64 protein-coding genes, 5 tRNA genes and 1 pseudogene (2 of these 70 only partly in view) are annotated in these 52,141 nt (G+C 67.9%); 37 read left to right on the top strand and 33 right to left on the bottom strand.

Annotation, left to right across the window (positions count from 1 at the left end):
* Both ACOZ4N_RS12560 and ACOZ4N_RS12555 read left to right on the top strand, forming a co-directional pair.
* On the top strand, positions 1–754 hold the 3' end of the coding sequence (locus ACOZ4N_RS12560) for a hydantoinase B/oxoprolinase family protein (protein WP_424016714.1). 842 nt of this gene lie to the left of the window's left edge; 754 of the gene's 1,596 nt are visible here — the last part of the coding sequence; its start codon lies beyond the left edge, outside the window; the stop codon is at positions 752–754.
* A complete protein-coding gene (locus tag ACOZ4N_RS12555) occupies positions 751–1,452 on the top strand; it encodes a maleate cis-trans isomerase family protein (protein WP_424016713.1) in 702 nt (233 codons plus the stop codon). The genes ACOZ4N_RS12560 and ACOZ4N_RS12555 overlap by 4 nt, the downstream gene beginning before the upstream one ends.
* A gap of 50 nt (positions 1,453–1,502) precedes the next feature.
* On the opposite strand, the gene ACOZ4N_RS12550 is transcribed toward ACOZ4N_RS12555, so the two are convergent.
* From ACOZ4N_RS12550 to ACOZ4N_RS12540, 3 genes are all read right to left on the bottom strand, one after another.
* Positions 1,503–1,610, bottom strand: a tRNA-Ile gene (locus ACOZ4N_RS12550).
* A gap of 74 nt (positions 1,611–1,684) precedes the next feature.
* Complete coding sequence (locus ACOZ4N_RS12545) at positions 1,685–2,431, bottom strand: DUF6293 family protein (protein ID WP_424016712.1); 747 nt, start codon at positions 2,429–2,431, stop codon at positions 1,685–1,687.
* A gap of 376 nt (positions 2,432–2,807) precedes the next feature.
* A tRNA-Asn gene (locus tag ACOZ4N_RS12540) sits at positions 2,808–2,912 on the bottom strand.
* Between the two features lie 100 nt (positions 2,913–3,012).
* On the opposite strand from ACOZ4N_RS12540, the gene cca reads away from it, so the two are divergent.
* Positions 3,013–4,443 carry a CCA tRNA nucleotidyltransferase gene (gene cca, locus ACOZ4N_RS12535; RefSeq protein ID WP_424016711.1) on the top strand — a complete coding sequence of 477 codons (1,431 nt, stop codon included), beginning with the start codon at positions 3,013–3,015 and terminating at the stop codon, positions 4,441–4,443.
* Here the strand turns inward: cca and ACOZ4N_RS12530 are convergent.
* The 5 genes from ACOZ4N_RS12530 to ACOZ4N_RS12510 all read right to left on the bottom strand — a co-directional run bounded on the left by ACOZ4N_RS12530 (position 4,422) and on the right by ACOZ4N_RS12510 (position 8,871).
* Positions 4,422–5,432, bottom strand: coding sequence for a histone deacetylase family protein (locus ACOZ4N_RS12530; protein ID WP_424016710.1), 1,011 nt, complete (start codon positions 5,430–5,432; stop codon positions 4,422–4,424). The two genes, cca and ACOZ4N_RS12530, sit on opposite strands and share 22 nt — an antisense overlap.
* Entirely contained in the window at positions 5,429–5,869 is a 441-nt protein-coding gene (locus ACOZ4N_RS12525; RefSeq protein WP_129067990.1) for a histone, read from the bottom strand. Before ACOZ4N_RS12525 ends, ACOZ4N_RS12530 begins: the two co-directional genes overlap by 4 nt.
* A 64-nt stretch (positions 5,870–5,933) precedes the next feature.
* Positions 5,934–7,376: a single-stranded DNA binding protein gene (locus ACOZ4N_RS12520; RefSeq protein ID WP_424016709.1), complete on the bottom strand. Its 1,443-nt coding sequence runs from the start codon at positions 7,374–7,376 to the stop codon at positions 5,934–5,936.
* 161 nt (positions 7,377–7,537) lie between these two features.
* Positions 7,538–8,197, bottom strand: coding sequence for a hypothetical protein (locus ACOZ4N_RS12515; protein WP_424016708.1), 660 nt, complete (start codon positions 8,195–8,197; stop codon positions 7,538–7,540).
* 59 nt (positions 8,198–8,256) lie between these two features.
* A complete protein-coding gene (locus ACOZ4N_RS12510; protein WP_424016707.1) occupies positions 8,257–8,871 on the bottom strand; it encodes a DUF7504 family protein in 615 nt (204 codons plus the stop codon).
* A gap of 149 nt (positions 8,872–9,020) precedes the next feature.
* Here ACOZ4N_RS12510 and ACOZ4N_RS12505 point away from each other — a divergent pair.
* From ACOZ4N_RS12505 to ACOZ4N_RS12495, 3 genes are all read left to right on the top strand, one after another.
* A tRNA-Arg gene (locus ACOZ4N_RS12505) sits at positions 9,021–9,093 on the top strand.
* A 280-nt stretch (positions 9,094–9,373) separates the two neighbouring features.
* Positions 9,374–10,324, top strand: coding sequence for a metallophosphoesterase family protein (locus ACOZ4N_RS12500; RefSeq protein ID WP_424016706.1), 951 nt, complete (start codon positions 9,374–9,376; stop codon positions 10,322–10,324).
* A gap of 1 nt (position 10,325) precedes the next feature.
* Positions 10,326–11,021: a DUF7260 family protein gene (locus tag ACOZ4N_RS12495; protein WP_424016705.1), complete on the top strand. Its 696-nt coding sequence runs from the start codon at positions 10,326–10,328 to the stop codon at positions 11,019–11,021.
* A gap of 37 nt (positions 11,022–11,058) precedes the next feature.
* Here ACOZ4N_RS12495 and ACOZ4N_RS12490 read toward each other — a convergent pair whose 3' ends face one another.
* Complete coding sequence (locus ACOZ4N_RS12490; protein WP_424016704.1) at positions 11,059–11,787, bottom strand: DUF726 domain-containing protein; 729 nt, start codon at positions 11,785–11,787, stop codon at positions 11,059–11,061.
* 96 nt (positions 11,788–11,883) lie between these two features.
* The gene (locus ACOZ4N_RS12485) at positions 11,884–12,726 is read right to left on the bottom strand and encodes an alpha/beta hydrolase (RefSeq protein ID WP_424016703.1); all 843 of its coding nucleotides are present in this window, start codon (positions 12,724–12,726) and stop codon (positions 11,884–11,886) included.
* A 476-nt stretch (positions 12,727–13,202) separates the two neighbouring features.
* On the opposite strand from ACOZ4N_RS12485, the gene ACOZ4N_RS12480 reads away from it, so the two are divergent.
* Positions 13,203–13,817 carry a DUF309 domain-containing protein gene (locus tag ACOZ4N_RS12480; RefSeq protein ID WP_424016702.1) on the top strand — a complete coding sequence of 205 codons (615 nt, stop codon included), beginning with the start codon at positions 13,203–13,205 and terminating at the stop codon, positions 13,815–13,817.
* 122 nt (positions 13,818–13,939) lie between these two features.
* On the top strand, positions 13,940–14,401 hold the full coding sequence (locus tag ACOZ4N_RS12475; protein WP_424016701.1) for an FxLYD domain-containing protein: 462 nt from the start codon (positions 13,940–13,942) through the stop codon (positions 14,399–14,401).
* A 56-nt stretch (positions 14,402–14,457) separates the two neighbouring features.
* Here the strand turns inward: ACOZ4N_RS12475 and ACOZ4N_RS12470 are convergent.
* Together ACOZ4N_RS12470 and azf are read right to left on the bottom strand one after the other, a co-directional pair.
* Positions 14,458–14,679, bottom strand: a pseudogene (locus ACOZ4N_RS12470) (hypothetical protein); the annotation flags it as partial.
* A gap of 34 nt (positions 14,680–14,713) precedes the next feature.
* Positions 14,714–15,493, bottom strand: coding sequence for an NAD-dependent glucose-6-phosphate dehydrogenase Azf (azf, locus tag ACOZ4N_RS12465; protein ID WP_424016700.1), 780 nt, complete (start codon positions 15,491–15,493; stop codon positions 14,714–14,716).
* A gap of 103 nt (positions 15,494–15,596) precedes the next feature.
* Between azf and ACOZ4N_RS12460 the strand changes: the two genes are divergently transcribed.
* Positions 15,597–16,037 carry a hypothetical protein gene (locus ACOZ4N_RS12460; RefSeq protein WP_424016699.1) on the top strand — a complete coding sequence of 147 codons (441 nt, stop codon included), beginning with the start codon at positions 15,597–15,599 and terminating at the stop codon, positions 16,035–16,037.
* A 2-nt stretch (positions 16,038–16,039) separates the two neighbouring features.
* Here ACOZ4N_RS12460 and ACOZ4N_RS12455 read toward each other — a convergent pair whose 3' ends face one another.
* Complete coding sequence (locus tag ACOZ4N_RS12455; protein ID WP_424016698.1) at positions 16,040–16,654, bottom strand: translation initiation factor IF-2 subunit beta; 615 nt, start codon at positions 16,652–16,654, stop codon at positions 16,040–16,042.
* A 120-nt stretch (positions 16,655–16,774) separates the two neighbouring features.
* Between ACOZ4N_RS12455 and ACOZ4N_RS12450 the strand changes: the two genes are divergently transcribed.
* The 4 genes from ACOZ4N_RS12450 (at position 16,775) to ACOZ4N_RS12435 (ending at position 20,932) form a co-directional block, all read left to right on the top strand.
* Positions 16,775–17,122 (top strand): dihydroneopterin aldolase family protein, encoded by a 348-nt coding sequence (locus tag ACOZ4N_RS12450; protein WP_424016697.1) that lies wholly within the window; start codon positions 16,775–16,777, stop codon positions 17,120–17,122.
* Between the two features lie 84 nt (positions 17,123–17,206).
* Positions 17,207–19,309, top strand: a complete 2,103-nt coding sequence (locus ACOZ4N_RS12445; RefSeq protein ID WP_424016696.1) for a histidine kinase N-terminal 7TM domain-containing protein — start codon at positions 17,207–17,209, stop codon at positions 19,307–19,309.
* 74 nt (positions 19,310–19,383) lie between these two features.
* Positions 19,384–20,373, top strand: a complete 990-nt coding sequence (locus ACOZ4N_RS12440) for a DUF7544 domain-containing protein (protein ID WP_424016695.1) — start codon at positions 19,384–19,386, stop codon at positions 20,371–20,373.
* A 103-nt stretch (positions 20,374–20,476) separates the two neighbouring features.
* Positions 20,477–20,932: a DUF5790 family protein gene (locus tag ACOZ4N_RS12435; RefSeq protein ID WP_424016694.1), complete on the top strand. Its 456-nt coding sequence runs from the start codon at positions 20,477–20,479 to the stop codon at positions 20,930–20,932.
* Here ACOZ4N_RS12435 and ACOZ4N_RS12430 read toward each other — a convergent pair.
* The gene (locus ACOZ4N_RS12430; protein WP_424016693.1) at positions 20,929–21,678 is read right to left on the bottom strand and encodes a creatininase family protein; all 750 of its coding nucleotides are present in this window, start codon (positions 21,676–21,678) and stop codon (positions 20,929–20,931) included. The two genes, ACOZ4N_RS12435 and ACOZ4N_RS12430, sit on opposite strands and share 4 nt — an antisense overlap.
* 89 nt (positions 21,679–21,767) lie before the next feature.
* Between ACOZ4N_RS12430 and ACOZ4N_RS12425 the strand changes: the two genes are divergently transcribed.
* The gene (locus ACOZ4N_RS12425; RefSeq protein ID WP_424016692.1) at positions 21,768–22,121 is read left to right on the top strand and encodes a TRAM domain-containing protein; all 354 of its coding nucleotides are present in this window, start codon (positions 21,768–21,770) and stop codon (positions 22,119–22,121) included.
* Between the two features lie 14 nt (positions 22,122–22,135).
* Here the strand turns inward: ACOZ4N_RS12425 and ACOZ4N_RS12420 are convergent, their stop codons facing one another.
* The 3 genes from ACOZ4N_RS12420 to ACOZ4N_RS12410 form a co-directional block, all read right to left on the bottom strand.
* On the bottom strand, positions 22,136–24,115 hold the full coding sequence (locus tag ACOZ4N_RS12420) for an ABC transporter ATP-binding protein (RefSeq protein WP_424016691.1): 1,980 nt from the start codon (positions 24,113–24,115) through the stop codon (positions 22,136–22,138).
* A gap of 61 nt (positions 24,116–24,176) precedes the next feature.
* Entirely contained in the window at positions 24,177–24,824 is a 648-nt protein-coding gene (locus ACOZ4N_RS12415) for a DUF192 domain-containing protein (RefSeq protein WP_424016690.1), read from the bottom strand.
* Positions 24,825–24,873: 49 nt separating this feature from the next.
* Complete coding sequence (locus tag ACOZ4N_RS12410; RefSeq protein ID WP_424016689.1) at positions 24,874–25,377, bottom strand: DUF192 domain-containing protein; 504 nt, start codon at positions 25,375–25,377, stop codon at positions 24,874–24,876.
* Between the two features lie 84 nt (positions 25,378–25,461).
* Between ACOZ4N_RS12410 and ACOZ4N_RS12405 the strand changes: the two genes are divergently transcribed.
* Positions 25,462–25,535, top strand: a tRNA-Val gene (locus ACOZ4N_RS12405).
* Positions 25,536–25,852: 317 nt separating this feature from the next.
* Here ACOZ4N_RS12405 and ACOZ4N_RS12400 read toward each other — a convergent pair.
* Both ACOZ4N_RS12400 and ACOZ4N_RS12395 read right to left on the bottom strand, forming a co-directional pair.
* Positions 25,853–26,296: a hypothetical protein gene (locus tag ACOZ4N_RS12400; protein WP_424016688.1), complete on the bottom strand. Its 444-nt coding sequence runs from the start codon at positions 26,294–26,296 to the stop codon at positions 25,853–25,855.
* A gap of 61 nt (positions 26,297–26,357) precedes the next feature.
* Positions 26,358–26,849, bottom strand: a complete 492-nt coding sequence (locus tag ACOZ4N_RS12395; RefSeq protein WP_424016687.1) for a redoxin domain-containing protein — start codon at positions 26,847–26,849, stop codon at positions 26,358–26,360.
* A 165-nt stretch (positions 26,850–27,014) separates the two neighbouring features.
* Between ACOZ4N_RS12395 and ACOZ4N_RS12390 the strand changes: the two genes are divergently transcribed.
* Positions 27,015–27,088 (top strand) — tRNA-Phe (locus ACOZ4N_RS12390).
* A 426-nt stretch (positions 27,089–27,514) separates the two neighbouring features.
* Here ACOZ4N_RS12390 and ACOZ4N_RS12385 read toward each other — a convergent pair.
* Entirely contained in the window at positions 27,515–27,733 is a 219-nt protein-coding gene (locus ACOZ4N_RS12385) for a hypothetical protein (protein ID WP_424016686.1), read from the bottom strand.
* 424 nt (positions 27,734–28,157) lie between these two features.
* On the opposite strand from ACOZ4N_RS12385, the gene ACOZ4N_RS12380 reads away from it, so the two are divergent.
* Positions 28,158–28,535, top strand: a complete 378-nt coding sequence (locus ACOZ4N_RS12380; protein WP_424016685.1) for a YybH family protein — start codon at positions 28,158–28,160, stop codon at positions 28,533–28,535.
* A 195-nt stretch (positions 28,536–28,730) separates the two neighbouring features.
* Entirely contained in the window at positions 28,731–29,063 is a 333-nt protein-coding gene (locus ACOZ4N_RS12375; protein WP_424016684.1) for a DUF4234 domain-containing protein, read from the top strand.
* 79 nt (positions 29,064–29,142) lie between these two features.
* Here the strand turns inward: ACOZ4N_RS12375 and ACOZ4N_RS12370 are convergent, their stop codons facing one another.
* Complete coding sequence (locus ACOZ4N_RS12370) at positions 29,143–29,460, bottom strand: hypothetical protein (RefSeq protein ID WP_424016683.1); 318 nt, start codon at positions 29,458–29,460, stop codon at positions 29,143–29,145.
* A gap of 102 nt (positions 29,461–29,562) precedes the next feature.
* Between ACOZ4N_RS12370 and ACOZ4N_RS12365 the strand changes: the two genes are divergently transcribed.
* Entirely contained in the window at positions 29,563–29,808 is a 246-nt protein-coding gene (locus ACOZ4N_RS12365; RefSeq protein ID WP_424016682.1) for a hypothetical protein, read from the top strand.
* A 112-nt stretch (positions 29,809–29,920) separates the two neighbouring features.
* Positions 29,921–30,115, top strand: a complete 195-nt coding sequence (locus ACOZ4N_RS12360) for a cold-shock protein (protein WP_092694539.1) — start codon at positions 29,921–29,923, stop codon at positions 30,113–30,115.
* Between the two features lie 54 nt (positions 30,116–30,169).
* Here the strand turns inward: ACOZ4N_RS12360 and ACOZ4N_RS12355 are convergent, their stop codons facing one another.
* Positions 30,170–30,922, bottom strand: coding sequence for a DUF429 domain-containing protein (locus ACOZ4N_RS12355; protein ID WP_424016681.1), 753 nt, complete (start codon positions 30,920–30,922; stop codon positions 30,170–30,172).
* Positions 30,923–31,048: 126 nt separating this feature from the next.
* Here ACOZ4N_RS12355 and ACOZ4N_RS12350 point away from each other — a divergent pair, with 126 nt between their 5' ends.
* Complete coding sequence (locus ACOZ4N_RS12350; RefSeq protein WP_424016680.1) at positions 31,049–31,396, top strand: cupin domain-containing protein; 348 nt, start codon at positions 31,049–31,051, stop codon at positions 31,394–31,396.
* Positions 31,397–31,449: 53 nt separating this feature from the next.
* The gene (locus ACOZ4N_RS12345; RefSeq protein ID WP_424016679.1) at positions 31,450–33,024 is read left to right on the top strand and encodes a hypothetical protein; all 1,575 of its coding nucleotides are present in this window, start codon (positions 31,450–31,452) and stop codon (positions 33,022–33,024) included.
* On the opposite strand, the gene ACOZ4N_RS12340 is transcribed toward ACOZ4N_RS12345, so the two are convergent.
* The 4 genes from ACOZ4N_RS12340 to ACOZ4N_RS12325 all read right to left on the bottom strand — a co-directional run bounded on the left by ACOZ4N_RS12340 (position 33,021) and on the right by ACOZ4N_RS12325 (position 34,882).
* A complete protein-coding gene (locus tag ACOZ4N_RS12340; RefSeq protein WP_424016678.1) occupies positions 33,021–33,194 on the bottom strand; it encodes a hypothetical protein in 174 nt (57 codons plus the stop codon). The genes ACOZ4N_RS12345 and ACOZ4N_RS12340 overlap by 4 nt on opposite strands.
* 70 nt (positions 33,195–33,264) lie before the next feature.
* Positions 33,265–34,116, bottom strand: a complete 852-nt coding sequence (locus tag ACOZ4N_RS12335) for an aldo/keto reductase (RefSeq protein WP_424016677.1) — start codon at positions 34,114–34,116, stop codon at positions 33,265–33,267.
* Positions 34,117–34,154: 38 nt separating this feature from the next.
* Positions 34,155–34,319, bottom strand: coding sequence for a hypothetical protein (locus ACOZ4N_RS12330; protein ID WP_424016676.1), 165 nt, complete (start codon positions 34,317–34,319; stop codon positions 34,155–34,157).
* A 41-nt stretch (positions 34,320–34,360) separates the two neighbouring features.
* Entirely contained in the window at positions 34,361–34,882 is a 522-nt protein-coding gene (locus ACOZ4N_RS12325) for a type IV pilin (protein ID WP_424016675.1), read from the bottom strand.
* A gap of 183 nt (positions 34,883–35,065) precedes the next feature.
* On the opposite strand from ACOZ4N_RS12325, the gene ACOZ4N_RS12320 reads away from it, so the two are divergent.
* Together ACOZ4N_RS12320 and ACOZ4N_RS12315 are read left to right on the top strand one after the other, a co-directional pair.
* Positions 35,066–35,194, top strand: a complete 129-nt coding sequence (locus tag ACOZ4N_RS12320; RefSeq protein WP_424016674.1) for a hypothetical protein — start codon at positions 35,066–35,068, stop codon at positions 35,192–35,194.
* 91 nt (positions 35,195–35,285) lie between these two features.
* Complete coding sequence (locus ACOZ4N_RS12315; RefSeq protein ID WP_424016673.1) at positions 35,286–37,376, top strand: Eco57I restriction-modification methylase domain-containing protein; 2,091 nt, start codon at positions 35,286–35,288, stop codon at positions 37,374–37,376.
* On the opposite strand, the gene ACOZ4N_RS12310 is transcribed toward ACOZ4N_RS12315, so the two are convergent.
* Both ACOZ4N_RS12310 and ACOZ4N_RS12305 read right to left on the bottom strand, forming a co-directional pair.
* Positions 37,362–38,360 carry a glutathione S-transferase family protein gene (locus ACOZ4N_RS12310; RefSeq protein ID WP_424016672.1) on the bottom strand — a complete coding sequence of 333 codons (999 nt, stop codon included), beginning with the start codon at positions 38,358–38,360 and terminating at the stop codon, positions 37,362–37,364. The two genes, ACOZ4N_RS12315 and ACOZ4N_RS12310, sit on opposite strands and share 15 nt — an antisense overlap.
* Positions 38,361–38,443: 83 nt before the next feature.
* Positions 38,444–38,653 carry a hypothetical protein gene (locus tag ACOZ4N_RS12305; protein WP_424016671.1) on the bottom strand — a complete coding sequence of 70 codons (210 nt, stop codon included), beginning with the start codon at positions 38,651–38,653 and terminating at the stop codon, positions 38,444–38,446.
* A gap of 124 nt (positions 38,654–38,777) precedes the next feature.
* On the opposite strand from ACOZ4N_RS12305, the gene ACOZ4N_RS12300 reads away from it, so the two are divergent.
* Both ACOZ4N_RS12300 and ACOZ4N_RS12295 read left to right on the top strand, forming a co-directional pair.
* On the top strand, positions 38,778–40,139 hold the full coding sequence (locus ACOZ4N_RS12300; RefSeq protein WP_424016670.1) for a PQQ-binding-like beta-propeller repeat protein: 1,362 nt from the start codon (positions 38,778–38,780) through the stop codon (positions 40,137–40,139).
* A gap of 75 nt (positions 40,140–40,214) precedes the next feature.
* Positions 40,215–40,745 (top strand): 50S ribosomal protein L16, encoded by a 531-nt coding sequence (locus ACOZ4N_RS12295; protein WP_424016669.1) that lies wholly within the window; start codon positions 40,215–40,217, stop codon positions 40,743–40,745.
* 87 nt (positions 40,746–40,832) lie between these two features.
* On the opposite strand, the gene ACOZ4N_RS12290 is transcribed toward ACOZ4N_RS12295, so the two are convergent.
* Positions 40,833–41,264, bottom strand: a complete 432-nt coding sequence (locus ACOZ4N_RS12290; RefSeq protein ID WP_424016668.1) for a universal stress protein — start codon at positions 41,262–41,264, stop codon at positions 40,833–40,835.
* A 76-nt stretch (positions 41,265–41,340) separates the two neighbouring features.
* A complete protein-coding gene (locus tag ACOZ4N_RS12285; protein WP_424016667.1) occupies positions 41,341–41,955 on the bottom strand; it encodes a hypothetical protein in 615 nt (204 codons plus the stop codon).
* 235 nt (positions 41,956–42,190) lie between these two features.
* Between ACOZ4N_RS12285 and ACOZ4N_RS12280 the strand changes: the two genes are divergently transcribed.
* Positions 42,191–43,057: an ATP-grasp domain-containing protein gene (locus tag ACOZ4N_RS12280; protein WP_424016666.1), complete on the top strand. Its 867-nt coding sequence runs from the start codon at positions 42,191–42,193 to the stop codon at positions 43,055–43,057.
* A 68-nt stretch (positions 43,058–43,125) separates the two neighbouring features.
* Positions 43,126–43,491, top strand: coding sequence for a hypothetical protein (locus ACOZ4N_RS12275; protein ID WP_424016665.1), 366 nt, complete (start codon positions 43,126–43,128; stop codon positions 43,489–43,491).
* A 4-nt stretch (positions 43,492–43,495) separates the two neighbouring features.
* Here the strand turns inward: ACOZ4N_RS12275 and ACOZ4N_RS12270 are convergent, their stop codons facing one another.
* Positions 43,496–43,882, bottom strand: coding sequence for an Hsp20/alpha crystallin family protein (locus tag ACOZ4N_RS12270; RefSeq protein ID WP_424016664.1), 387 nt, complete (start codon positions 43,880–43,882; stop codon positions 43,496–43,498).
* A gap of 72 nt (positions 43,883–43,954) precedes the next feature.
* Positions 43,955–44,980, bottom strand: coding sequence for a type II glyceraldehyde-3-phosphate dehydrogenase (locus tag ACOZ4N_RS12265; RefSeq protein ID WP_424016663.1), 1,026 nt, complete (start codon positions 44,978–44,980; stop codon positions 43,955–43,957).
* A 124-nt stretch (positions 44,981–45,104) separates the two neighbouring features.
* Between ACOZ4N_RS12265 and ACOZ4N_RS12260 the strand changes: the two genes are divergently transcribed.
* The 5 genes from ACOZ4N_RS12260 to ACOZ4N_RS12240 all read left to right on the top strand — a co-directional run bounded on the left by ACOZ4N_RS12260 (position 45,105) and on the right by ACOZ4N_RS12240 (position 49,170).
* Positions 45,105–45,944 carry a hypothetical protein gene (locus tag ACOZ4N_RS12260; RefSeq protein WP_424016662.1) on the top strand — a complete coding sequence of 280 codons (840 nt, stop codon included), beginning with the start codon at positions 45,105–45,107 and terminating at the stop codon, positions 45,942–45,944.
* A 44-nt stretch (positions 45,945–45,988) separates the two neighbouring features.
* A complete protein-coding gene (locus ACOZ4N_RS12255) occupies positions 45,989–46,945 on the top strand; it encodes an aminopeptidase (RefSeq protein ID WP_424016661.1) in 957 nt (318 codons plus the stop codon).
* Between the two features lie 101 nt (positions 46,946–47,046).
* Complete coding sequence (locus tag ACOZ4N_RS12250) at positions 47,047–47,700, top strand: HVO_0476 family zinc finger protein (protein ID WP_424016660.1); 654 nt, start codon at positions 47,047–47,049, stop codon at positions 47,698–47,700.
* Between the two features lies 1 nt (position 47,701).
* A complete protein-coding gene (locus tag ACOZ4N_RS12245; protein ID WP_424016659.1) occupies positions 47,702–48,328 on the top strand; it encodes a protein-L-isoaspartate(D-aspartate) O-methyltransferase in 627 nt (208 codons plus the stop codon).
* A gap of 77 nt (positions 48,329–48,405) precedes the next feature.
* Positions 48,406–49,170: a protein-L-isoaspartate O-methyltransferase family protein gene (locus ACOZ4N_RS12240; protein ID WP_424016658.1), complete on the top strand. Its 765-nt coding sequence runs from the start codon at positions 48,406–48,408 to the stop codon at positions 49,168–49,170.
* Here the strand turns inward: ACOZ4N_RS12240 and ACOZ4N_RS12235 are convergent.
* Complete coding sequence (locus ACOZ4N_RS12235) at positions 49,158–49,610, bottom strand: DUF7382 domain-containing protein (protein ID WP_424016657.1); 453 nt, start codon at positions 49,608–49,610, stop codon at positions 49,158–49,160. The two genes, ACOZ4N_RS12240 and ACOZ4N_RS12235, sit on opposite strands and share 13 nt — an antisense overlap.
* A 121-nt stretch (positions 49,611–49,731) precedes the next feature.
* Between ACOZ4N_RS12235 and ACOZ4N_RS12230 the strand changes: the two genes are divergently transcribed.
* The 4 genes from ACOZ4N_RS12230 to ACOZ4N_RS12215 all read left to right on the top strand — a co-directional run.
* Complete coding sequence (locus ACOZ4N_RS12230) at positions 49,732–50,136, top strand: fluoride efflux transporter FluC (protein ID WP_424016656.1); 405 nt, start codon at positions 49,732–49,734, stop codon at positions 50,134–50,136.
* Positions 50,136–50,483, top strand: coding sequence for a fluoride efflux transporter CrcB (gene crcB / locus ACOZ4N_RS12225; protein ID WP_424016655.1), 348 nt, complete (start codon positions 50,136–50,138; stop codon positions 50,481–50,483). The genes ACOZ4N_RS12230 and crcB overlap by 1 nt, the downstream gene beginning before the upstream one ends.
* A gap of 41 nt (positions 50,484–50,524) precedes the next feature.
* Positions 50,525–51,502, top strand: a complete 978-nt coding sequence (locus tag ACOZ4N_RS12220; RefSeq protein WP_424016654.1) for a fumarylacetoacetate hydrolase family protein — start codon at positions 50,525–50,527, stop codon at positions 51,500–51,502.
* Between the two features lie 118 nt (positions 51,503–51,620).
* Positions 51,621–52,141: the 5' portion of a hypothetical protein gene (locus ACOZ4N_RS12215; protein ID WP_424016653.1), read on the top strand. 469 nt of this gene lie beyond the right edge of the window; 521 of the gene's 990 nt are visible here — the first part of the coding sequence; its start codon is at positions 51,621–51,623; its stop codon lies beyond the right edge, outside the window.

Genomic DNA, 52,141 nt, shown 5'->3' with positions numbered 1-52,141 from the left:
GTCCGTGGCCAAGAGCGCGGTCTACTTCGTCGTCCGGGCGGTCACCGACCCGGAGATCCCGTCGAACCACGGCTGTTACGAACCGGTCAGCGTCGCCGCGCCCGAGGGCACGGTCCTCAACCCCCGGCCCCCGGCCGCAGTTGTCGGCGGGAACGTCGAGACGAGCCAGCGCGTGACCGACGTGACCCTCGCGGCGCTGGCCGAGGCGATCCCCGAACGCGTCCCGGCCGGCGGGCAGGGGACGATGAACAACCTCATCATCGGCGACCGCGAGGGCGAGTTCACCTACTACGAGACCATCGCGGGCGGCTTCGGTGCCCGTCCCGACAAGGACGGCATGGACGGCGTACAGGTCGGGATGACGAACACCCTGAACACCCCGGTCGAGTCGATGGAGAGCGAGTACCCGCTCCGCGTCGAGACCTACGCCCTCCGCCCGGACAGCGGCGGCGACGGCGAACACCGGGGCGGGCTCGGACTCGAACGCTCGGTCACGGTCGAGACCGACGCGACCGTCTCCCTGCTCACCGAACGCCGCCGCACCGCGCCCGCCGGCGTTGACGGCGGCGCGGACGGCGCGATGGGCGAGAACCTCGTCGACGGTGAGTCGGTCCCGTCGAAGGCCTCCGTCGACGTGAGCGCCGGCGCGACCGTGACGATCCGCACGCCCGGCGGCGGCGGCCACGGCGACCCGGCCGACCGGGCCGACGAGGCACGGGAGGCCGACCGCCGTGACGAGAAGGTGACCGAATGACCGCGCGTCTCGGCCTCGTCGTTCCCTCCTCGAACACCACGGCCGAACCGGAGTTCCGGGCGATGGCACCCGAGGCGACGACCGTTCACGCCGCCCGGATGCCGCTGGAGGACGTGACCGCCGACGCCCTCGACGAGATGGCAGACGGTGCCGAACGCGCCGCGACACTCCTCTCACACGCCGCCGTCGACGGCATCGCCTACGCGTGTACGACGGGCAGTCTCCTGCACGGCCCCGGCTTCGACGCGGAACTCGAAGCGCGGCTGTCCGACGCGGCCGGCGCGCCGGCCGTCGCGACGGCCCTGTCGGTGCAACGCGCACTCGACGCGCTCGACGCCGAGACGGTCGCCGTCGTCACGCCATACGCCACCGAACTGAACGACCTGGAGCGGGAATACCTGGTCGACGCCGGGTTCGAGGTCGCCACCCTCGACGGCCGGGGGATCGTCGACAACACCGAGATCGGCGAGTTGACCGCCGCGGACGCGAACCAGCAGGTCCGGTCGGCCGTTCCCGACGATATCCCTGTGGACGCCGTCTTCGTCTCCTGTACGAACTATCGGTCCGTCCCGGTCCTGGGCGACCTGGAGGACACGCTCGACGTTCCCGTGATATCGAGTAACGCCGCGACGATGTGGGACCTCGCCGACCGGCTGGGCTTCACGCCAGCCATCGACACGGCTCTCAGCGCGGTCTGAGTGGCCGGGTACGACAATTTCTCTCGACCAGGAAAAGGGTGGTCAGCTGATGGGCCCTGGCGGATTCGAACCACCGACCGCCCGGTTACCCACAATCCCTGACCGCTGTCAGTGATTGGTATGAGCCGGGTGCTCTAACCAGACTAAGCTAAGGGCCCGTGTCCGGCCGTTCTGCGTGACTCGTCTTTAGCCTGTCGGGATTACAGCGGTAGCAAGGCGAAATCCCACCCGTTCACCGCTGGCTGAGCTTGTGGCGGAAGGCTTTCAGCGCGTTCTCGCCAGTGTCGGTGAGCGTGATCTGTTTCTGGCGGCCGACCGATTCCACCCGAATGTACGCCCGCTCGACCAGCGGTTCGACGATGTGGGTGTTCAACAGGGCGAACTTGGCCTTGTCGTTGGCGGGGTCGGCATCGGCCATGTAGGACAACGCCTCGTCCTCGGCGAACTCGATGAGGTCGGATTTCTTGGGCGTGTAGGCCTCGGTCGTGGCTCGCTGGACGTAATCGAGGATAGCGACCTGGTCGGTCGTCGGTGTCTCGACGGGGTAGGAGGGCAGCACTTCCACGTCGGCGACGCCTTCGGTCAGGGGTTCACGTTCCAGGGGTGGGACGTGTGACTCGGGGTGGACGTAGTAGGCTGTGGCGTCGGTCGCCATGCAGGCGATGGCACAGCCGATGTCGGCGAGTTTCGCCCCGCTGGCGACGTTGACGCGGACGATGTCGTCGTCGTGTTCGGCGGTGATGGTCGTGACGATTCCCAGGACCGCGTACACGTCCTGCAGGTCGACCGGCCGTCGGGTCACGCCGACGCCCTCGTCCTCCAACTGCTCCACGAGCTCGTCGTGGTACTGTGCGTGGTCGCCGGCGTTCTCAGCGGCCAGCAGGTACACCTCGTCGGCGTCGTAGGTCCGGATCGGTTCCAGAATCCGGTCGTGTTCGTACCCCAGCGGGGCGATGTGGATCTCCCGTATCTCGCGCATGGACTCACCGACCGCCGGCGGTGAACCGTCGGTCGTTCGTGTCGTTTGTACAGAAAGTAATGAGAGTACCGATACTATCTATTGTACGAATAGTAGCCGGCCAGTAGCTAATACCCGACCGGGGGTAGCTGTGTGTGCATGCCGGGTGACTCTGACACAGCGACGGCATGCACAGCCGCCCGCCGCTGACGTGGGTGGGTCGGGGGTGTCGGGCGACCCGGCATCGCCGGCTCACTGCCCTCCCTCCACGATTCGGCGTGCTGGTCTGGGTGGCCTGCGGCGGGTCGACCGCCGCGCGCTCGACGCACCACCCGCTCACGCTCGTCCCTGCAGGACAGAGAATAGCGGCCGCTCGGGGACTGAATCGAAGGAGAAGCGCCACCGCCAGGGTTCGAACCTGGGACAACCTCGTCTCTGCGGTGAACAGGCGTGACCTCCTCACCGTAACAGCGAGGTGCTCTACCAGCTGAGCTACGGCGGCACGTTCGCAGGCATTCCTGAGTAGCCGGAGTTATTTGATAGGGCTTTCGCTTTCGGGCGGCATCGACACGCTTTCACGGGGTCGTCGGATACGGCTCTCCATGACCGAGGAGTTCGACGCCGTCGTCGCGGCCATCCGCGACCGCGTCACGCCCGACGACGAGGAACGCGAGCGCCTCCGGACGGTCATCGAGCGGCTCACCCAGCGCACCGAGGCCGCCGCCGCCGACCTGCCCGTCGAGACCGACGTGGTGCTGGTCGGCTCCACCGCCCGGGGCACCTGGCTGGCCGGCGACCGCGACGTGGACCTGTTCGTCCGCTTCCCCGCCGACCTCGACCGCGAGGACCTCGAAGCGTACGGCCTCCGGGTCGGCCGCGAGGTCCTCCCCGACGGCCGCGAGGAGTACGCCGAACACCCCTACACCGTCGGCGAATTCGAGGGCTTCTCCGTCGACCTGGTGCCCTGCTACGACGTGGCCGACGCCACCGCCATCCAGTCGGCCGTCGACCGTACGCCCTTCCACACCGCCTACCTCGACGAGCGCCTGGACGACGACATCGCCGCCGACGTGCGCGTCGCCAAGGCCTTCCTGAAGGGGATCGGCGTCTACGGCGCGGACCTGAAGACCCGCGGGTTCTCCGGGTTCCTGACCGAACTGCTCGTCCTCGAATACGGTGGCTTCCGCCCGTTCCTCGACGCGGCCGCCGACTGGCACCCGCCGGTCGAACTCGACCCCGAGGACCACGCCGCCGAGCGCGAGACGGCTTCGCCGTCTCGGAACGACGAGGTCGGCACTGCCGACCTCGCTTTCGACGACCCGCTGGTCGTCATCGACCCCACCGACCCCGAGCGCAACGTCGCCGCGGCGCTCTCGGCCGCGAACGTCGCCCGCCTCCAGCACTACGCCCGCGACCTCCTGGCCGACCCCCGCGAGGACCGCTTCGAGCCCGACGAGCCCGACCCGCTCGACGCCGCGGCCGTTCGCGAGGCCATTGCGGCCCGCGGGACGACGCCGGTCGCGGTCACGTTCGACGCCCCCGATCTCGTGGACGATCAGCTGTGGCCCCAGCTCCGGAAATCCCGACAGGGCATCGTCGCCGAACTCGACCGCCGCGGGTTCGACGTGTTCCGGAGCGAGTCGTTCGCCGACGACCGGGCCGTCGTCTTCCTGGAACTGGCCGTCGCCGACCGCCCGGCGGTCGAACGCCACGACGGCCCGCCGGTCCACGTCCGCGACCACGCTCGCGGCTTCTACGAGAAGTACGCCCAGGCCGGAGAGGACTCGTCGGCCCCCACGAGCCCGCCCTACGGCCCCTTCGTCGCCGACGACCGCTACGTCGTCGAGCGGGCACGCGAGTTCACGACCGCTCGGGACTTCCTGGCGAGCGACGCTCTGTTCGAGGTCGCGCTCGGGGCTCACGTCGAGAGCGCGCTCGAAGCCGACTACGCGGTGCTGGTCGGTGACGATGTCGCGGCGCTCGCCGACGATTTCGGCGTCGAACTCGCTCGCTACTTCTCGCCGAAGCCCTGATCGCGCAGGTCGGCGAACACCTTCGTCGCGCGGTCTTTGACCTCCTCGTCGGGTTCGACCGGTTCGCGGCCGTCGAACACCTCGTGGACCATCGTGACGCTTTCGGCGAGCGTGTCGAGCCCGTAGCCACCCTCCAGCACGAACCCGAGGCCGGCGTCGGCCTCGTCGGCAACGTCTCGCATCCGGGTCGTCATGGCGCCGTACCCCTCCGTCGAGACGCGCATCCGGGAGATGGGGTCGTGGCGGTGGGCGTCGAAGCCGGCGCTGACGAGGATCAGGTCCGGGTCGAAGGCGACGAACTCCGGGCCGACGAAGTCGTCGATGGCGGCGCAGTAGTCGGCGTCGCCACACCCCGGCAGGAGCGGGACGTTCAGCGTCGTCCCCTCCCCTTCGCCCTCGCCGGTCTCGTCGATGTCGCCACTGCCGGGGTAGAGGCCGTCCTCGTGGATGGAGGCGTAGTACACGTCGCCGGTGTCGTAGAAGATGTCGTGGATGCCGTTGCCGTGGTGAACGTCCCAGTCGAGGATGGCGACGCGGTCGGCGTCGCCGTCGTCGATGGCCGCCCGCGCGGCGACGGCGGCGTTGTTGACGAAACAGAAACCCATTGCGTCGGCCTCGACGGCGTGGTGGCCCGGCGGTCGGCCGAGCGCGAAGGGCGTGTCGCGTCCGTCGTCGCCGGCCAGGGCTCGTTCGGCGGCCCACATGGCCTGCCCGGCCGCGGCCAGGGCGGCGTCCCAGGTCGCCTCGACGGCGACGGTGTCGTCGTCCCAGTCGCCACCGCCCTCCTCGCAGAACTCCTTGATGGCGCTGACGTAGCCGGCGTCGTGGACGGCGGTGACGGCCGACTCCGGTGCGGGGTCGGCGGCGACGTACTCCACGCCGTGCTTGCGCGAGAGCGACCGGCGAATCGCCCGGAGGCGGTCGGGGCTCTCCGGGTGGCGGTAGCCGGTCTGGTGATCGAGGCAATCCTCGTGGTAGCCGAAGTTCATCCGAAGTACTGGGCGAGTTCGAAGTACGCTTCCACGTCCTCGGCCTTGACGGTTCGGCGTTCGGCGTGGCGGGCCAGTTCGGTCGCGGCGGCGGCCACGTCGTCGGCGAACGACTCCAGCTGGTCGGCCAGCGCGATCCGGGCGTCCATCGACACCCGGTAAGAGTCGTCGATGTCGAGCCGTGCGATCCGGTCGACCGGTGCGATGGGGAGTTCGAGCGTGTCCTTGTCCGGGACCGACGAGACGCCGAAATCCGACGCCATCAGCGTCTTTCGCCCGTCGGCGGTCGCCCGCTCGGCGGCGTCGACGGCGAGGCGTGCGCCCCGCCGCTGGATCCGCCGCGCCAGTTCCTCGGCCGCCTCGGCGCTGACCCGAAGCGTCCCTGCGTTCCGTCGAATGACCGTGTCGACCGGCGCGAACGGGAGCTCGACGCTCATACGCCATACCGGGACTGTCGCGGTCTTAAGGCTTTCCGTGAGTCAGTTCGCGCCCGCTCAGCCGCTAGAATACGTCGTCGGCGTCCAGCCGCCCGTCAGACAGGCGACCACGCGCCGTCACTTCCTGGCCGAGCTGGAGCGTCGCGCCCGTCTCGACGCTCATCGTCTCCTCGCCGTCGTCCAGCACGACCGGCTCGCCCGTCTGGACGACCGTTCCCGTGAACTCGACGACGTCGCCGTCCTCGCTGGCGTCGTCGCTCGCCGCCGCCCCGCTTTCGACTGCGGCCGTCGCCGTCCCACCGTCACTCTCGGCCGGCTCCCCGTCGGCGAAGGCGTCCAGTCCCGTCTCGGCGGCGTCCTGTTCGGCCCCGGCATCGCCCGCTGGCTGGGTCGTCGCCCCGTCTTCGAGGACGACGACCGTCGACCGCCAGTTCGCGGAGGCTTCGAGGTCGTCCTGCCAGCCGTCGTCGATCTCCACGTCCGCGAAGAACACCTCGTCGCCCGGCTGGATCTCCTTGTCGGCCTTGTCGCCCCACAGCGCCACGCGGATGTCGCCGGTCTCGTCCTGAACGCGGACGTTGCGAACCTGGCCCTCCGACCCGTCGTCGCGGTCGAAGGTGCGCTTGGGATCGGCCGACCGGATCACGCCGCCGATGTCGACCGTCTGGCCGATCTCGATCCCGTCGATGGGTGCGGTCTCGGGCGTGAACTCGACGGTCTCCTCGACTGCCTCGACCGCACCGCGATCCCCGACGTGGAGTTCGAGGTCGCCGTCGCGCTCGCGGACGTAGCCGTCGACCACTTCCACGGCCGTCCCCGCCGACAGCTCCTCGGCGCGGTCGGCACGCTCGTCCCACAGCGTCACGCGGACGCGGCCGGTCTCGTCGCCCAGTGAGAGGTTCGCGACCCGGCCCTCGGAGCCGTCGTCGCGGTCGAAGGTGCGGACCGACTCCGTATCGAGGACGAGGCCGCGAACGTTCACGTCGGACTGGCCCAGCGTCAGCCCCTCGATGCTCGTCGTCCCGCCCGGTTGCACGTCGATCTCCTCGTCCTCGTCGGGTTCGGCCTTGTCGACGCTCACTTCGAGGCCGTTGTAGCCGTCCTTCGGTCGGCCCTTGATCCGGAGTACGTCGCCCACGTCGAGTTGGCCCTCGTCGATGGAGACGGCCTGCTCGTCCCAGAAGGAGAGGGTGACCGAGCCGGTCTCGTCGGCGACCTCGACGTTGATGACGCGGCCGTCCTCGTCCTCGCCGTCGCGCTCGAAGGTCCGGAGGTCGCCGACGGCCATCACCTTCGCGATGAACTTCACCTCGTCCATCCCGGGTTCGATGTCCGCGATCCCGTTGACCTCCCCGTCTTTGAGTTCGTGGGCGATCAGCATGGCCGCGGTCTCCTCGTCCGCGAGGCCCCCCATCTGCTCGATCTTCTGCTCGACGGCCTCCCGGAACTCCTCCTCGGAGACCTCGTCGGTCTCCAGATCCGCGTAGATATCCTCTATCGCGCCCATCTGTCTGTCCCAGTGCAGGGCTGGACTCCGTTTAAGCGTTGCCGTCGCCGTCCCACCCGCTCGCAGTCCGGCGGTTTCCGCCGTGGTCCCGTCGCCGCGTCGCCGTTCATACCGGGACCTGCCTCGCTCTCGGACTTAAATCTACGTCGGGCGTCGCGTGGTTACTCCGACGTGGTGGTCGGCCGGGCCGTGGCCGACGCGCTCGAACTGCTGTGGGCCGCACTCGCGACGCCCTGGCCGTCGTGCGTGACCGTCACCTCCGACGGGAGTTCGCCGTCGAACTCGAAGGTCCCCTCGTAGTCGATGCCGACGAGCGCCATCGTCCCGGCCTCACAGTCCTCGATCTGCGTGGTCTCCACGCCGACCGTGAGTTTCCCCGCCGACTCGTCGTAGTCGAGCGATCCGAGGGTGGCCCGCTTGCACCCGTCGCTCCCGCTGATCGTCCCGTCGACGACCACCTCGCCGGCCTCGGTGTCGAACCGGATGTCGGTCACGTCGCGCTCCTCGCCGGTCTCCGGACTCTGCGAGCTAAAGGAGTACGGGACACCGTCCATGCGGCCGCCACTCCCCCAGGCCTGATCGCTCACACCGCTGGTACCCTCGCCCTCGGGGTCCGGCGTGTCGGTCTCGGGCGTCTCCGCTTCGGGTGTATCGCTCTCGGTCACGCCGTCCGTCCCCTCGGGCTGGCTCCCGGGGCCGCCGTCGCCGGGACTCGTCTTCGTGTCGCCGCTCCCGTCGCGATCGCCGGGTTCCTGCGTACAGCCGGCGAGACCGAGTGCGGTTGCGGCTGCGGTCGCTGCGAGAAATCTGCGTCGTTGCATACCTGTCCCGTCACCCCCTGTAAAAAAGGTAATTCCGGTGACTCAAACGCGTCTTTGTGTCACCGGCTGCTGATCGTCCACTCGCCGGTCTCGTCGACCTCGACGACGGCGTCGAACAGCCCGCGGATCGTCGCCAGCGTCTGCTCGTCGTGGGCCTCGGGATCGAGGTGGTAGTGCCCGACGGCACCGGCGGAACTCACGCGCCCGGTCACCACGTGGAGGAACTGGAACGCCCGTTTCAACTCGACGAACTGCAGGAGGGCCGTCAGCGAGTCGAAACAGAGTCGCTGGCGTCTCGACTGTGCGTCGGGCGTGAGATACTCACTGAGCGTGACACCCAGCGCGGTCAGATCACCGGCGTGGTCGACGGCCTCCAGCGTCCACTCACTCGTCCCAGTTTCGACCTCGGCACCCCAGTCACCGACGCTGACGACCGTCCCGTCGGCCGGTGGCGCGCCGGTCGCACGCTCGTAATCGGCGGCCCAGCGCCCCGGCGACTGTGTGTAGGTCACCCCGAGTACCGACATCGCCGACGGGTCGTCACCACCCAGCAGGTCGACACAGACGCCGCCCGCGCCGTCCGGAAACGACGGCGCTAACACCAGGATGTTCGAGGCGTCGGTCAGCCGTTCCGCGACCGACGCCGCGTCCCGTCCCGCGACCTGTTTGGCCATACCACAGTCCCGACTCCCGTTCGCATAAGAATGCGGATTTCGACAAGAAATGCACCTTCTTCCGGCAACTGAGCGAACGCGACCCGCAACTATCCGGACGGCGGTCGAACCGTAACCCCTTTATCTGCAACCCCGATAGGGATGAGTGAGTCCTGATAGGGTAGTGGACTATCCTCTTGGCTTGCGGAGCCAGGGACCGGAGTTCAAATCTCCGTCAGGACGTTTTCAGCGGCACACTACGACGAGCGTTAGTGAGTCGTCCGTGCCGCTGAAAACTCCCCCGAGATTTGAGCAGCGAACGAGCGAAGCGAAGTGAGTGAGTTCAAATCTCCGGCAGAGTGCGGACGCACTCTGCCGGGCCCCCGCTCGCTTCGCTCGCGGGGACTCCGTCAGGACGTTCTGCTGCGGTCTATATACCGCTCCCGACCGCTCAGTGCCAAACGTAGTCGAAAATATAAAAATTACAATATGTTTATCCGGTGTCGGAATTCAGGATACGGTGATGCTCTACCGGAGCGCTCCGGGGCCGACCCTGGCACGGTTCGACGGGCCGACGGCCGCGAGGCCGACGCGTCTCGCGGTGATGGCGGACCCGCACGTCACGCCGTGGGCGACGGGGACCTGGAAGGTCTTCCACCGCACCGTCGAGCGGTTCAGGACGGCTCTCACGGAGGCCAACCGGCTGGACGTGGACGCGGTCGCTATCGCGGGCGATCTGACCAAGGACGGGGCACCGCAGGAGTTCGACCGAGCCGCGGCGTTGCTCGACGAGGCGAACGCACCGACACTGGCAGTCCCGGGCGAACACGATCTGCCACAGCCCGAGGACGGCCACCGAACGCCGCCGGTCGGGACCTTCGCCGACCGCTTCGCCGGCGGTCGCTACCCGTTCGTCGAGCGCGTCGCCGGGATCGATCTCGTCGGCATCGACACCGCGACGGCCGGTGACGGCCCGCCCGCCGTCTCCCCGACACAACTGGACTGGCTCGAATCCATCCTCCCCGGCCTCGAACGGCCAGTCGTCCTCTGTCACCACTCCCTGACCCCCGCTGACGTCGACGGCCCGCCCTCGACCGCGCGCATCGAGAACGACCTGGAACTCGCGCGCGTCCTCGACACGGGCGGCGTCGAACTGGTCGTCTCGGGCGCTCGCCACTGGCCCGGGACCGGTGCGCTCTCGGGCGTTCGCGAGGTGACCGCGCCCGCGACCTGTTCGCTCCCACAGGCGTTCCTGCACGTCCGGATCGACGCCAGCGGCACGACCGTCGATCTGGTTCCCCTGGCCGACCGCACCGGATTCGAGGAAGCGTACGCCGCCGCCAGCGACGGCGACGCCCACGGCCAGTGGGTCGCCAATCGCGCCGATCAGGGTGCGTTACACCGCTTCCCGCTCGTCGACGACCGGTCCAACACCACCGCCGCCACCGGTGAACGGGCGTCCTCGGGGCAGTGACATGCCGGGGACGACCCACCCGCTCGACCCTCTCGACGCGGCCCGGGACCGACTCCAAGTCCGTCGCCGTCGCCTCGTCGACGAACGCGACGCGTTCGACCGGTTCTGTCGCCGCGTCGAGACGCTGCCGACCGCCGAAGCCGTCGACGTGCCCGACGCCGTGCTGGCGGTGACGACGCGAACCGAACGCGGGCCGTCCGCGCTCCGTGCCGCCTACGACGGGACCGTCATGACGGTCCCGCATATCGACGACGAGGACGCGTCGGTCCCCGCATTCGACGACCTGCTCTCCGAGGCGACCCGGGCCGAACTGCGCTGGGCGGCCCGGCTCACGCCCGGACTGCAGGCGGCGGTCCTCGACGACGCGACCGCGGCTCACGAGCGCCGCGTCGACCGGATCAGGGCTGTCGACGCCGAGCTGGCGTCGCTGGACCGGACCGAAGCCGTCGCTCGCGACCTGCTCGCGGTCGAATCGAGCGCCGACGCGGCGGCCGACGACGAGGCCCGCCTCGCCTCGCTCGACCGGCGTTGTCGCCGCCACGCCGCCCGCCGGCGAGCGACGCTGGCGAACCGCGAGGATGCCGACGCGCCGGCGCTCCCGCCCGACTTCTACGCCGACCTCGACGAGGACCCGGTGCTGTCGGTCATCGACGCCGTCCGCGACCTGCTCCCCCGCGCCACCGAGCGGGCCGACTGACGATGCCGCCGGGCGAGAACGACTCTGGTAGCCGCCCTCACACGAAGTCCCCGACGACGCGACCGAGACAGCCGCCGTCCTTCTGGAGGTAGGTGTAGTGGTTCGTGACCTGCTCGGCCACGTCGTGGTCGGTGTAGGTGTCGGGGGTCGGTCCGCACGCACCGTCGACGCCGAGGGCCTCGTCGCCGAACTCGGCCGACCGGTAGAGGACGGTCAGCGTGGTGTCGTCGGCCATGTGGTAGTTGTGGACCTGCTCGGCCCCGGCACGGACCGCCTCGCCCCACCGGCCGTCGTCGGTGACGCTGTCACAGTCGACGGCAGCGCCCAGCAGCGAGAGCGACCGGACGCTGGCGTCGTGGTCCCGGAGTTCGTCGAGACAGGAGAGTGCGGGCCGTGCGCCCAGCGAGTGGGCGACGATCCGGACGGGTGCGTCGGGACACTCCGCGGCGAAGGCCTGCACCCAGGCGGCGAGTTCCCGGCCCTTCCGGGTGGCGATGGCCTTGCTGGAGTGCCACAGCGGGAGGTTCGCGGGATAACTGAACCCGACGACGGTGGCGTCGTAGTCCAGCGCCGCGACGGCACCGGCCACAGCGTTGGCCTGGTCGGCCGCGTCGCCGGCGATCCGTTCGAGCCAGCCGTGGACGTACACCACGAGTTCTTCGGGGTCCGGCGGGAAGGAACCGCGAAGCTCACCGTTGCGTATCATCGGGAACTCCCGCGGTGCCGCCTGCCCCATCGACAGCGCGTCGAGCGGTAGCCATGACATCCTCGTCCTCCGTCCCGTCCGGTCACCGGACGTACGGAACGTGGACGACTCGACGTATAGCCCTATCGCCGCAAAAATGGGGTCGTGGATGCCGCGTCAGAACCAGTCGTCGAAGAAGCCGCCGGAGTCACCGCCGCCCTGGAACCCCTCCGGGAAGTTCTCGACCACCGTCTCCATGCACCCCTCTTTGGGGTCGTAGTAGATGCAGTGGCCGTCGACGATCCCGGTGACCTCGATGTCGTTGTAGTTGTCAGGCGTCTCGGCGTCCTCGGGCGCGCCTTTCGCACCGACGGCTTCGGTCCCGAACTCGCCGATCTGGAAGATCTCGTCGAGGATGTTGTCCGCACTGCTCCAGTAGTTGTTGACCTCCTGGGCCCCGTTGGCCAGCGCGTCGCCGAACTCGCCGTCGACGGTGACGGCCTTCCGGGAGATGGCACCACCGAGAATCTCCAGCGACCGCACCGGGTCTTCGCCCATCACGTTGACGAGTTCGTCCAGCAGGCCCGCGCCGGCGCGGGCACCCAGCGAGTGGACGATCAGGCGCACGTCCGTGTCCGGGTTCTGCTCGCGGTAGTCCCGGAGCCACGAGGCGAACTCGCGACCGGACTTCTCGGCGCCGCCCTTCTGGCCCCACCAGTTGGGGCTACTGCTCGGGTAGTTGTACGTCAGGGTCGCGATGTCGGACCCGGCGTTCCGGAGCGCCTGCTGCACCGTCGCGCCCTGTGCCTTGGCACCGCCAGTCAGCAACTCCAGCCACCCGTGGATGTAGACGACGACTTCGTCTTCCCCCTGTGGGATGTCCCCTGATTCGGACAGACCGCCGGCACCGATGCCGAGCACGCCCGGATCCCGCACGACGACCGGGTAGTCCTCGGCCGGCTCGACGAGGTTGAGACCGCCGACGCACTGCTCCTCGGCCGCCGACGCGGTTCCGCTCATGGCACCGACACCGACCGCTGCCGTGCCACCTGCGGCGATTCCCCGGAGAACCGATCGTCTGTTGATCTTCGAACTGCTCCCCCTCTCAATGTCTGTATGGTCAGACATCACCTGCCCCCAGCCACTATTTTCGATTAATTATTTTCACGTTCATATCTGGCAGTTTTTATACGAGTCCGGTCGACTTATCAGTGGATCATGGTAAAAACACGGCCCCGAAGACCGTCGGCTTTATAAAAGCGAACCACTCCGCGGTCGTGGCGAGGGTGATCGTCTCCGAATCTCTCCCATACTGATCGGTTGGTCCGGTCCACGACCACTGCTCGGACAACCTCTGAATATTTGTTCCGCATGCTATGCGACTGTATTTTTATTGGTCGCGCGGATTACTAATAAAAGGACGAACATAACCTCACAAAGATTTATATGTGTGTTTCGGGCCAAACTCTTTCCCGCGACGGAACCGACGGAGCGGTATGGAGACGGCGCTCCGTGCGGGAATCGCGATCTACAACGCAGGCGACTACCACGAGGCCCACGACGCCTGGGAGGACCGCTGGCTCGCCCTCGACAGCGGGACCGACGACGAGCGGTTCCTCCACGGACTCATCCAGTTCACCGCGGCCGTCCACCACGCCACCGAACGCAACTGGGCCGGCGTGACGGGCCTGGCCGACAGCGCCAGTGACTACCTCGACGGCCTGCCCGGCGAGTACCGCGATGTCGACGTGGCCGGTGTCCGTGGGTACCTCGCCGCCCTCCACGCCGACCCCGAACGGATCGAGCGCGCGCCGCCGCTCGAACTCACCCACGACGGGGACGCGATCACCCCCGACGACCTCGACTTCGCGGAATGTGCGGCCGCCGCCGCGGTCTACGCCGAAGACGGCCCCTTCGACGAGGCCGTGATCCAGCAGGCGAGGGCGTACGCTCGCGACGACCTCGACGCCGGCGAGGAAACCAGTCCGTTCGTCACCTTCGTCATGGACTTCGCCCGGGACGGGGATAACCGGGGCATCGTCTACCAGCGGCTCTCGGAACGGGTCGAGCGACGACAGCGGCGAGAATCGGATGTGGACGGCCTGTTCTAGCACTCCCCGTCGGCGAGACGGACCTGTCTGTCACGAACCGTTGACAGACGGCGACTCTATCTCTCGATTACGGGCCGGAGAGTGGTCCCTATCTATTTATCACTCTGGAACCGATCCAGCACGTGAGACGTCGAGAATTCTTTCGGACTGCTGTGGTACTCTCGGGTAGTGTCGCTATCGCCGGCTGTACTGATGATTCTGATTCCCGGAACGGCGGTGACGACGATGGGAATGGTGCCGGTGAGAACGATGTTGGTAACAACGACACGCCGGAACAAGCGCAACCACCGGGAACCAGATGGTACGAAGACGAGACGGAGATCGGCGTTCTGGAGGGCGTCGAGGCCGAACTAGATCGCATCGGAAATCTGTATATCCGCGGTATCGCGAAAAATTTCGGCGACACTGACTACGAGTACGTACAGCTATCGTTCGACGTGTACAACGAGAACGAGACGAAAATCGGCGATGGACTCGCGAATACCAGTGGCCTTGCGTCCGGTCAGCGGTGGCAGTTCGAGGCGTTGGCTCCCGGTGCAGAGGATACCGCGTCCTATGCACTCACTGATATAACCGCCTACTGATCGATACCTGCGAGGTGGACGGTTCGACGGGTCGTCCGTTTCGACGCTGTGCCGCGCTAGACGCGGCGCTCGTAGTCGGCGACGTGTTCGTCGCCGTCCCACTCGGCGGAGTTGTCCTGGGGTTCGTAGCCCAGAGCCTCCTTGGCCCGCTCCAGCGAGTAGTACTTCCGGTCGTTGTCGGAGACTCCGTCAGACGAGTCTGACGGGCCCCCGCTCGCTCCGCTCGCGGGGATGCCGTAGACGATCTCGTACTCGTAATCCGCTTCCAGCGTCCGTTCGTGGTAACGATAAGAATTCGACGTTGGTGCTGTGCTAGACGGTACGCTCGTAGTCGGCGACGTGTTCGTCGCCGTCCCACTCGGCGCTGTTGTCCTGTGGCTCGTAGCCCAGGGCCTCCTTGGCTCGCTCCAGCGAGTAGTACTTCCGGTCGTTGTCGGAGATGCCGTAGACGATCTCGTAGTCGTAGTCGGCTTCCAGCGTGCGCTCGTGGAGGTGGGCACAGTCGGGATAGGAGAGCCACATCGCCTGCCCGCGCTCGTAGTCGATGGGCGGGTGGCCCTCGGTGAGGTTGCCGATGCGGACGTTACAGACCGTGATGCCGTGTTCGTCGTGGTAGTACCGCCCGAGAACTTCGCCGGTGGCCTTCGAGACGCCGTAGAGGTTGCCGGGGCGCGGGAGTTCGGTCCCGTCGAGGCGGTAGTCGTCGTCGGCCCGATACATCTCGGGGGTGCGCTCGTCGGTCTCGAAGGCGCCGACGGCGTGGTTCGAGGAGGCGTAGACGAACCGCTCGACGCCGGCCTCGACCGCTGCCTCGTACATCTTCTGGGTCCCGTCGATGTTGTTCGAGAGGACGCTCTTCCAGGGTGCGGATGGCCGCGGGTCGCCCGCGAGGTGGATGATCGCACCGACGCCCTCGACGGCCTCCCGGACCACGTCCTCGTCGATCACGTCGCCGACGAGGTACTCGTGGTCTGGCTCCTCGTCCGGCGGATTGTGATACATGAGCCGCCAGTCGTACTGCTCGCCGAGGCCCCGAAGGATCGCCTCGCCGACACGCCCGCCAGCACCCGTGAGCAAAACCGGGTCGTCCATTCGAGTAAACCTCAGCGACGGCGCGAGTAAGTAAGATGCGGTTCGTTACTTCCCAATCGAGTAATTAATTACGACTAAGAGGTACGCCGAGAAACGACGACGCGTGACCCGTCGAAGGTACCTCCTCGCAGTCGCGATGTGTCTGCTGCTGGCCGGCTGTGGTGGTGTGATCGGCGACGATCCACGAGAAACTCCGTCAGCGAGCGACGACTATCGGACGGCACTGGCCGTCGACGCACCGACGATCAGCCCCGGCGAGACGGGCACGCTGACCATCGAGATGCGGAACACGACCGGCCTCCACGTCGACCGGGTTCAGTCGGAGAACGTCAGCATCGACTACGGCGGTGTGGCTCACTCTCGTCCCCCCAGCGTCACCTGGACGAGCCTTCCGCCCAGCTGGGGGTGGGAGTCGACGAACGTCACGACGACGCTCCCGGTCGTCGCCACGGAGAACGCCACGCGGGGGCGCTACGAGGTTACGATCATCGCGACGGTCGACGGTGAACGCCGAAACCGGACGGCGGTCGTGACCGTCGAATAACCCTACTGCACCGGGCGGGCAAAGGCCAGCGTCCCGCTGATGTTGTCGATGTAGACCTGCACCACGTCGCCCTCGCTGGTGCCGGGGACGAAGATGCGGTACTTCCCTTTCTCGGCGACGCCGTCGCCCTTCCGGCCCATCCCGGTGATCTTGACCTGGTAGGTCTCACCTTCTTCGAGCGTCGCGGTGGTGGACTGGCTCGAGGATTTCGTCGAGCGCTTGTCGACCGGGCGGAAGGCCCCACAGGCCTCACACCGGAGCATCTGGGTGCGGTCCTCGGTGGTGAGTTTCGTGTCCGGCAGCCCACACTCCGAACAGATGACGTACTCCTCGGCGTAGGCGTCGAGGACGGCCTCGAAGTCCGCGGCCGAGAAGGTCCCGTTGTAGCGGCTCCGGTCGCCGTCGAACTGGCCGTTGGTCCCGAACTCGCGCTGGACGTAGCGGTGGACGTGTTCGGGCTCCCGCGAGAGCGCGTCCGCGATGGACTTGAGGTTCGTCAACCGCGTGAATGCGCCGTCCTCCTGGGCGGCCGGGTCGGGGATCTGGAGTCGCTGCTGGCTCGCTGTCCGCTCGGGCAGGGCGTCGTAGGCCCGGTCGAGCGCCACGTCGTAGTCCATACACCCCGGAATCGGCCGACACCGAAAAGCGTTCCGTGGTGAACCGTAGCGCGACCTGTGGCAGCCAGCCCACCCGTCGGCTCCCGGAACACACTTCCCCGCGCCGGCCTCCCGTCCGGTATGGACCCGAGCGACGCCCAGACCGCCTGTTTCGAGGCGGGAATCAAATTCGGTTCGCTGTACCACCAGTTCGCGGGCACGCCGGTCAGTCCGGACAGCGCCGACTCGCTCGCCCGCGCCATCGAGGAGGCCATCGAGAACCAGCCCCACTGCGAGGCGGTGACCGTCGAGATCCTGACCGAGGAACTCGAACGCGCCCTCGCGGACGGGCCGGCCGACTACACCGAACTCACGGGCCGCTTTCTCGACGTGGAGATTCTTGTCGAGTACGAGGGTCACACGGTCCGGACCCGGATGGAGATGGAAGACGGGTACCCGCTGATGCGACTGGTCGACGTGGACGGCTGAGCGGCCACAGCTCCGGATTTCGGTCCGTCGAACCGTACGTAGGTTTTTGGCTCTCGGTTCCCTGTATCGGCTGACGACTACCGAATGGCCGGGCTTCAGGCACTCATCGTCCCGCTGCTCCTGTTCTCGACGGCGCTGTCGGTCGGGCTGATCGTCGTCGCCCGACAGAGCCGCGAGGAGAGCGGCGTCCGCGAGTTCACGTTCCTGATGCTGGCGGCCGCCATCTGGTCGGGTGCGCACGCCCTCCAGTTCACGACGGGTGACCTGACGTGGATGCTCCTCTGGCGGACCGTGGGCTACGTCGGTCACAACCTCGTCCCCGTGGGCTTTCTCGTGTTCATGCTGACGTACACGGGGTACAGCGAGTGGGTGACGCGCCGGACGGTCGCCCTGCTGGCGGCCGAACCCCTGTTCGTGGCCGTCGTCCTCACGCCGACGAATCCCCTCCACAACCTGATCTACGCCGAGGTCGGTGTCGAACAGATCGGCTCGCTGGCCGTCCTCGCCCGCTCCTTTGGCCCGTGGTACTGGGTCAACACGACGTACAACTACGCCCTCGTGACCGCGGGGCTCGTCCTCTGTCTCCGGATGGCGCTGGGGTCGCGCCAGCACTACCGCCGCCAGGGGACGGCCCTGCTCGCCGGCGCGGTGCCGGCGTTCGCCGCGAACGTCGCCTGGGTCCTCGACCTGACGGCCATCGACTACACGCCGCTGACGCTGGGCTTTCTCGGCGTCGTCTGGGGCATCGCGCTCTTTCGCTACCGGTTGCTCGATCTGGTCCCGGTCGCCCGCGACACCGTCCTCGACAACATCCGTGACGGGTACATGGTGCTGGACGACCAGTTCCGGATCGTCGATCTGAACCCCGCGGCCCGCGACGTACTCGACGACCCCGACGACGCCCTCGGCCGGCCGGTCGTCGAGGCGTTCCCGGCCTGTGCCGAGTTCCTCGACCGCACCGACTCGGGGGCCGAGATCAGAGACGAGATCGTCGTCGACGACGGCGACTCGAAACGCTACTTCGACGCCGAGTTGACCACCCTTCGGGACGCCCGCATCACGGGCCGGCTCCTCCTCCTGCGCGACATCACCGGCCGCCGGTCGGTCGAGCAGTGGTACCGCACCCTCACCGAGCGGTCCACCGATATCGTGACCGTCACCGACGCCGAAGGGCGCATCTCCTACCAGAGCCCGTCGGCTGAACGGGTACTGGGCTACGACGCCGCGGACCTCATCGGGACGCCGCTGGTCGAACTGGTCCACCCGGACGACCGGATGGCCGTCCAGGAGCGGTTCCCCGACTGGGGCTCGACCGAAGAAGACGCCGTCGAGTACCGCATCGAGGCCGCCGACGGCACCTGGCGCTGGATCGAGTCTCGCGGCCGGAACCTGCTCGACGACCCCACCGTCGGCGGCATCGTCGTCAACTCACGGGAGATCACCGAGCGCAAACACCACGAGCAGGACCTCGAACGGAAAAACGACCGGCTCGACCGCTTCGCGACCCTCGTCTCCCACGACCTGCGCAACCCCCTGACCGTCATCGACGGCCGCCTCGAATTCGCCGAGGAGACCGGCGACCCCGAACACTTCAGGGCCATCTCCAGTGCGGTCGAGCGCATGGAACGGCTCATCGACGACATGCTGACGCTGGCCCGCCAGGGCGCAGTCGTCGGCGATCCCGCGGCCGTCGATCCCGTTCCCGTCGTGCAGGACGCCTGGGCACACACCGGCACGGAGTCGGCCACGATCCGCCTCGAACCGCTGCCGGAGACCGTCGTCGCCGACCCCGACCGGCTCCGGGAGCTGTTCGAGAACCTGTTCCGAAATGCGGTCGAACACGGCGGAGCCGAGGTCACCGTCGCCGTCGGCTCGGTCGGGGCCTGTACCGACGCGGCCGGTACCCCGTCGGGGACGACCGGCCTGTACGTCGCCGACGACGGGCCGGGCCTCCCCGACGACGCCGACGTGTTCGAGCACGGGTTCACCACGAGCGACGGCGGCACCGGGTTCGGCCTGAGCATCGTCGCCGACATCGTCGATGCGCACGACTGGTCGATCACGGGAACCGAGGCCGACGAACTCGGCGGCGCTCGCTTCGAGATCACCGACATCGAGACCGAACCCGGTTCGGCGGCGACCGGCGACGCCCCGAATCCCGAGTCCGAATCGTCACAGTCGGGCTGACTGCCCGTGCCGGCCCGGTTGCTGGCCGTGAGAAGCGACGAAAAACGGATGTAGCTGGTGACTGAAACGCCGGTATGTCCCTCCACGCAGTCGACGATGTCGGTGACGCGATCGACGTGACCCGTGCGTTCCTGTTCCCCGTCGACCGATCCCGCTGGCTCCGCCTCGCGGTCGTGGCGTTCTTCGTCGCCGGCGGGTTCGGCCTGAACGGTCCGACCAACGCCGGCTCCTCGGTGTCGAGTTCCGGCAGCGGCGTCTCGGAACTGCCGGAGACGATCCCGGGGGACGTGCTGGCCATCCTGGCGCTGGTCGCCGCCGTCGTCGTCGCACTCCTCGTCGTCCTCGGGGTGGTCGGCTCGATCATGGAGTTCGTCTTCGTCGAATCGCTCCGGAGCGAGGCAGTCCACGTCAGGCGGTACGGCCGCCGGTATCTGGGCGCTGGCCTCCGACTCTTTGCCTTCCGGCTCGGCGTCTTCCTGCTCGCCGCGGGACTGATCGCCGCTGTCGTCTACGTCGCCGGCCCGACCGGCCCCGTGCTGACCTGGACCGACGCACAGATCCTCTCGGCCGTCCTGCTGGCGCTCCCGCTGATCGTAATCCTGTTCCCGCTGGTCGCCCTGATCGACGGGTTCACCGTCGACTTCGTGGTCCCCGTCGTCGTCCTGCAGGATCGCTCGATCCTCGGTGGCTGGCGACGCTTCTGGCCGACCCTTCGCGGTAATCTCTGGCAGTACGCCGCCTACGTCCTCGTCGCCTTCCTGCTCAACATCGTCGTCGGCCTCGCGGCGGCGACCGTGATCGGTATCGCCGCCGTCGCGCTGGCCATTCCGTTCCTCCTGATCGGCCTCGTCGTCTTCTTCGTCGGCGGTGGGACGCTCACGACCGTCGTGATCGCCGTCCTCGTCGTCCTCGGACTCGTCTACGTCGCCCTCGTGCTGGCCGTGGTCGGCCTCGTGCAGGTCCCGCTCCAGACGTTCCTGCGCTACTACACCCTGCTGGTACTGGGCGACACCGACGCCGACCTCGATCTGATCCCCGACCAGCGAACCGCCGTCCGGGAGTGACGGCCCACACGTCGGCCCGTCCGAAACCGGGGCGGCGCTGTCTAGCGATTACACTTTCACTTTCGGGCGGGTTTTTATACCCTTTCCCGCCGAAGCGGACGGTATGGGTCAGACGACTCTGGACGACGACGAGCTGTTCGACGAGGCGGCATCGGAGATGCGCGAAGACGTCGAGGAATCGCTCGCGAACGCCCGCGAGGCGCTGCCGGAGGGTGACGCTATCTGGGACGTGGACGCCGACAACACGCTCGGCGTTCTGAACGGCCTGCGGTCGGCGCTGGACCCGGGCGAGGCCGAGGAACACCTCACCGACGCGAAGAAGTGGTACACGATGGGCGAACGCGCCGACGCCTTCGAGGACGCCGACGACCTCGCCGAGGAGATCGAGACGCTCGACGAGGTCTTCGCGGACATCGAGGACGCACACGAGCAGGTGAGCGACCTCGCAAGCACCGTCCCGGAACTGCGGGGCGCGCTGGACGACGCCCACGCGGACGAGGAATCCGACGCCGAGGCCGACGCGGACGCGGACGCCGAGGAAGCCGAAGCCGCCGACTAGCGGTGATCTGGCAGGTCGGAATCGCGCTCGGCCACCCGTGCCAGTAGCGCCGACAGCGCCGCCGCCGCGTCGTCGACCAGTCGCTCACCCAGGTCTGTGTCCCCCTCGCGGGGATCGCCGACCGTCCCGTTCTCGCTGAACGCCGCGCTGTCGTAGGCCAGATTCACGCCCTGTTCCCACTCGCCCCAGCCGTCGGCTCCGCCCGCGGCCGCCTCGTCCAGCCGATCCTCGTGGACCAGTTCCGGATGGAGATACGCGAGCGCGCTCGTTTCGAGGGGGCCGCCGTGGCCCATCGTGACTGCCTCGGAATCGACGGCGTCGAACCAGGTGAACGGAACGGCGTACCCGTCGGTGTGGCGCGTGACGCGGGCCGTGACCTCACGGAGCGCGGCGACGTTGCCGCCGTGGCCGTTGACGAGTACGACCCGCTGCCAGCCGTGGGACTGCAGGCTCTCGACGGTCTCGCGCACGTAGTCACGGAACGTGTCCTCGCGCACCCACAGCGTCCCGGTGAACTGGCGGTGTTCCTCGGCGACGCCCACTGGGATGGCGGGTGCGACCACGACCGATTCGCCGGTGTCGGTCTCGTACTGTTCTGCCCCGCGCTCCGCGACGGCCTCGGCGGTGAGGAAGTCCGTGCCGAGCGGGGCGTGGGGGCCGTGCTGTTCGGTACTGCCGACCGGGAGGACGGCCAGGTCGGCGTCGGCGGCGTCGGCGTCGGTCCAGGTAGCCTCGGCGAGATCCATTGTCGGACTCCTCGGCCGGCGGGCACGTAAGCGCCCCGGCGGGCGGGGGAAGCCAACAGTCTAAACACCCAGCGCTCGCACGAGCGCGTATGGAGTACGTCTGGATTCTCGGCGGCGTCGCGGTCGTCGCCATCGCGCTCGGGTGGATCGGGTATCTCTGGCGGTGGCGATCCGCGGAGGCCCGCGAGTCCAAGCAGGCACACGAGGCCGCCCAGGAGCGGGACCCGCCGGTCGAACTCGGCGAGACCTACGAGTTCGGCATCACCGAGTTCACCGACCATCACTCCGGCGACCGGGTCGCGGTCGGCAAGGTCGAGGGGTTCGTCCTGTTCACCGAGGACGTGCCCGACTCCACCGACGAGGGCGACGTGATCCGCGCGAAAGTCCTCTCCTTCAACAAGGGCCGGACCTCCGCCGACGCGAAATTCGTCGAGCGGGTCTGAGGGATCTCCTCCGATCAGTCGTCGTCCGCGTCGGTTTTGGCCCGTCGTTCCGTCGCCCGCTCGACGAACTCCTCCGGTAACTCCTCGATCTCGCCGGCCTGAACCGCCCAGAGGTTGGCGTAGAGGCCGTTCTCGGCCAGCAGTTCCTCGTGGGTGCCACGCTCGACGATCCGGCCGTCTTCGAGGACGACGATCTGATCCGCGTCCTTGACCGTCGAGAGTCGGTGGGCGATGGCGAAGGTGGTGCGGTCCTCGGCCAGTCGGTCGAGCGACCGCTGGATCAGCATCTCCGTCTCGGTGTCCACGTCGCTGGTCGCCTCGTCCAGCACGAGGATCTCGGGGTCTTTGAGGATCGCCCGCGCGATGGCGATGCGCTGGCGCTGACCGCCCGAGAGCTTGACGCCGCGCTCGCCCACCTCGGTGTCGTAGCCGTCGGGCAGGTTCGTGATGAACTCGTGGGCCTCGGCGCGTTTCGCGGCCTCGATCACGTCCTCGCGGCTGGCGTCGAAGGTGCCGTACTGGATGTTCTCGGCGACGGTGCCGTAGAACAGGAACGTCTCCTGGCTGACGTAGCCGATGGTCTCCCGGAGGCTGGGGATCGTCACGTCCCGCACGTCCTGCCCGTCGACGCGAATGGTCCCCTCGTCCACGTCGTACATCCGCATCAGGAGCTTCAACACCGTCGACTTGCCCGCCCCGGTCGGCCCGACCAGCGCGAAGGTCTCGCCGCCGTCGACGGTGAAGGACACGTCTTCGAGGATGGGGTCGTCCTCTCGCGGGTCACTCTGTTCCCCGCTCGACTGTTCCGATGCGCTTCGCGCATCGCCAGCGTAGGCGAACGTCACGTCCTCGTACTCGACGCGTCCGTCGTCGAGGACGAGTTCCTCGGCGTCGGGGTCCTCGGCGATGCGGGCGGGCGTGTCCATCAGGCCGAAGATGCGCTCGGCGGAGGCGCGGGCCCGCTGGTACATGTTGATGATCTGCCCGAACTGGGCCATCGGCCAGATGAACCGCTGGTTGAGCAGGATGAAGGTGACGAACTCGCCGACGTACAGCGGTTCGGTGAAGGGACCGGGCGGGCCGTTGATGACCCAGAACCCGCCGATGGCGAAGGTCAGGACGAACCCGACGCCGGAGATGATCCGCAGGCCGGGGAAGAACTTGATCCGGGTGTCGATGGCCCCCCAGTTCGCGTCGAAGTAGTCCCGCGAAACCTCCTCGACGCGCTCGGACTCGTACCGCTCGGTGTTGGCGCTCTTGATGACCTGGATGCCGCCGAGGTTGTTCTCCAGGCGGGAGTTGACCTGGCCGACCGAGGAGCGCACCTCGGCGTACTTGGGCTGGATGGTCTTGATGAACCGGTAGGTGAAGTAGGCGATCAGTGGGACCGGTACGAGGGCGATCACGGCGAGTTGCCAGTTGATCCAGAAGAGGATGGCGGCGATGCCGGCCACCATGATCGCCAGCCGGAACGCGGAGTTCATCCCGTCGTTGAGGAAGTTCTCCAGCCTGTTCACGTCGTTCGAGAGGATCGACATCATCTCGCCGGTCTGCTTGTCGGCGAAGAAGTCCATGTCCAGCCGCTGCATCTTGTCGTAGGTGTCGGTACGGATGCCGTGCTGGATGTGCTGGGCGAAGCCGTTCCACCCCCAGTTGCGCACCCAGTGGAAGGCCGCCCCGATGAAGAACGCGCCGGCGATCAGCCCCACGGTCAGGAGGAGCTGGGCGTCGCGGGTCGCCGGCAACCACGCGTCGGGGACCAGCAGGAGCGTGAAGGACTTGTCGTTGCGGACGATGGCGTCGACCGCCAGGCCGAGCAACACCGGCGGCAACAGATCGAGGACGCGTGCGACGACGCTGCCGAACACGCCCACGCCGAACCACGACAGGTTCTCGCGGCCGTACTCGGCGAACAGCCGGCGCATGGGGTTGTCGGCCCGCTCCCGGGCCTCCTCGAACGGATCGTCGTCCGTGTCGGCGGCACCGATATCCATCACCAGTGTAACGTGGCGACTCCGCAAAAGCCCCTCGCTTGGCGACCCCTCGTCCGGCCTCTCAGCTCTCGGCGTCGGGATTCGGGGTCGCGTCCGCGGTCGCGATCCGTGCCGGAATCGCCACCGTATCGCCCACCGCGAGCCCCGTCCGGTTGGCGTAGCCGCGGTTCACTTCCAGCACGTACTGCCCGTATCCCGGATAGCCGGTGAGTTCGTCGCCGCTCTCCCCGGGTTCGGTGGGGGCGTGGTGAATCGTCGTGATCGTGCCGTTCGGGGCGATAAAGAGGATGTCCAGCGGGAAGTCCATGTCCCGCATGACGTAGGTGTGCGTGTCGGGTTCCTCGTAGACGAACAGCATGCCCTCGCTCTCGTTCAGGCGCTCGGTGTCGCTGAGGCCGGTGTAGCGCTCGCCGCCGGTGTCGGCGATTGCCACCGTGACTCGCCCCAGCACCGTCCCGTTCCCGTCACGGAGTTCGACCTGCGGGCGCGTCCGGTCGTCCGCCTCGGGCGTGTCGGTTTCGGAGCCCGCGGTGGTCGCAGGCGTTCCTGCGCCGGTCGCCGTCTCGGCCAGCGAACCCGTCGTTTCGGGTCCGGACTGCCCCGTCGTGGACGTGGCCGTCGGCGGTCCGTCGCCGGGGGTCCCCGCACATCCCGTCAGGAGGAGCGCGCAGACCACGAGGGCGGCCGCGAGCGTCTGTCGTCGTGACACGCCGGGAACGTCCACGTGTGCCGGAATAAAGCGTGCGGTCGGTGCGAGATCAGCCCACGTCGTCGGGAATCACGACCGTGTCGCCCTCGTCGATCCCGGTCGCGTTCGTGTAGCCCCGCGGGACTTCGAGGACGTACCTCCCGCGGCCGCGGTATTCGGTGAGGTCGTCGCCGCGCTCGCCGGGTTCGGTGGGGGCGTGGTGGATGGTCGTGATCGTGCCGTCCGGGGCGAGAAAGAGGATGTCGAGCGGAAAGGACATGTTCCGCATGACGTAGGCGCGTGTATCGACGGAGTCGTGGACGAACAGCATCCCCTCGCCGGGGTCGAGGCTGGCGGTCTCGCTGAGGCCGACGTAGCGCTTGCGGTCGGTGTCGGCGATGCGCACGTCGACGGTGGCCAGTGTCGTCCCGTTGTCGTCCCGGACGGTGACGGTCGCGTTCTCGTAGTCGCCGGGGTCCAGCGGTGGCGCGAGGACGCCCGACTGGACGAGGAGGGCGACGGCGAGGATCAGGAGCAACCCCGCCGTGATCGCGTTGACGAGCCGGGACGGCATGGTCGAGCGGTGGGTCGTCGGTGGGGTAAGGCTGTCGACCCAGAAAGTAAGCGTTATTCTTCGGCGTGGATTTGGACCGAATACGGGTTCGTGGTCTAGTCGGTTATGACGCGGCCTTTACAAGGCCGAGATCGGTGGTTCGAATCCGCCCGAACCCACTGTCTCGCGGCGCGAACGATTCGTGAGCGCCGCGAAAAGCGTTCGGCGGTTCGCGGCCCAGAGGACGAGCGGAGCGAAGTCCTCGCGGTTCGAATCCGCCCGAACCCACTCGATTTTGCGGCGAGCAATTCGCGAGCCGCAAATCCGTGTGTGAGGGCTGATTCGAACCAGGGAGCGGGAGGTGAGCGAGCGGTGCGAGGCGCGAAGCGCCTCGGGAGACGAGCGGCGAAGCCGCGAGTCAGCGAACGAACGGGAGCGACTGAGGTTCGAATCCGCCCGAACCCATGCATTCTACGAATCCGCCCCGCCCCGTTTCTCAGGGCTTGATCCACCAGAGCAGATCACGCACCATCTGGCGGGCGGTGTCGACGTGGGAGTCGGCCTCGGGGTCGCCGGTGCTGTCGGCGCGCTGGAGCAGGTCGTCGACCTGCTGGGTGCGGTTGCGCGCGGTCGCTTTCGACGGAGCGCCGGTCGAGAGGTCCCGCGAGATGCTTCGGGCTTCGCGGATGCGGTGGTCCTGTTTCTCCGGTTCCTGTTCTTCGACCATGTCGAGGTGCCAGCTCACGTCGCGCATGGCACGTTCGGTCCGGTCGTCACCGCCCGGCCCGTCCGCCGGTCCGGCGTTCGCGGTCGGGCCGACGCCGGCGTCGGCGTCCTGCGCGCGGCGGACGCCACGGCCCTCGACGGACCGCTTGTTGCGCTTGGCGTTCCTGATCGAGCGGTCTCCGTCTCCCCCCGGAGAGTCCCTCCGATCCCTCATCACACCGTCCTGTCTCGTCCATCGGCAAAGGCCTGTCGCTCGGACTGATTCCGCTGGCAGGTTAGCCCTGCTCTGTGGTGGACAGGGATCGCACGGCGTCCAGTAGCGGGCCGAGATCGGGGACCTCCGTCGCCTCGGTGGCGACCGCGCGGTACCGGACCGTCCGTGACTCGTCGAGGACGAAAAACGCCCGTCGCGGGAGGCCGGGCTGGCGCTGCCAGTAGTCGTACTGCACGTCGTAGCTGCGAGTGACGCGGCCGTCGGTGTCGCTGAGCAACGGGAACGGGATGTCGTGGCGGTCGATGAACTCCTCGTGGGCGTAGAGACTGTCCTGAGAGATCCCGAGGACGGAGAACTCGGGCTGGAACTCGAACCACTCGACGTCCCGGAGCGTACAGAGCTTCTCCTTACAGAGCGGGCTGAAATCACACGGGTAGAACGCCAGCAATACCCCGCCGTCGGCCGCGCAGTCGCTGAGTCGGTACACCCCACGTTCGGTCCCGCGCAGGCCCGGCAACTCGAAGTCCGGCGCTCGCTCGCCCTCGCCGACCATTTGTCCGGACTGGTGCGTCGCGACCCTTGAACGTCGGGACCGATTCGAGCCCGTGAACGCGGCTGACTGCGGTTGCAGGGCGAGTCGGGCCGAGTTCCCGTCCGGCCGGGCTTTCGAAATCCTTTTTTCTACCACCCTCAACTGTCGTGATGCGCACGACGGCGCGCCGCCTTAGCTCAGACTGGGAGAGCACTCGACTGAAGATCGGGCTGTCCCCGGTTCAAATCCGGGAGGCGGCATATTCTGTGGCGACGAACGTCGTGAGGAGTCACAGAAACGACGTCGGACGGATTTGAGCCCTGGAAGACGAGCGAAGCGAGTCTTCCTCCGGTTCAAATCCGGGAGGCGGCATTCCACTTTTTACTCCCTCGGGTGGCCTGTGGCCACCACTCGGTCGCAAAAACGTGGGGAAAACTGCCGCCGCGAGCCAGCGGCTCGCGGCCGGTGAAACCGCGACTCGCTGCGCTCGTCGCGGTATGCTTGTACTCGACTGAAGATCGGGCTGTCCCCGTTCTCGCGAGCGGGAAGTCGAAAGACGAGCGAAGCGAGTCTTCCTCCGGTCCAAATCCGGGAGGCGGAGCCTTTCTCTCACGAGCGCGGTCGCCCCACATCCGGGTGGACGAGCGAGAGCCTGGGTGGGGAGCGGCGACGGACCGCGGTCTGGCTCAGGCAGTCAGTCCCTGGAACACCATGAACACGCCCAGGAACGCGAGAATGAGGCCCAGACAGTACGCGGCGAGCCGGTCCGACAGCCCGCCGCTGTCGTAGATAGAGACTGGGTCGAGGACCGTCCGGAGTCCCATCATATTCGACGGAACGACGAAGAACGGGACACTGAGGAGGGCGACGACCGTTCCGCCGCCGACGAGAGTCAGGTCGACCACACTGCACGATTCTATCCGTTTGACATAAAAGTTGCCCGGCGACGAGTCTCTGCACCGGGGCTCGACCCTGGAATTCGTCAGTCACTACCCGGGTCACACCACCCGCGCACCCGAGGGTATACCGCCTCTCAGACCGGGGGTTCACTGGTCGGAGACCGAACTGTCCCCGGATTCGAACGAGACCAGCGAGGCGTAGCGAAGCGAGCATCCCTGGGCGTGGTTCACGATTCGGGGGGCGACATTCCCAGTCACTTGGACAACGGTCGACGGACGGCAACGCCTGACGGCGATTGTCTCTCCAGTTGCTCACGGAGGTTCGGACGAGGTTTCACTCGTGTCCCGACGCTGTCTGGCACGTGATGCCGGAGAGCACCTCCCGGCGTTTGACGGATAGACACTTCACAGACGGGGGTGTGTTGGGAGTATGGATTCCGAAGCGGCGGTCCGCGAGTTCGTCCACGACTACGGTGAAACGTTCTCGGACGGCGACCCCGAAGCTGTCGCTGCGAACTTCCACGAGCCGGCGTTACTGGTTGCGGAGTCGGTTCAGACGCTCGAAACTCGGGACGCCGTCGCGGACATCTTCGCGGCCGTTCTCGACTCGCTGGCGGAGCGAGGGTACGCCTATTCGGAGGCCGAAGCGGTCGACGTCGAGGTCGTCGCCGACGACCGGGCCCGCGGCCGGGTCCGCTGGGTGCGGTACACGGCCGACGACGAGGTTCTCGAACGCCTCGTCACGACGCACGTCTTCCGGCGGACCGGGGACGGCTGGAAGATGGTCGTGCTCCTGCCACACGATTGATCTCCACGCCCCTGCTCCGCGGAAAGCCCTCTCGTGACTGATACCGTGAGCGCCGCGCGAACGCCGGACCGCGGCACGTCTCCGGATCGACCCACTGCGAGAGACAGAACGTAGCCGCCACGAACTGGACAACGATTCTACACGTGGTAAATGTCGTTAGATTCATATAACAGCTTGAGAGAACGTGCAGACACGATGTCTGGACAAGCGCAAGTCACGGACGCGTCGGCCTTCAGCAAGAAGTCGCACGGAAAACAGGTCCTGTTTTCGATCCTTACGCTCGGCCTGTACACCATCTACTGGACCTACTCGACTGCCAAACAGCTGGACAAGGGGACCAACCAGAGCCTGACGCCGATCCTCGCGATCATTCCGGTCGTGAACCTGATCTCGTTCTGGCAGATCTCGAGTGCCGCGGAGGCGATCACCGACCAGAGCAAGACGATCCTGTTCGTCCTGTTCCTGTTCTTCGCGCCCCTGTCGTGGTACTGGGTGCAGGCTGGCCTGAACGACGCGGCAGCGAACTGACCACACCGTCGGTCGCGGCGGTTTTTCAGAACTGGCTCCGGTCGGGCGTCGCACTGCGGTCGTCGCCGGACGCCGCGAGCTAGTCGGCCTCACCACGCTCGACCAGTTCCCGGGCGATGTGCAGCGCCGCGTCGACGTGCCGAACGGCGTCGTCGTTGTCGAGGTCGCCGGCGCTTTCCAGCAGGCGAACGACCTGCTGGGCGCGCTTCGTGACGACGGTGTCGGGGGCGGTGCCGTCGGCCACGTCGGCGGCCGCGGCCTGGGCTTCGCCGAGCCAGCGGTTCGCCGTCGGGTCGATGGGTAACTCCTCGGTCGCCGCGAGGTGTGCGTGGAGGGCGGCGGCGAGTTCCGCGCGGTCCATCGTGGCTGGATCGCCGGTGTCGAACTCGTCGGGCACACCGACCGCTGGGTCGCCCGGACTGGAGTGTCTCACCGAACCCGTGTGGGGTCGCCGGAACCCGTAGCTATTTGCGACCCACCCCGCACCCACCGGACGAGGATGACCGTCCTGTCAACCGAAGACGAGGGGAAGTTCCTCATGGACGTCGAGGGTGAACAGATCGGAATCGTGACCGAAGTCGATCCGGACGAACAGGTCGCCTACGTCGAACCGGATCCGGACATCGGCGAGGCCTGGATCCAGGGGCTGGGCTTCGGCGACGCCGACGAGGACGACATCGAACTGCCCGCCGAGGCCGTCGAGACCGTCACCGACTCCGAACTGCGCGTCACGGTCGACCTCTGAGACCGACCTCCGAACCGCTCTCTTTTGCCCGCTGATCCCGTAACCTACGAAGGAACCTGTCATTCGCTGTCTCGCAAGGGTTATATGTCCCCCGCGTCTCCGGACGAAGGCAATGGCAAACGGTACGGTTGATTTCTTCAACGACACAGGCGGTTACGGTTTCATCGACACAGAGGATGCGGACGAGGACGTGTTCTTCCACATGGAAGACGTCGGCGGCCCGGACCTCGAAGAGGGACAGGAAGTCGAATTCGACATCGAACAGGCAGAGAAGGGTCCGCGGGCGACCAACGTCACCCGCCTGTAATCGGTCGAGTTGCGTTCTTTCATTTATCAGCCTCGTAGCGACTGCGTCGCGTTCTCAGCTATCCGCGGCCGTCAGGGGTGCCTCTGCCCGATAGACCAGCCCCATCCGGAGTCCGGTCGGATCGGTCGGCGGGTCGGCGGGGAGCGTGCGGATCGATCCGGGGCCCGGGCGCGCGGTGTAACCGAGTGCGACGGCGTCGAGCACGTCGGCGACGGTGACGGTGTGGCCCGCGGTGGCCTCGGCCGCGCTCTGGACGACCGGCGGCGCGTCCCGGTCGAACGTCGCCAGCGCCCGCATCCGCTCGGCGTAGCCCGCGGCCGTCGCTGGGTCCTCGGCCAGTGTCGTCCCGGCGAACGCGCGAAAGCAGACTTCTGGGTGGGCCTCGGCGATGACTGGCCGGGCTTCCGAGACTTCCTGCAGGAGGTCGTCGAGCGCGACGATGGCGTCGCTGCGCTCGAACGCGGCCCGCGAGAGGTCCCGTCCAGTCTTGCGTTCGGTCACCCGGGCCGCCGCCGGATACCGGCGCTTTCGCGCGGCTTCCCTGACCGGCGGATCGGTGACCGCCTCGGCACGGGGGCCGAGGACCTTCCGGGCCGCCTGCTCCGGCGCTCGCGGCTCCTCGCCCTCCTCGTGGAGCCCGATGGGCACGTCGACGAGGATCGACTCGGCCACGTCCTCGTACTGGGCCCAGACGCTCCCGACTTCCGGGAACACGTCGGCGTGGTCGAACCCGTCGCCGCCGAAGGCGGCCGCCAGCCACTCGCCGTCGCTGTAGACGACGCCGACGTACAGGGGCGCGTCGCTCATCGGTCGAACCGACGGGCCGCGCGGTCAAAAATTGCGGGGCAGCGTCTGACGCGCGTCATTTCGCCCCCCAGGCGTTGGCCAGCCGGAACCGAAGGCTACTCCGCCCGCCGCGGTGAACCGGCGGGCATGGAACGCGTCGACTTCGATGCGGCCGAGACGTACGAACCGGACGAGGGCTGGCGACGAGTCGCGCTGGCCGGCAGCGACGAGGCCAGTCTGGAGTGGTTCGAGAAGCCGCCGGGCCACTCCTCGCCGATGCACGACCACGAGAACGGCCAGGTCTGTCTCGTCCTCGCCGGCGAACTCACCGTCTACACCGAGGACGACGAGGCGACGCTGGGCCAGTACGACTCCGTCTCTCTGGAGCCCTGGGAGTCCCACCGGGTCGAGAACACCGGCGACGAGACTGCCGTGGGCCTGGACATCTTCACGCCCGGACGTTCCTTCGACTTCTGGACCGACCGGGAGGAGTGACCCCGCCGGTCAAGGTTTATACGTGATGACAGGACCACTCCGGGGTACCCTCGATGTCCGCCCGCTCCGCCCTCCATACAGTCAGTGATCGAGTCGGTCCCTACGATCTGATCGCCGCCGTCGTGCTCGTCGCAACCCTCGAACGAGTGGTTCTGGCCGTCGTCGGCCCGCTGGCCGCGCTGGTGGTGCCACCGGTCGCGCCAGCACTCGTGTTCGCGCGTGTCGCGCCGAGGCTGCGCGACGAACTGTCCGGCCACGATGTTCCGGTCGGGACCTTCGAGCCCCTCGGCCCTCGGTCACTCGCCCACCTCGTCGCGGTGACGACGGCGGTTCACGCCGCCGCGGTCGTCGCGGTCGTCGGGTCGTTTCTCGTCTTCGACACCGTCGTCAGCGTGATCGAGTATCGGTCGGGATCGCCCGCAATCCGCCCATTTTCGGTGTCGAGAGTCGCAATCGTCTGCGCGCTGGTGACCGGCGCGCTCGTCTGGGGTGTCCTCGGGGTCGCGGCCGTCCGCGTCCGGAGCGGCGCGTCGGCGCGACGGAGTTTCGTGAGCGCGCTGGCCACGCCGATCACCAGTCCGCGACGGACTGCCCGCACGGTCGGTGTCCACCTGCTCGTGTTCGGACTCGGTGGTGTGCTGTTCGTCGCGGCACCGAACGGCCCGGTGCGGCCCGCCTGGGTCGCCGCCGGCGTCGTCGCCGCCGCGGTGCTGGGCGGGGTCCTGCTCGCCGTCGTCGGGAGCGGGGTCTTCGCCCGGATTCAGTTCGACCGTGCTGCCGATCCGCCGGCGATGCCGACCTGGAACCGCCGAACTGCAGTCACGGTCGCGCTCGTGGGACTCCTCCTCGCCGCGCCCGTCGTCGCCGCGAGTGCCGTTCGCGTGACGGAGACGCGGCCGATGCCGGACCACACTGTGACGGTCTCCGACGACCCTGGCCAGGCGTACCGGATGGCGACCCTCGACACACTCCGGTCGAGTGCGGCAGTCACCATCGACGACCCGACCGATGACCGGCCAGCCGTCGTCTGGAAGCACGACCGGGAGAACCGACGGTTTCTCTTCCGGATCGGGGAGACGCCGCTCGCGTACGCCTCGACTGGAACGGATGCCCACGCACTGTCCGGATACGACCCGTTCGCGCTGGCGACCGGAACCGGTGACCGGTCCCAGGCAATCTCGCTCGACCGGGCCGCGACTGCCGACCCTGGCTACCGGAGGTACAGCCGAAATCCCGGGTTGCTGGCGATCAGCGACGTGACACCGTTGCCGTTCTCGCCGGGCGACGAATGGACGACTGTGACCCGGAACGATACCCGCGGGACGTGGACGGTCGACGTGACCGAAGCGGAGGCGGTCGGTCGGTTCCTGTTCGGCGATGACGCGGCCGAGGCCAGCCGTGTCGAACGCGCCCGGATCCGGATGACCGTCGACACCGACCGCGGACTCGTCACTGGCGGTCGGATTCGGTACGAGACCGACGCCACGGGCGTGCCGAACGCCACACGGGCCGAGGCGTACGACGTTGATCTGCGGATCGAAGTCGAAACCGGGGCGACCGTCCGCCGGCCCGCCGAACTCGGCAGTCGGACCGCCGGGGAGTGGTGGGCGGACCTCCTGGCCTACTAGGACTTCGTCAACTGCGTCAGGGGCACCAGCCGGTGCTGGACGGTCGGTTTCGTGTAGCCCGTGGACTCGCCGTGTTCGCCGCCGTAGACCTCGACTTTCTGCTGGAGGACGTGGGGCTCGCCCTCCTTGTTCTTGATGATGTCGATGGACTGCCAGGCGTCCTCCGGCATACCTGGGTGTGGTAGCTCTGCACACGTATCGTTACCGCCGCGTCGGCCGCTCGTCCGACGGACGGCATCCTCACTCGCTCAGGCGAGCGATCTCCTCGTCGGTGAGTTCGAGTTCGGTCGCGGCCACGTTCTCCTCGAGGTGGGCGACGCTGGAGGTGCCGGGAATCGGGAGCGTCACCGGCGAATGCTGGAGGTGCCAGGCGAGCGTGACCTGTTCGGGGGTGGCGTCGTGAGCGTCGGCGACCTCGGCGATCACGTCGGTTTTCTCGTCCATGTCGCCGGCACCGAGCGGGAACCACGGGATGAAGCCGATGCCGTACTCCTCGCAGGCGTCGAGGACGCGATCCGAGCCCCGGTCGGCCTCCCTGTCGCCGGGGTTGTAGCGGTTCTGGACGGTCGCCACGTCGACGATGTCGCGGGCGGTCTCCAGCTGCTCGACGGTGACGTTGCTCAGACCGACGTGGGCGATCAGTCCCTCGTCTTTCAGTTCGGCGAAGGTCTCGACGGAGTCCTCGAAGGGCGTGTCGGGGTCGGGGCGGTGGAACTGGTAGAGGTCGATAGTGTCGACGCCCAGGCGGTCGCGACTCACGAGGACCTGGTTGCGAATGTAGTCGGGGTCGCCGTGGGCGAGCCAGTCACCCGCGCGGTTGCGGAGCAGGCCGGCCTTGGTGGCGACGACCATCTCGTCGGCGACGCCGGCCTCGCGGATGAGCCGTTCGCTCACGCCCGGGCCGTACGAGTCCGCCGTATCGACGAAATCGACGCCGAGGTCGGCCGCGCGCTGGAGGACCTCGCGGGCGCTGTCCTCGTCCGCCGGTGGCCCGACGATGTCGGGACCACAGAGCCGCATCGCGCCGAAACCCAGTCGGTGGACGGTCAACTCGCCGCCGATGTCGAACGTGTCGCTCCGGTTCTCGACCATGCCATCTCTGCGAGCGCGACCGGCAAAGATGTTGGCCGTCACTCCTCGCGGCCGACGAAGACGGTCTTGAGCCGGCGGCCGCAGTTCGGACAGCACAGCGACTGCCACTTCGTCGGGTCGAGGTCGCCCATCGTCTTCGTCCGGATGGCGTCCTCGCGGGTCACGTCGCGCTCGCAGGTGTCACAGTGGAGGTCGTCCGCCATCACCGTCGCTACGGACGGGACGACAAAACAGGTTCCGAGTGCTACGCACCCGTCCGATCCGGCCCGGTCCACTCGTAGATGATCTCGGATCGCTTGCCGTTCTCGGTCGTCCACACGATGCGGACGGCCGCTTCCCCGAGGTCCAGGTGTTGACTGCCGGTCACCGGCGACCCGCTCCGCGTCGTGAACGCCGTCCGGTCGAGGACGAGCGTCTCCGAAGCGGTGAACGCCTCGCCGACCTGCCGTTCGAGTGCGTTCCCACGGTACTCCAGTGGCGTCCCACTCTCGGTCGTCGCGTCCTGTATCCGGAGACTGACCTCCTCGGTCGGCACCGGATCGCCGCTCTCGTGGGTGATCCGGAGCGTCTGGCCGTCGCCTGCGGTGCTGTCGTTGTACACCGTCGACGACGAGAACGACGGCCCTGCCTCCGGGAGGCCGTCACCGTACTGGAACAGGTAGACGCCGACGCCCCCGACGAGCAGCGCCGTGACGCCGATCAACAACACGACGCCGACGACCTCACTGACCCCTCTGTCGCCTTCGAACCACGTCCCCCGACTCATGCCCGTTGATTTCGCCCGGTCTGACTTAATGCATCGTCTCGTTTCGAGCAACAAAGTCGCCTGCGGCCCGCTCGGCAGGTCCTACGCCCGGGAAAATGAATACGTTTATATGAAATGAACGACCGTGATAGAATACGGCGACCGCGGGGTGTGGGGAACACCTGTCCGTCGCCGAGGACAACCATGACACGACGCTACACCGACGCCGAGAACACGGGTGCGCCGGTCGTTCCGCTGCTGGCGGAGCGACGCGAGATCGCCGGCGAGGATCACGACGAGCAGGTACTCAGCCACCGCAGCCAGCGCGTATAGGGGCGTCTTTTCGATGCCGACGGGTGACCGATAGCGCACGCTCTCGATCCGGTGGTGGCTATATGGGTCTGGAGCACGACACACGGTGACGATGTCCGAAGGGCCGGCGGAGGGACTGGACGGGCTGGTGGCGGCCGTCGCCGAGGCCGCGGGCGACCGGTCCCGCCCCGACTGGCTGGCGACGGCCACCGACGACGCGACGGTTCGGGAGCGACTCGCGGCCCTCGGGCGGGCGGCCGCGACCGACGGGGCGGCCGACGCCTACCAGCGGTCACTCCCGGCGGACCGTCGGCGAGCGGACGGCCACTTCGTCACCGATCCGGCGGTCGCGGCGGCGTGCTGTCGCTGGGCCATCCAGCCACGGTCGGACGACCGCCTCCCCCGTGTCCTCGATCCCGCCGTCGGGAGCGGCGTCTTCCCCGTCGCGGCGACCCGCCGCCTCGCCGCCCTCGCCCCGGAGTCGACACCGGCCGACCGACTCGATCGGATCGTCGGCGTCGACACCGACCCGGTCCCGCTGGCGCTGGCCGCCCACCGACTGCTGGCGGCCACGGACCCCGGTCCCGACGCCCGGTGTCGACTCTACGAGTCCGATTTCTTCGCAGTCGAACCCGGTTCCGACCGTCGCTGTACCCTTACCGACGACGGGCTCGTCGCCGGGCGGTTCGACGCCGTCGTCGGCAACCCGCCCTACGTCCGGCAGGAGACGACCGACATCGACCGCGCCCGCGACCATCTGGCCGCGTTCGGTCCTGACGGCCAGCGACCGTACCTGGACGGCGACCGTGCGCTGAGCCGTCGCAGCGACGCCTACGTCTACTTCGTCACGCACGCCACCCGATTCCTCCGTGCAGGTGGCCGCCTGGCCGTCGTCGTCCCGAACAAGTGGCTCACCACCCGCTACGGCGAGTCCTTCCAGCGGTTCCTGTTCGACCACTACCGGCTCGCCGCCGTCGTCGGCTTCGGCGCGCCGGTGTTCGACGACGCCTTCGTCGACGCCGTCTTGCTTCTGGCCGAGCGGTGTCCCGACCCCGAACGCCGCCGGTCGACGCCCGTCCGCTTCTGCCGACTGGACGAGCAGGTATCGGTCGCCCGGCTGCTCGACCTGATCGACGCCGATTCGACACCGCCCGACGACGAGTTGCGGGCCCGGGCGACCGATGCGTGCCGGCGCGTCACGGTCCGACAGAGGCGGCTGGCCGACCGCGACTCGGCGAAACTCGCGCCGTATCTAAACGCCCCCGAGCCGTTCATCCGTCTGCTGTCGAACCCGTCGCTCGTTCCGCTGTCCGACCGCTGTACCGTCAGTCGGGGCGTGATGACCGGCGCGAACGACTTCTTCTTTCTCGACGCCGACGGCTGGGCCACCGAGGTCGACGACCGCTTCCTCGAACCCGCCATCAAGAGCATCCGCGACGTGGACGGACCCCGCGTCACCGCCGCCGACACCGACCGGTACCTGCTCGACGTACACGAGTACGTCCGCGAGGTTCGGGCCGACCGCGACGACGAGTCGGCCGCCCTCGAAACCGCAGTCGTCCGCGCGCTCGACCGGGACGGCTACGACGCGCTGGCCGACTACGTCGCGTGGGGCGAGCGCCAGGGATTCGCCTCGCGCCGGTCGTGTGCCAGCCGCCGGGTCTGGTTCGATCTCGGCCCGCTGTCGGCCCCGGCGGTGTTCGTCCCGAAGTTCTTCGACCGGCGCGTCCCCGTCGTCGCCAACCCCGACGGCCTGCTGGCGAGCAACGCCGTCGACTGCCTCTGGGTCGACGGCCCGAGTGATTCGGGAAACACCGGCCAGTCTGTCGACGAGACGACGCTCGAACGGGCCACGCTCGGCGTCCTCAACGCGACCGTGACCGCGGGGATTCTGGAGTGCTGGGGTCGGAGCGAGGGCGGCGGCGCGCTCCAGGTGATGACCTACGAACTGGCGTCGCTCCCGATCCCCGATCCGCTGGCGATGGCTCCCGACACCCGCCGCGCAGTCGCCGCGGCCGCCGACGCGTTGCTGGCTGGCGAGGACGGGGCCCGCGACCGACTGGACGGTCTCGTCCTCGACGCCATCGACGCGGATCTCGGGGTCGAGGCGTGTCGACGGCACAGAACGGCGATGGTCGAGCGCCGTGCCCGGACGAGCGACAGCACGGCCGCGCCACTCACACTCGACTCAGGCCAGCGGTAGCAGGTCCTCGGGCGGACTCCCGCCCATCTCGTCGCGGTCGTGGTCGGCCTCGAAGTCCAGTTCCGGCCCGGTCGCGATGATTCCCGACGGGTTCACGTCCGGATGGGTCGTGTAGTAGTGTTCCTTGATGTGGGCCATGTCCACGGTCTTGGCGACGCTCGGCGTCTGGTAGAGGTCCCGCAGGTACGGCCAGAGGTTGTCGTACTCGTGGATGTGCTGGCGGTTGCACATGAAGTGGGTGTGGTACACCTGATCGAACCGGACCAGGGTGGTGAACATGCAGATGTCGGCCTCGGTCAGCCGGTCGCCCGCGAGGTAGCGCTGGTCTCCGAGGACGGCATCCCAGTGATCGAGCGCGGCGAACAACTCCTCGACCGCCTCGTCGTATGCCGACTGACTGCTGGCGAACCCGGCCCGGTAGACGCCGTTGTTGATCGGCTCGTAGATCTCGTCGATGATCTCGTCGATCTCGTCCTGGTACCCGTCGGGGTAGAGGTCTACGTCACGGTCCGCGACCCCGTCCATCTCGGTGTCGAGCATCCGGAGGATCTCCGCGGACTCGTTGTTGACGATGGTGTCTCGCTTCTTGTCCCACAGCACGGGGACCGTCACCCGGCAGGTCGCGTCGGGATCGGCCGCGACGTAGGCCTCCCGGAGGTAGTCGAATCCGTTGATCGAGTCCGCCGTACAGCCCGCCTTCTCGGGCGTGAACTGCCACCCGCCCTCGTCGCGGTAGGGATCGACCACGTCGACCGTGATGGCGTCTTCCAGCCCCTTCAGCGCGCGGACCAGCAGCGTCCGGTGCGCCCACGGGCAGGCGTAGGAGACGTAGAGGTGGTACCGGCCGGCCTCGGCGGGGAACTGCGCGTCGGGATCGTCGACGATCTCGTCCCGGAACGTCGTGGTCTGGCGTTCGAACTCGCCGTCCTCGTTTGTCGTTTCGTACGCGTCGGTGCGCCACTCGCCGTCGACGAGCTTGTTCATCGTACGCTATCCGTTGGGGTTCCGGGCGTAAAAACAGGGTAGTATGGTCGGTGTAACCGGCCGTCCGCGCCCGAATCGCGCGATCACTTGGGCGCCGAGTGACAGTTGGGGTTCTTCTCGGCGACCACGTCGGCCCCGTTCTCACAGCCCGGCACCGGCTGGCCAGCCGGGTTGTGAGCGACGGCTTCGCCAGCCGCGCCGACCGTCAGGAGTACGGCCAGCATGGCCGCGAACAGGAGCTTCTGTGAGTGCTGTGCGACTGTGTCGAACGCCAGGTCTTGGATCGGTGCCATCCGGACGGTCGGTCTCGGCTTTATTTCTTAAACTAGTCGATCTAACAGAACGTTCCCGGCCGGGTCGACGGCAGATGACAGGTGAACCGAATTGCTTTTCGGGTGACCTGTTGATCCTCCGTCTATGGCAGACGGGACACGGTCGACGACGCGCCGTCGGTGGCTCGTGACGAGCGGGGTCGTGGGGACGGGACTGCTCGCCGGTTGTTCTGGTGGGTCGAACGACGGGACCGAACCACCTGCGGACGGGACCGACGGGGGCGGGTCGGGCGAGGACACGCCCACGTCGAGCGGGACCGACGTGACCGCCGGTGCCGGCGGGAACTGGCCACAGACGCGGTACGACGCCGGACAGCGTCGCGGGACGACGGCCTTCACCGGGCCGACGACCCCGCTCGTGCAGCGCTGGGTCGACCGGCCCGCCGAGCGGAGCGGCGAGGGCCGACAGCCGACCGCACCGGTCGTCGTCGACGGCACGGTGTACTACAAGGCCTTCGGCTACGGGGACACCCAGCAGTCGGTCGTCTACGCGCGGGACCTGCTCAGCGGAGAGCGCGAGTGGCGCACCGAACTCACCGGGGCCAGCGAGTACCTCTCCCAGCCGGTGACCGTCTCGAACGGGACGCTGTACACGGTGGAAAACGACGGCATCAAGGCGCTGGACCCGGCGAGCGGCGACGTGTTGCGGACGATGCCCGACTACAGCAGTACCGACGAGTGGTCGGCCGTCGAGATCCGCGACGGGCGGAGCTACGCGCTGACGACCAGCGGCGTCCGTGCCTACGACCTCGAAGCCGAGACCAGGCTCTGGGAGACCGACGAACCGCCGTCGACCGTCCGGGTCGGCGAGGACGGCATGCTGTACACCGAAGACGCCCGCACCGACGGGCGTGCGTCGATGCTCCGGGCGTACGACGGCGAGACCGGCAACCAGGTCTGGAGCCGTCCGATCACCGAGAACGTCGACGTGGTGTACGGGACCGTCGTCGCGGACGGGCGGATCTACGTGTGTTACGCCGAGCCGGCCGAGGGGTACCGGACCGGCGATTACGTCATCGAGGCCCGCGACGCCACGAACGGCGACGTGGACTGGACGTGGCGACACGAGCGCGGGCACGACCAGCCCGCGGTCGGCGACGGCACGGTGTACGTCTCGCTACACGACGCCGAGAACGGGATCGCCGCCGTCGACATCGAATCCGGGACCACACCCTCCGGGTGGTCGACCGCGGCACCGAACGGGACGACCGAACCGGGCATGTCGCTGGTCGCCGCGGGCGATACCGTGGTCCGACGGCTCCGGATCGAGAACCGACCCTCGATCCGGGCCTACGACGGGACGACCGGCGAGATCCGCTGGACGAAACAGTTCGACTTCGACGAGGGCCCGATCAACGACATCGAGGCGGCGTCCCCGTTCACCCTCACCGAGGACTTCCTGCTTCTGGCCGCGGCGGACGAACTCGTCGCGCTCGCGGTCGCCTGACCGGTCGGGTCCCTCCCTGGTCCAGTTCGACGGGTTTTTGTACGCGCTTGGCTTCGATTTCGCCAAGAGATACCTATGTCGGACAAGCCTGCCTCGATGTACCGGCAAATCGACAAGCCGTCGTACACCCGCCGTGAGTACATCACCGGAATCCCCGGCTCGAAGGTCGCACAGCACAACATGGGCGACAAGACCAAAGACGCCGAGGACTACCCGGTCCAGATCAGCCTCATCGTCGAGGAAGAAGTCCAGATCCGCCACGGTTCCCTGGAGGCCTCCCGCCTGTCGGCCAACCGCTTCCTGATCCAGGAACTCGGCGAGAAAAACTACAAGATGATCCTCCGGAAGTTCCCCCACCAGGTCATCCGGGAGAACAAACAGGCGACCGGGGCCGGTGCGGACCGTGTCTCCGACGGGATGCGCCAGGCGTTCGGGAAGATCGTCGGCACCGCCGCCCGCATCGACAAGGGCGAGCGCCTGTTCACCGCCTACTGCGACGTGGACCAGGCCGAGGAGGTCAAGGAGGCCTTCCGCCGCGCCTACAACAAGATCTCGCCGCCGTGCCGGATCAAGGTCGAACGCGGCGAAGAACTGCTGATCGCCTGATCGGGCGAGTTCTCGCCGATTTTTCACCGCCGGTGAGCCGCGGGGCCGGTGACCGCGCTCCCTGGCAGGCCGTCCGTCCTTCGTCGTCTACTCCTCCTCGGCCACTCTGATCGTCAACACGGGCACGTCCGACGACCGGACGACCTTCTCCGTGACACTCCCCAGCAGGTACCGGTCCAGTCCGCGCCGGCCGTGGGTACCCATGACGATCATGTCCGCGGCCACTTCGTCGGCGTAGTCGATGATCTCCCGGTAGGGGTTGCCCTCGCGCACCTCGCTCTCGGCGACGAGGCCGGCGTCGGTGATCCGGTCGACCGCGTCCGCGACGACCTGATCGCCCGTCGTTCGAAGCGACTCGACGGTCGTCCCCTCGACTGCACCGCCGCCCAGGGCCGTCGTGTTCGCGACGAACAGGACGTGTATTCCGGCGTCGTGGGCCCGTGCCTGTTCGAGCGCGTGGTCCAGTGCGACCGCCGCCCCGTCGCTCCCGTCGGTCGGGAAGAGTATCTCGTCGTACATACCACACCGTCCCGCCGCCGTCCACTTAGTACTGCGCCGACCTCTCGGGAACTGAGAACCAGCGGGTGCCCGCCGCCTACTCGTGAGCGCGGAGAATCGCCTCGTAGTAGGGCACCATCACGGCTTTACCCTGTTCGAGGTGCTTCTCCGAGCGGTAGTCGTGGAGTTCGACTGCCAGCGCGTACCGGGTCGCTTCGGGGCCGAACCCGGACTGGCCGTAGCGGGGTTTACGCGGGTACTCGGGATCACCCATCGCGACACGCAGTTCCAGCAGCTGGGCGTGCATGATCGGCGTCCAGTAGTCGCCGCCGGTCTTGTGTCGCCGCCAGGCCGTCGTCGACAGATCGGCGTAGTCCTCGTCGATGCCGAGCAGGCGCGCCCGCTCGGCGAAGTTCTCGTGGACCGGCCCCCAGTCGGCCGCGTCGAGCGCGTCCCGGTCGAACTCCCCGTCGGCCTCGTGTGCGTCTTCGACCTCGTCTTTCTTCCAGAGCGCGTTGACGTAGGCCACGGCAGCCCGCCGCGCCGTCGCGTCGTCGACGTGCTGGAACTGGCTGCTGTCGACCGCCGCGAACGCCTTCACCGCCGCCATCCGGTCGCGCTGGTCGTGCGCGACGAACCCGTCCCAGACCCGCTCCGCGAGGAACTCGGCGTGGTCCCGCACCGTCTCCCAGGTCTCCTGCTGTGTACTCATCGGTCCGCCTGTCCCCCGCCGTCGCCGCGAGTTACCGTTCGATCCCCGTCTCTCCTCGACCGCCTCCACCGATATCCACCCAGTGAATTCGCCGACATCCTTGCGATCCGTACATTCAAGCTATAGTTAAATATTCTCCAGGGCTAGTATATTAAATGACACTCTTGACTCCCGTCGTGCCCGCTCGACCGCCACGAACGGCGGATTTTAGTCCGCGTGGTCCGAGGGGACGGCCATGCTCCGGCTGGCGGTCGCGACCGACGCGGAAACGTACGAACGGTTGCAAGACCCCCTGGAACAGCGGGGGATCGAGGTCGCGGCCGTCGCCACCACCGAACGGACGCTCCCGCTCACCGACCCCGAATTCGACGAGTTCGACGGCTTCGACGTCGGGTTCGTCTACCCGCCTCGCATCATGGAGGGTGGCGTCGCCGACGCACTGCTGGGGGTCCCGTGGGTCAACGACCGCGACGCGATCCTCACGTCCCGGAACAAGGCCGACGTGATCGCCCGCCTCGACCGGGCCGGCATTCCGGTGCCCGAGACCGTCGCCGTCTCGAATCCGGTCGACCGGGCGACCCTCGCGGCGACCTTCGAGCGGTTCGAGCCTCCGGTAGTGGTCAAACCAAACTCCGCCACCCGCGGCGTCGGCGTCGCCAAGGCCACCGACCTCGACTCGTTTCTCGGCATCGCCGACTACCTCGATCTGGTCCACGACTACCGCGCCACCGGCGACCAGTCCTTTCTGGTCCAGGAGTACCTCCCCGAGGCCCGGGACTACCGCGTCATGCTCGTCGACGGCGAGTACGTGGGCGCGGTCGAGCGTCGCCTCCCCGCGGACGCCCTCGAAGCGGGGCAGTGGAAACACAACGTCCACCGCGGGGCCGAGGCCACTGGCGTCGACCTCCAGCCGGAGTTGCGCGAACTCGCCGAACGCGTCGCCGACACGCTCGACATCCCCTGGCTCGGCGTCGATCTGCTGGTCACCGACGACCGGGCCGTCGTCACCGAGACCAACGCCCGGCCGACCGTCGACAGCGCGACGAAATACGAACCCGGCTTCTTCGACGACCTGGCGGCGCTGATCCGTGCGACTGTCTGACGCAGGACACACGACCGTTCGACACGACGCCAAAGTATATTACCCCGGATAAGTAACGACCGGGAAACATGGCCAAAACCCAGCGGAACGACCTGAGCCGTCCGTTTCTCGTCCTCGGGCTCGCCCTCGCCGTTGGTGTGGCGGCCGGAACCGTCCGGTACGCGACCCCCTCGCTCCAGCGGGCGGAGACGCTCGCCTTCGGCTGGTTGCTGGTCGCGTTCACCTTCACCTACAGCTACCGGCCGCTCCGGGAGTCGGTGTACGGGCGGCTGGTGAGTTCGCTCTTTATCATGCTGTTCGCCACGTTCTTCTACCTGCGCGGGAGCCGCGGGCCGCTGGTCCCCTTCGGGCTGTTCGCGCTGGCACTGGCGGCGTTCTGTTATCAGCTCTACCGGCTCGGCGACGACGGGGCCCGGCGCAGTCAGGTCTCCTGAGAAGTCAGAGGTCGATGTCGGCGGAGTCGCCGGCGCGGTCGAAGGTGACCTCGAGGACGCCGTTGTTGTAGGTGGCGCTCGCGGAGTGTTCGTCGACGGTCGCGGGCAGGCGGATGCGTTCCTCGTAGTCCCGGCGGTCGGAGGCGGCCGCGACGGTCAGCACGTCCCCGTCGCACTTGAGGTCGATGGCGTCTTTCTCGACGCCGGGGAGGTCCGCGACGACCCGGAGCTGGTCGTCCTCCTCGAACACGTCCAGGTGCAGATCCGAGCCGAAGCCGGCGGAACTGCCCCGGTCGATGTGGACGTCGTCGCCCATCATCTCGTTCATGACCCGCTCGATCTCGCGGAGAATGTCGTCGATGGGATCGTGGTCGTCGCGGTCGTTGTTCATACCTGCTGGTAAGGCGTGGTCGCCGGAAAAGGTTTCTGTCCCTGTCAATCCTCGAATCCCGAGGGTTTCGGGTTAGCGGCCCAGCCCCATCCCGAGGGCCTCGTCGGTCCGTTCGATGCTCTCGCGACGGTCGGCGGTCCCCAGCACGGCCCGGATCGCGTCGACGTTCTCGGGCACCACGTCGGACTCCTGGTGGATCGCCTGGAACAGGTAGAGTTCGTCGCCGCCCTCGACGGTGATCGACTCGCCCCAGATGGCGTTCTCCCACACGTCACCGCGCGGGCGGCCCGAATCGAGCGCGAACTCCTTGAGCTTGCCCGAGCCGTCGATCCCCATGTGGTCGGGGATGACGAACAGCCGCGACTCCCCCTCCAGGAGTTCGCGAACATCCTCGGTGTCGGTCTCGTCGGTCAACTCGACGTTGACGCTGTGGGTATGGGTCAGCGTCGCGGGCACCTTCATCCCGAGCGTGTCGATGTCCAGGTCCGGGAAGATGGTGTTCACGTCCGGGCCGTGGTGGGAGGGAATCGTCACCGGGTCCGGCAGCGTGTCGTTGATCGGGCCACGCGAGGACTGGGCCGGGTCGCCGCCCCGGCGAACCAGCGTCGCGCGCACCTTCTCGACGCCGTACTCGTCCTCCAGTGCGGCGATGAGTCGGGAGAGCCCCGTCGTGTTACAGGAGACGACGCGCGTGTGGTCGGCCCCCTCGGCCTCGGCGAAGTTCGAGCGGGCGTTGAAGCTCACGTCCACCAGATCGGCGTCCTCGCCGCCCTGGTAGAGCGCGGGCGTATCGTACTCCTCGTACATCGCCTTGTTCTCCGCGCCGATGCCCGAGGGCGTGGTGTCGACGACGATCTCACTGTTCTGGACGAGTTCCTCGACCTCACCGGCCAGTTCGATGCCAGCCTCGTCGAACTGCTCGACCCGTTCGGGGACGGCGGCGTACAGCGGGAAGTCGTTGGCGACGGCCTGCTCGGCCTCGAAGTTCGGCCGCGTCTTGGCGACGCCGACGACTTCCATGTCCGGCTGTGCGCGGACGGCGTCCGCGACCCGTTTCCCGATGGTCCCGTACCCGTTGATTCCGACCTCGATTGTCATATACGGGGATGCCGTAGCGACCGGGATAACCGTTTCGAGGTTCCACGACGGGGATTCACTCGCCTCCGAATACCGTCTCGCCACGCGAGCAGGAACTAAGTCGAGCGACCGACTGGGACATCGTATGGGGATTTCGTGGGATGTCGGGCCGGCGGACTCGCGGCTCGTCCGGGGACTCCTCTACCTCGCATACGGCAGTCTCGGCGGCGTTCTGGTGTTCGTGGCCGTGGTCGTGCTGACCGTGTTCGGGCCGGCGCTGGACCGCCCGTTCCGAAACTGGCGGGACGTGCTCCCGGTCGTGGTTGGAGTGCTGTTGCTCGCCATCGTCCGGTACCGCTCGTTCGCGGTGCTCCGGACAGAGGACACCGCGTCCGACGACCTGCTGGCGGCGTTCGCCGAGTACCGACGACCGTCCCTGCTCGTCGTCGTGTCGGTCTGCTGTGGCGCGCTCTTTCTGCTCGCGCTTCGGCTCGGCCACTGGGGTGGACTCGCGTACATTCTGTTCGGGTTCGGCTGTTTCGTGGGTGCCCAGGTGCTGAGCGCCGACGGCGAGATCGACCCGGCGGCCGGGACGCTCACCCTCCGACAGCGGACCGCCGAACTCGATCACGTGACGGGCCTCCGCCGACTGAATCTCGGCCCGTACGCGCTCGTCTGGCTCTCCTATCAGCGCGGTCGGTCGACGAGTACGTCGCCGCGTCTGGTGGCGGTGCCGTCCCCGATCGCCGACCGACTCGACGAGGCAGTCGCGGCCACCGACACGGTGTCACCGGGCGAAGTGGACACGACGACCAGACGCGTCCTGATCGGCGGCGGCCTGTTCTGGTACCTGCTGGCCGGCGGGTTCGTCCTCGCCCTCCGGGCCGAAGGCGGGCAGGCCGCCCGGATCGCGCCGGTCCTGGTGCTGGTCCTGGGCCTGTTCGGGACGATGTTCCTGTGGGCCGCCTACGTCGAGACCGGGTGAGGGCAGGGACAACACCTATTCCGTCTCCGTGCCCATCTCGGGACATGAAACACAAGCGGCTCCGGGAGCCGGCCGAGACGGCCGTCCGGAAGTGCATGCGCCTCCAGTCGACCGAGTCCTGCCTGATCGTCACCGATCACGAGCGCCAGCCCATCGGCGAAGCCCTCTACGAGGTGGCAAACGAGCGCACCGACGACGCGAGTATCGTCCGCTACCCGCCCGGGAACCAGCACGGCGAGGAACCGCCCGCGGCCGTCGCCGCCGCCATGCAGGCCGCCGACGTGGTGCTGGTCCCGACGAAAAAGAGCCTGACCCACACCAAGGCCCGCTCGGACGCCACCGCGGCCGGCGCTCGCGTCGCCACCCTCCCCGGGATCACCGAGGAGGTGTTCGTCACCGGCCTCGACGCCGACTACGCCGACATCAAGCAACACTGCAAGGAGCTGTACGCACAGGTTTCCGGGGCGAAGACCGTCCGCGTCCAGACCAAACGCGGCACCGACATCGTGTTCCGCCCCGGCGACCGGGAGTGGCGACAGGACACCGGCATCGTCCACGACCCCGAGTCGATGTCGAACCTGCCGGCCGGCGAGGTGTTCGTGAGTCCCGAAACCGCGAACGGCACCTTCGTCGTCGACGGGACGATGATGCCCCACGGCCTGCTCGAAGACGGCCACGTCCTCGAATTCGAGGTCGAGGACGGCACCGTCACCGAGGTCTCCGACGACGGTGTGCGCGAGGAACTTGAGGCCGCCGCCGAGGAAGTCGGTCAGGACGCCTACAACCTCGCGGAACTCGGCATCGGCACCAACGTCGGCGTCACCGAGTTGATCGGGTCGGTCCTCCTAGACGAGAAGGCCGCCGGTACCGTCCACATCGCCATCGGCGACGACCACGCTATCGGTGGCGACGTGGAGGCTCCGATCCATCTGGACGGGATCGTCCGGGACCCCAAGGTGTTCGTCGACGGGGACGAGATCGACCTGCCGTCGGGCGTCTGAGGTGCGTCCGGGCTGCCCTCACACTCTGTTGGCCCGTGAACGGCCGGCACACGCCCCGCCGGTCAGCGACCTTTTACGTGCGCGCCGAGTACGAACCGGATATGACTGCGGAAGCCGGCGACAGGGTCGCCATTGCCTGTCCGTCCTGTTCGCCCCAGTTCGAGACGGTCCACGAGGTCCTGACGACCGGGGGCGGCGACGCCACGATACGATGTACCGAGTGTGAACACGTCCACAAGGAGAGTCTACCGGAGGAGAAGACGGCACAGCTCGACGTGGTCATCTCCCAGGACGGGGAGTCGTTCTCGGCACAGATCGAAGCGCCCGCCGACGCCGACCTCGAAGTCGGCGAGGAGTTCGTCGCCGAGACCGACGCCGCGGTGATGACCGTCCGGATCACGAGTCTGGAACTGGACGACGGACGCGTCGAGTCCGCTCCCGTGACCGACGTGGACACCGTCTGGACCCGCGCCGTGGGCAACGTTTCCGTCAACGTGACCAAACACCCCAAGGACGGCCGCCGGGAGGCCACCGAGTCAACCAAGGTGCAGGTGCCCGGCGACCACGACTTCGTCGTCGGCGAGACCGAGGAACTCGGGGACCTCGAATTCACCGTCGAGGGTATCCACGTCCGGGACGACGCCGAGGGCTACGAGTTCGACAAACTCGACTACGAGGGCGACACCGTCGCCGCAAAGGACGTGAAACGGCTGTACGTCCGCGACGAAACGTCGACCGCCTGGTCGGCCTGGTAACATGGACTGGGCGGCCCGACGCGAGGCGATGGTCGACGCGCTCGCCGCCGAGGGTCGCGTCGACGATCCGGCCACGCTCGCCGCCCTCCGTGCCGTCCCGCGCCACGAGTTCGTCCCCGACCGCAAGCGCGATTCGGCCTACGCCGACACACCCCTCCCCATCGGCGACGGGCAGACCATCAGCGCACCCCACATGGTCGCGATCATGACCGACCTGCTGGACCTCGCTCCCGGGACCGACGTGCTGGAGATCGGCACCGGGTGTGGCTACCACGCCGCCGTCACCGCCGAGATCGTCGGTCCCGAGCACGTCTTCTCCGTCGAGTATCACGACTCGCTGGCCCAGCAGGCCCGCGAGCGCCTCGACCGGCTCGGCTACGGCGACGTTTCGATCCGGGCCGGCGACGGGAAGCAGGGCTGGCCCGACCACGCGCCCTACGACCGGGCCTATCTCACCTGTGCCGCGCCCGACTTCCCCGAGGCCGTCGTCGAGGAGGTCCGGGCGGGTGGCGTCCTGCTCGCGCCGCTGGGCACGGCCCGACAGACGCTCGTCCGCGCTCGCAAGCGCGAGGACGGCTCGCTGGACCGCGAGGACCACGGCGGCGTGCGGTTCGTCGAGATGCAGTAGCTGGTTGGTCGGCCCGCTGACGTACCGCCGGACCGACAGGCGGGCCATTCAATAGCCTCCACGCGAACCTTGCGACAATGGATCCCGCGGTACTGCGCGACGACATGGTCGACAGCCTCGAACACGAGAGCAAGGGCTGTGTCCACAGCGACGCCGTCAGCGTCGCCATGCGGGAGGTGCCCCGCCACGAGTTCGTCGCCGACGAACGCGGTGCCTACGCCGACCGACCCTTCGAGCGGTTCGGTACCCGCGTGCTCGCCCCCAGCACCGCCGCCCGCCTGCTGGAAGCACTCGCCCCCGACCCCGACGACTCCGTGCTGGTCGTCGGCGCGGGCGTGGGCTACACGGCCGCCGTGATCGCCGAGATCGTCGGTGATCGGAACGTGCAGGCCATCGACATCACCCGCCGAGTCGTCTACGACGCCCGCGAGAACCTCGCCCGCGCGGGCTACGGTGGCGTCCTCGTGGACTGCCGGGACGGCGCGGACGGCCTCCCCGAGTACGCACCCTACGACCGCATCCTGCTGGAGGCCGCCGCGGTCTCGCCGCCCCGGGCGCTGGTCGACCAGCTGGCCGACGACGGCCGGCTGGTCATGCCGCTGGGGGCCCACGAGCAGAGCCTCGCCGTGGTCGAGGACGGCGAGGTCGCCGAACGGCTCGGCGGGGTCGCGTTCAGTCCGATGCTCGTCGAGGGCGAGCAGGCCGACACACCCGAGCGCAACCGGACGCGCCGTGAAGACCGTGAGTACGAGCGCCGTGATGCCCGCCGTCGCCGCGGCTGGGAGCAGTCCTGGATCGACTGGGACGAGACTGCCGACGCCGGTCGCTCCTACGAGGACTGACCTGCTACCACCAGCAGGTTCGTGTTCTCCCGCTCGTCGGTGTATCCGCCACTGGCGGGCGGTTTCACGTCGAGCGTGATCGTCCCTTCTTCCTGATTCGGGCCGAGACTCGGCGCGAGCTGGAGCGTCGCTTTCCCGTCGGGTCCGGTCTTCGCCGGCTGGATCTTCGAGAGCGTCGCGGTGCCGTCCTTGGCGACGACGGTGGCGTTGGCCACCGGCTCGCCCTTCGGCGTGACGACCGTGACCGTTATCTCGTTGCTTCCCTCGGCCACCACCTCCGGCTGTGGTTTCACGTCGAGTTCGGTGACCCCCAGCGCGGTGAGGCCGCCCAGGGTGTTCATCATGACGCTGAGACTCGCGATCCCAACCACGAGGGCGATGACGAGTCGCACCGGGAGTCCTTCGATGGCTCGTTCGTCGTCGCTGAAACGCTCGAACATGGACCGGGCTGGTCCGGCTCTCGGTCATAAGGGCTCGCACGAAGGTTTATCGGCGAACGGGTGCGGCAGGACGGGACCGAACCGAAAACGCCGAGTAGCCGCCGTGAGTCGCTCCGGACGAATGAGCGACGGGACGGCCGCCGACGGCTCGACACACGCGCTGTCCCGGCTCGAACCCCTCCTCCTGATCGCGGTCGGCGGGTTCGTCGGAGCCGTCCTCCGCCACGCCGTGGCGCTCGCCCTCCCCGCGACGCCGTTGCCGTGGGGGACGCTCGCGGCCAACGTCGTCGGGAGTTTCGCGCTCGGCCTCTTGCTGTACGAGGCCCACCTCGCCGACACGCTGAGCCCCGAGACGCGGCTGGTGCTGGGCACCGGCTTTCTCTCCTCGTTCACGACCTACAGCACGTTCGCGGTCGAGACTGCCGGTCTCGACCCGCAACTGCTGGTCGCGAACGTCGCGGCCAACCACGCACTCGGGTTCGCCGCCGTCCTCGGCGGGCGCGTCGTCGCCCGGGTGATCGCCTGATGGTCAGTCCCACGTTGCTCGTCGGCGCAGGGGGTGTTCTCGGGGCGCTGGCCCGGCACCTGCTGGGCGAGCGCATCGACACCCGGACGGCCGACACGCTCGCGGTGAACGTGCTGGGGAGTTTCGTGCTGGGCCTGCTGGTCGCCGTGCCGGTCGCCGACTCACTGCTCCTGCTGTTCGGGACCGGGTTCTGTGGTGCCTTCACGACCTTCTCGACGTTCGCGTTCGAGACGGTCAGACTGTACGAGACCGGCGAGCGGCGGCGGGCCGTGGCGACGGCGGCGCTGAATCTCGTCGGTGCGCTGGCCGCGGTGGCGCTGGGATCGGTGATCGCCGGCCTTCTCTGAGAGGCCAAAGCTATACCTGCGACCCGTCCCCGGGTGCGAGTATGCGACTCGCCAGTTTCGCGGTCGAGACGCCCGTCGGGCCAGCCCGACGGGTCGGTGTCGAACACGAGGGTGAGCTGCTCGACGTGAACGCCGGCTACGCGTACGTCCTCGCGATGGACGGGGAGGCCGCACCCGTCGACCTCGCCGAGACCATCGCGCCCGCGGACATGATCTCCTTCCTCCAGCGCGGCCAGCGTGCCTTCGACGCCGCCGCGGAAGTGCTGGAGTGGGTCCCCGACGCCGACGCCGAGACGGGGCCCGGCGGCGCGCGCCTCCGGTACGATCCCGCCGAGGTGGACCTGCTGGCCCCGGTTCCGCGACCCAACTCCCTGCGGGACTACATGGCCTTCGAGGAACACGTCGCCAACACGATGGGGGACATTCCCGACGTGTGGTACGACCGGCCCGTCTGTTACAAGGGCAACGCCGATCAGGTCGTCGGCGACGGCGACGTGGTGGAGTGGCCGCCCTACTCGAACCTCTGGGACCTCGAACTGGAGATCGGCGCGGTGATCGGCCAGCGGGGGACCGGCATCGACGCCGACGAGGCCGAGGAGTACATCGCCGGCTACACCCTGTTCAACGACTTCTCGGCCCGCGACGAGCAGGGCGAGGAGATGGACGCCCGGCTGGGCCCCGCCCGCGGGAAGGACTTCGCCAACGCCTTCGGCCCCTACCTGGTGACGCCCGACGAACTGGACCTCCCGAACGCCGACTTTTCGGTCGAGGTCACCGACGCGGACGGCGAGACCGAGACCTGGTCGGAGGGGACCGTCGGCGAGATGGAACACTCCTGGGGGGAAATCGTCGAGCACACCGCCGAGGCCGAGACCCTCTATCCGGGCGACGTGCTGGGCAGTGGCACCGTCGGCACCGGCTGTGGACTCGAACTCGGGAAGTTCCTCGACGACGGCGACACCGTCGCCATCTCCATCGAGGGCCTGGGCACGCTAGAAAACACCGTGGTCGAACCCTGACTGGCCGTCGGCCTCGCGTTTCTCGCCTCGGAATCGCCGGTACTTCTTTTGAACGACACCGTCGATTGTTGCTATGGATCGTCGTGTGTTCCTCCGAACGAGTGTAGCGACGGCCGGTTTGACCGCGTTTGCCGGCTGTTCGGACCTCGGATCGGAGTCGGGACCGCCGGAGACGGACGGGGCGACGGACGCGGGTACCGACGCCCCGACCGAGACGGCGACGCCGGACACAGCAACCGCCGATGCCCGACTCAGAGCCGCGAGTACGGCGCTGTCGGCCAACAACGACCAGTTCTCCCGGTTCGTCGATCGGGTGGAGCGCGACACCGAGGAACCGGCCACGTTCGACCGGACGGCCGTGACGGATCGCCTCGAGGGTGTCCGTTCGGACCTCGACGCGGCCGACGCGAGCGGTGACGAGAGCCAGCGCGAGACAGCGGCGCAGCTCCGGACCCTCGCGGACGTCCAGGCCGACGCCGCCGCTGGCTTCGAAGCGTTCGGGACTGCGTCCGTCAGGTGGAACGAGGATGTCGACATTGCCGTCGAGGCCGAACAGTACAGTCAGGCCGTCAGCGAACTCGACGGTGTCGAATCGGCCCTCTCGGACGCACGCCCCTCCCTGGACGACGCACTGTCGGC

This window comes from Halorientalis pallida (assembly GCF_049605515.1).
GTDB classification, from domain to species: domain Archaea; phylum Halobacteriota; class Halobacteria; order Halobacteriales; family Haloarculaceae; genus Halorientalis; species Halorientalis pallida_A.
This window is presented reverse-complemented; position numbering and strand designations above follow the sequence as displayed.

Coding starts and splice junctions, on each gene's coding strand:
- ACOZ4N_RS12555 (WP_424016713.1), top strand. CDS start 751: ATGACCGCGCGTCTCGGCCTCGTCGTTCCCTCCTCGAACACCACGGCC.
- ACOZ4N_RS12545 (WP_424016712.1), bottom strand. CDS start 2,431: ATGCGCGAGATACGGGAGATCCACATCGCCCCGCTGGGGTACGAACAC.
- cca (WP_424016711.1), top strand. CDS start 3,013: ATGACCGAGGAGTTCGACGCCGTCGTCGCGGCCATCCGCGACCGCGTC.
- ACOZ4N_RS12530 (WP_424016710.1), bottom strand. CDS start 5,432: ATGAACTTCGGCTACCACGAGGATTGCCTCGATCACCAGACCGGCTAC.
- ACOZ4N_RS12525 (WP_129067990.1), bottom strand. CDS start 5,869: ATGAGCGTCGAGCTCCCGTTCGCGCCGGTCGACACGGTCATTCGACGG.
- ACOZ4N_RS12520 (WP_424016709.1), bottom strand. CDS start 7,376: ATGGGCGCGATAGAGGATATCTACGCGGATCTGGAGACCGACGAGGTC.
- ACOZ4N_RS12515 (WP_424016708.1), bottom strand. CDS start 8,197: ATGCAACGACGCAGATTTCTCGCAGCGACCGCAGCCGCAACCGCACTC.
- ACOZ4N_RS12510 (WP_424016707.1), bottom strand. CDS start 8,871: ATGGCCAAACAGGTCGCGGGACGGGACGCGGCGTCGGTCGCGGAACGG.
- ACOZ4N_RS12500 (WP_424016706.1), top strand. CDS start 9,374: ATGCTCTACCGGAGCGCTCCGGGGCCGACCCTGGCACGGTTCGACGGG.
- ACOZ4N_RS12495 (WP_424016705.1), top strand. CDS start 10,326: ATGCCGGGGACGACCCACCCGCTCGACCCTCTCGACGCGGCCCGGGAC.
- ACOZ4N_RS12490 (WP_424016704.1), bottom strand. CDS start 11,787: ATGTCATGGCTACCGCTCGACGCGCTGTCGATGGGGCAGGCGGCACCG.
- ACOZ4N_RS12485 (WP_424016703.1), bottom strand. CDS start 12,726: ATGAGCGGAACCGCGTCGGCGGCCGAGGAGCAGTGCGTCGGCGGTCTC.
- ACOZ4N_RS12480 (WP_424016702.1), top strand. CDS start 13,203: ATGGAGACGGCGCTCCGTGCGGGAATCGCGATCTACAACGCAGGCGAC.
- azf (WP_424016700.1), bottom strand. CDS start 15,493: ATGGACGACCCGGTTTTGCTCACGGGTGCTGGCGGGCGTGTCGGCGAG.
- ACOZ4N_RS12455 (WP_424016698.1), bottom strand. CDS start 16,654: ATGGACTACGACGTGGCGCTCGACCGGGCCTACGACGCCCTGCCCGAG.
- ACOZ4N_RS12450 (WP_424016697.1), top strand. CDS start 16,775: ATGGACCCGAGCGACGCCCAGACCGCCTGTTTCGAGGCGGGAATCAAA.
- ACOZ4N_RS12445 (WP_424016696.1), top strand. CDS start 17,207: ATGGCCGGGCTTCAGGCACTCATCGTCCCGCTGCTCCTGTTCTCGACG.
- ACOZ4N_RS12440 (WP_424016695.1), top strand. CDS start 19,384: ATGTCCCTCCACGCAGTCGACGATGTCGGTGACGCGATCGACGTGACC.
- ACOZ4N_RS12435 (WP_424016694.1), top strand. CDS start 20,477: ATGGGTCAGACGACTCTGGACGACGACGAGCTGTTCGACGAGGCGGCA.
- ACOZ4N_RS12430 (WP_424016693.1), bottom strand. CDS start 21,678: ATGGATCTCGCCGAGGCTACCTGGACCGACGCCGACGCCGCCGACGCC.
- ACOZ4N_RS12425 (WP_424016692.1), top strand. CDS start 21,768: ATGGAGTACGTCTGGATTCTCGGCGGCGTCGCGGTCGTCGCCATCGCG.
- ACOZ4N_RS12420 (WP_424016691.1), bottom strand. CDS start 24,115: ATGGATATCGGTGCCGCCGACACGGACGACGATCCGTTCGAGGAGGCC.
- ACOZ4N_RS12410 (WP_424016689.1), bottom strand. CDS start 25,377: ATGCCGTCCCGGCTCGTCAACGCGATCACGGCGGGGTTGCTCCTGATC.
- ACOZ4N_RS12400 (WP_424016688.1), bottom strand. CDS start 26,296: ATGAGGGATCGGAGGGACTCTCCGGGGGGAGACGGAGACCGCTCGATC.
- ACOZ4N_RS12395 (WP_424016687.1), bottom strand. CDS start 26,849: ATGGTCGGCGAGGGCGAGCGAGCGCCGGACTTCGAGTTGCCGGGCCTG.
- ACOZ4N_RS12380 (WP_424016685.1), top strand. CDS start 28,158: ATGGATTCCGAAGCGGCGGTCCGCGAGTTCGTCCACGACTACGGTGAA.
- ACOZ4N_RS12375 (WP_424016684.1), top strand. CDS start 28,731: ATGTCTGGACAAGCGCAAGTCACGGACGCGTCGGCCTTCAGCAAGAAG.
- ACOZ4N_RS12365 (WP_424016682.1), top strand. CDS start 29,563: ATGACCGTCCTGTCAACCGAAGACGAGGGGAAGTTCCTCATGGACGTC.
- ACOZ4N_RS12360 (WP_092694539.1), top strand. CDS start 29,921: ATGGCAAACGGTACGGTTGATTTCTTCAACGACACAGGCGGTTACGGT.
- ACOZ4N_RS12355 (WP_424016681.1), bottom strand. CDS start 30,922: ATGAGCGACGCGCCCCTGTACGTCGGCGTCGTCTACAGCGACGGCGAG.
- ACOZ4N_RS12350 (WP_424016680.1), top strand. CDS start 31,049: ATGGAACGCGTCGACTTCGATGCGGCCGAGACGTACGAACCGGACGAG.
- ACOZ4N_RS12345 (WP_424016679.1), top strand. CDS start 31,450: ATGTCCGCCCGCTCCGCCCTCCATACAGTCAGTGATCGAGTCGGTCCC.
- ACOZ4N_RS12340 (WP_424016678.1), bottom strand. CDS start 33,194: ATGCCGGAGGACGCCTGGCAGTCCATCGACATCATCAAGAACAAGGAG.
- ACOZ4N_RS12335 (WP_424016677.1), bottom strand. CDS start 34,116: ATGGTCGAGAACCGGAGCGACACGTTCGACATCGGCGGCGAGTTGACC.
- ACOZ4N_RS12330 (WP_424016676.1), bottom strand. CDS start 34,319: ATGGCGGACGACCTCCACTGTGACACCTGCGAGCGCGACGTGACCCGC.
- ACOZ4N_RS12325 (WP_424016675.1), bottom strand. CDS start 34,882: ATGAGTCGGGGGACGTGGTTCGAAGGCGACAGAGGGGTCAGTGAGGTC.
- ACOZ4N_RS12320 (WP_424016674.1), top strand. CDS start 35,066: ATGACACGACGCTACACCGACGCCGAGAACACGGGTGCGCCGGTCGTT.
- ACOZ4N_RS12315 (WP_424016673.1), top strand. CDS start 35,286: ATGTCCGAAGGGCCGGCGGAGGGACTGGACGGGCTGGTGGCGGCCGTC.
- ACOZ4N_RS12310 (WP_424016672.1), bottom strand. CDS start 38,360: ATGAACAAGCTCGTCGACGGCGAGTGGCGCACCGACGCGTACGAAACG.
- ACOZ4N_RS12305 (WP_424016671.1), bottom strand. CDS start 38,653: ATGGCACCGATCCAAGACCTGGCGTTCGACACAGTCGCACAGCACTCA.
- ACOZ4N_RS12300 (WP_424016670.1), top strand. CDS start 38,778: ATGGCAGACGGGACACGGTCGACGACGCGCCGTCGGTGGCTCGTGACG.
- ACOZ4N_RS12295 (WP_424016669.1), top strand. CDS start 40,215: ATGTCGGACAAGCCTGCCTCGATGTACCGGCAAATCGACAAGCCGTCG.
- ACOZ4N_RS12290 (WP_424016668.1), bottom strand. CDS start 41,264: ATGTACGACGAGATACTCTTCCCGACCGACGGGAGCGACGGGGCGGCG.
- ACOZ4N_RS12285 (WP_424016667.1), bottom strand. CDS start 41,955: ATGAGTACACAGCAGGAGACCTGGGAGACGGTGCGGGACCACGCCGAG.
- ACOZ4N_RS12280 (WP_424016666.1), top strand. CDS start 42,191: ATGCTCCGGCTGGCGGTCGCGACCGACGCGGAAACGTACGAACGGTTG.
- ACOZ4N_RS12275 (WP_424016665.1), top strand. CDS start 43,126: ATGGCCAAAACCCAGCGGAACGACCTGAGCCGTCCGTTTCTCGTCCTC.
- ACOZ4N_RS12270 (WP_424016664.1), bottom strand. CDS start 43,882: ATGAACAACGACCGCGACGACCACGATCCCATCGACGACATTCTCCGC.
- ACOZ4N_RS12265 (WP_424016663.1), bottom strand. CDS start 44,980: ATGACAATCGAGGTCGGAATCAACGGGTACGGGACCATCGGGAAACGG.
- ACOZ4N_RS12260 (WP_424016662.1), top strand. CDS start 45,105: ATGGGGATTTCGTGGGATGTCGGGCCGGCGGACTCGCGGCTCGTCCGG.
- ACOZ4N_RS12255 (WP_424016661.1), top strand. CDS start 45,989: ATGAAACACAAGCGGCTCCGGGAGCCGGCCGAGACGGCCGTCCGGAAG.
- ACOZ4N_RS12250 (WP_424016660.1), top strand. CDS start 47,047: ATGACTGCGGAAGCCGGCGACAGGGTCGCCATTGCCTGTCCGTCCTGT.
- ACOZ4N_RS12245 (WP_424016659.1), top strand. CDS start 47,702: ATGGACTGGGCGGCCCGACGCGAGGCGATGGTCGACGCGCTCGCCGCC.
- ACOZ4N_RS12240 (WP_424016658.1), top strand. CDS start 48,406: ATGGATCCCGCGGTACTGCGCGACGACATGGTCGACAGCCTCGAACAC.
- ACOZ4N_RS12235 (WP_424016657.1), bottom strand. CDS start 49,610: ATGTTCGAGCGTTTCAGCGACGACGAACGAGCCATCGAAGGACTCCCG.
- ACOZ4N_RS12230 (WP_424016656.1), top strand. CDS start 49,732: ATGAGCGACGGGACGGCCGCCGACGGCTCGACACACGCGCTGTCCCGG.
- crcB (WP_424016655.1), top strand. CDS start 50,136: ATGGTCAGTCCCACGTTGCTCGTCGGCGCAGGGGGTGTTCTCGGGGCG.
- ACOZ4N_RS12220 (WP_424016654.1), top strand. CDS start 50,525: ATGCGACTCGCCAGTTTCGCGGTCGAGACGCCCGTCGGGCCAGCCCGA.